Origin of the sequence: uncultured Sunxiuqinia sp. (assembly GCF_947495665.1) — a bacterium.
GTDB classification, from domain to species: domain Bacteria; phylum Bacteroidota; class Bacteroidia; order Bacteroidales; family Prolixibacteraceae; genus Sunxiuqinia; species Sunxiuqinia rutila.
Genome location: NZ_CANLZV010000011.1, coordinates 57672 through 114159, shown reverse-complemented (window position 1 = coordinate 114159; position 56488 = coordinate 57672). Strand labels below are relative to the sequence as shown.

The following is a 56488-nucleotide window of genomic DNA, read 5'->3' as shown; positions in this document are numbered from 1 at the left end:
TTTCCTGCCCTTTGTGTATGGCGTAATCATTTTTTTGATGACTGCGCTGGGCTGTGCCCTGTACAACCTCATTTCGGGCTGGGTAGGCGGCATTGAAGTGGAAGTTGAAGTGGTGGAAGAATAGGCTCCGGCTTTTCCGAAGAAGAGGTGGTTTACTCTTCTTCGGAGCCTTTTTTGCGAAACCAGTTGCCCGGATTGAGCCGGGCTTTGTATTTGGTAAAAAGCTCTTTGCCCACCAGCAGGCCGCCCAGCCAAAACACCACCTCCATGGCAATAAAACTGGCCGACGACCACGCCACTTTCTGCCTGGTTTCGAGCTCCAGAAAGGGAATGAGTAGGGTGAGGGCAAAAAACACCCCACTAAAAATCATCAGAAAGATGCCCCACCGTATGGCCTTGTTTTTCTTTTTCATGCTGAGAGTAAAACGGTTGGCGGTGGCAGATTGTTTGCTTCATCCTCGTGGGTTAGTGGTTGTGCCCCGGAGTTTTTGACTTGCTCAACAAGGCCTCATTTTATTTGATCGTTTGAAAAATTGTTCAGTTATTCGTAGCAGAAAATCTTGCCGGTTGATTGATCGGCTTTAAGTTTAAAACCCCAAAAAGTAACACGAAGTCATGTTGTCATCCATTGTCGAATTCCTGGTCATGTTAAATCCGTTCGCCTTGTTCCTTTACCTCGAACCGATTCGGAAGGACTTGTCGCATCGCGATTTTATGATGGTCATTTTTAAGGCCACCCTCATTTCATTTTCAGTCTGTCTTATTTTCTTTTTGTCGGGCGATCTGTTCTTCCGCAAAATTTTCCAGATTGACTTTGAGTCGTTCCGGATTTTTGGTGGAATCATCATTTTCTCCTACGCCTATTTCTACATCGTAAAAGGACAAAGGGCCCTGATTATTATTAAGGAAAACCTGGATGATCTGGCTTCGGAAATTGCCTTGCCTTTTATGGTGGGGGCCGGATCCATCTCGCTGAGTATTTTATTGGGGCATGACCATTCGTACCTGATTGGGGGCGTGTCGCTGGCCGGTATTTTTCTGGTTAACTTTTTGGCCATTTTTTTACTGAAGACCTTGCGGGATTCCATTGAGAAGAAAAAGTTCAAGAAAGCCTTTGATAAAAACATGGAGGTGCTGCTCCGTCTGAATGGTTTCTTTATTGGTGCCATTGGCATCAACATGGTGCTGGTAGGCATTAAAAACCTGTTTGGCATTGGGTAGTGCGGACAGGAACTGATGCCGTAAAAAAGGGATGAATCGCATCGATTCATCCCTTTTTTACGGCGGTTGGTGGCGAATTTCCTTAGAGCACAACGCCACCGCCGGTTAGTTCATCAAACTCTTTAAAGGTCATGTTGCGCAGATCTTTGTCCGACAGTTGCGGATTGTCAGTTGGCCACTCGATGTTGAGTGTGGGGTCGTTCCAGATGATGGCGCGCTCCGACTCAGGCACATAAGGATTGTCTACCTTGTAAGTTACCTCGCTGATTTCGGAGAGGGTGCAAAAGGCGTGTGCAAAGCCGCGTGGGATAAAGATCATCTTTTTATTTTCGGCGCTGAGCTCAATCGAATCCCACTGCCCATACGTGGGCGATCCTTTGCGCAGGTCGACAAAATAGTCGATAATGGAGCCCTGGATACAGCGCAACATTTTGGTTTCGGAGTAGGGGGGCATCTGGATGTGCAGTCCGCGGATGATGCCGGCTCTTTCCGATCGCGAGTGGTTTTCCTGCACCCAGTGGCGCCCAAGACCGGCTTCTTCCAAAATCTTCTCATCGAAGATGCGCATAAAAAAGCCGCGCGGGTCGAGGTGGGGTTGCAACTGAATTTCATAAACTCCTTTGAGTTTTCGTTCTGTTATTTTCATATGGTGATGGTTTATGTATTTTAAGAATTTCTTATTGGTTGTACCCGGCTGTTGAAGCAGTGCTGTTTCATTGCTGGTAGCCTGCCAGGCTTGTTAATGGCGTTTGGATCATCGTCTGTTTTTATTTTAGTTGATCTGTTTTATCGTGAACAGGAAATCAGGAACGCTTGGAGAAACCGTGCTAAAAAGTTACAACAATCGGTGTAATTGTGAAAGTTCCGCATTTACTTTCCTGTCTGTTTTGTTCCCAATGAGCAACAAGAATGACTAGATTATTGTTTAATGAAGTGTTTGTTTTCGGCTGGTTCTTTTTAGCCAGGGGAGCTGAAAATTGCTGGTGTGTTTGCCCCGGAAAATTCGTTGGCAGACGGTTCGGTCAGCGTCTTGTCTGTTTAGAACGATTAAAATCAAGGATTTTATTCGGGCTTTTCAAGCATAATTGGCTAGTTTTGTTGGCATCGCATCATGAAAGAAGATAAGCATAAATACATTGTTCGTGAAGGGTGGGTTTCCATTGGGACCAACCTTCTTTTGTTTGGTGTTAAGTATTGGGCAGGGGTTGTTTCCGGCTCCATTGCCTTAATTGCCGATGCCTGGCACACCTTGACCGACTCGGTGTCGTCGGTAATTGTATTGATTGGCGGAAAGCTGTCCAACAAACCGGCCGATGAAGAACATCCGTTTGGACACGGGCGGGCCGAACACATTGCAGCTATTATTATTGGCGTGCTTCTGGCGCTGGTGGCTTTTGACTTTGTACTGAGTGCTGTGGAAAAGTTTAACAGTGGCGAAGGAGGCCATTTTGGAACCATTGCCATCGTGGTGACCATCCTGTCAATTTTAGGCAAGGAGGCGCTGGCCCAGTATGCCTTTTGGGGCTATCGCAAAACCGGTTCGTCCATTTTAAAAGCCGATGCCTGGCACCACCGGACCGACTCGTTGTCGTCGATTATTATCCTGGTGGGGATTTTAATTGGAAAGTATTATTGGTGGATTGACTCGGTGTTGGCGCTGATTGTGGCTGTAATGATTGGCTATGCCAGCTATGAAATTCTGTCGCGCGAAATCAAAAGCTTATTGGGTGAACGAATTGATCCGGAGTTGATTCGATCGATTAAGATTGAAGTTGACGGGCTTTTGGAACGGGAAGTGTTTATTCATCATTTTCATTTACACCAGTATGGCAACCACAATGAATTGAGCTGCCACATTAAGCTTCCGGCGAACATGCCCCTGAATGAAGCGCACGCAATTTGCACCCGGATTGAAACCCGGATTCTGGAAAAATTTGGGCTGGTAACGACCATTCACCCGGAGCCCTTGGAAGGCTAGGCAGAGCCAGGCCACACTACCTGCGTTTAATTTTTAAAAAGTTCTTTTGGTTTCACTTCCATTCAAGCGTAATATCCTTAAATTAGCGTTTTTGATTTTCCAAACGATGAGAAAAATTCTATACAGCTTGATTTCGCTTGCCTTGTTGGTGGCCTGCCAGGATGTTTTTGAATCACCGCCTCAGGCTTTGCTTGAAGTGAAGGTTAAAAATGTAGACACCTTGAATACCCGTAAACCTAAAGTTTCGGTGTATGGTGTGGGGAGGGACAGTATCTGGATTTACCAGGTAGAAACCGATGTGTTCCGCTTGCCTTTGAGCAGCGGCGATACCACCAGCTATGTGGTGCTGCTCGACTCCATTGCAGATACGCTAAGCATCATTCATTCCAATGAACTGATTTTTGAATCAGCAGAGACGGGCTTTTATCAGGAATCAAAAATACTAGACATCGAACACAGTTTTAATCGGATTGACGATTATGAAGTTACGGACAGCGCGGTCACAAAAAACTGGCATGAAAATATTCAGCTTTACATTCATTCTTTGCCTGCTGACGCTAATTAGTCAGGGGCAGGAGCGCGAGCTCAAACTAAAACCCAAACGGACAGATAATTTTATCCACATGGATGGATTGCGTGTGGGACTTGATATTTCACGACCGATGCAGCATTTGTGGAACAAGGGCGATCGGTATGGAACGGAGTTGAGTTTCGATATGGAGTTGATTCCGAATTTGTATCCGGTGATTGAAACCGGTTGGGAGAAACTGAAAATTGATCACGATTACCTGGACTACAGCTCGGCCGGTTCGTACACCCGCTTCGGATTTGATTACAACTTACTGGTTGCCGAACACGCCAAAGACATGGACATTGTTTATGTCGGTTTGCGCTATGGGTTCAGCTTTGCCAATCAGCAAGTCAAAGAATACCGGATAACCAACTACTGGGGCGATTTGACCGGTCGGATGGGGAAACAAAACTACACTGCCCAGTGGGCTGAATTTGTATTGGGTATCAAAGGAGAGGTTTTCAAAAACCTGTTTATGGGCTGGAGTATTCGTGGTAAATTGAAAATGAGCCAGAAGGACTTTGAGATGCCTCATGTGTATTTTAATCCTGGCTATGGCCCGGCTGAAAAGAAATTCAACTTCGACTTTTCCTATTCTGTCTTTTACAATCTGCCTTTCAATTTTCGCAAATAAATCCGGGGTTCCGGATGCTTGATTCTGAATTCCTGGCTCTTTGGCTCTTAATGCATCGCATTCTAAAGAATTTATCCGAAATCAGGGAATAAAAAAACAGCGCATCAATTGAATGATACGCTGTTTTTTTTATTTCAGATTTACTAATGTCGAATGGACTGATTACATCATGCCGCCCATACCGCCACCCATGGGAGGCATAGCAGGAGCTGCAGGTGCATCTTCTTTTTCGTCAACCAACACGCACTCTGTAGTCAGGAACATACCAGCAATTGATGCGGCATTTTCAAGGGCTACACGAGTTACTTTAGCTGGGTCGATTACACCAGTTTCGTAAAGGTTTTGGTATTCGTCAATGCGTGCATTGTATCCGAAATCACCTTCTCCTTCGCGTACTTTTTGTACAACTACGGCACCTTCTTTACCAGCGTTGGCTACAATCTGACGCAATGGCTCTTCAATCGCACGTTTTACGATTTCCATACCAGTTGTTTCGTCTTCGTTTTCGCCAGTCAAGCCTTCAAGAGAAGCAATAGCGCGGATCAGCATGACACCACCACCAGGAACGATTCCTTCTTCAACAGCAGCGCGAGTTGCACTCAAGGCATCGTCAACACGGTCTTTCTTTTCTTTCATTTCTACTTCAGAAGCAGCACCTACGTAAAGAACAGCAACACCACCAGCTAATTTAGCCAAACGCTCTTGCAGTTTTTCGCGGTCGTAGTCAGAAGTTGTTGCTTCAATTTGACGTTTGATCATGCTAACTCTGGCTTTGATCGCTTCTTCTTCGCCAGCACCTGAAACCACCGTTGTGTTTTCTTTGTCAACCGTGATTTTCTCAGCTTGGCCAAGCATATCAATTGTTGCGTCTTCCAACTTCATTCCTTTTTCTTCAGTGATAACAGTACCACCAGTCAAAATAGCCAAGTCTTCCAACATTTCTTTACGACGATCACCAAATCCAGGCGCTTTAACAGCACATACTTTCAATGATCCGCGCAGACGGTTAACCACCAATGTAGCCAATGCTTCACCATCAACATCTTCAGCAATGATCATCAATGGACGTCCGCTTTGAGCTGTTTGTTCCAATACAGGAAGCAGGTCCTTCATGGTGCTGATCTTTTTGTCGTGGATCAGGATGAAAGGAGCTTCTAAGCTAGCTTCCATTTTTTCGGTGTCAGTTACAAAGTAAGGAGAAATGTAACCACGGTCGAATTGCATACCTTCAACAACGTCAACGTAAGTTTCAGTTCCTTTGGCTTCTTCAACAGTAATAACACCTTCTTTGTGTACTTTTTCCATGGCTTGAGCGATCAAAGAACCAATTTCTTCATCACCGTTTGCCGATACTTTAGCAACTTGTTTGATTTTGCTGTAGTCGTCGCCAATATTTTGAGCTTGAGATTTGATGGTCTCAACAACTTTCGCAACAGCTTTGTCGATACCACGTTTCAGGTCCATTGGGTTGGCACCTGCAGTTACGTTTTTCAAACCAACATTAACAATTGATTGAGCCAAAACAGTTGCAGTAGTTGTACCATCACCAGCGTCATCGCCAGTTTTGCTTGCTACTTCTTTTACCATTTGAGCACCAATGTTGGCATATGCGTCTGAAAGCTCGATTTCTTTAGCTACAGTTACACCATCTTTAGTGATTTGAGGAGCACCGAATTTTTTCTCAATTACTACGTTGCGTCCTTTTGGTCCTAAAGTTACTTTTACGGCATTCGCCAATTGGTCTACACCTTCTTTCAGCAAGTTTCTTGCTTCGATATCGAATTTAATTTCTTTTGCCATTGTTATTCTTTTTTAAGAAGTTTTGAATTTTGATTAAACAATGTATAAAACATCTGTTTGTGACATCAACAAGTAATCAGTCCCGTCGATGTTCAACTCAGTACCAGAATACTTTCCGTAGAATACAGTGTCACCAGCTTTTAGTTCCATTGGCTCGTCTTTTTTAGCGGCGCCAACCAATACAACCTGGCCAACTTGTGGCTTTTCTTTTGCGGAATCAGGAATAATAATTCCACTTGCTGTTTTTGTTTCTGCTTCCTGTGGTTGAACCAGGATTTTACCTGCAAGGATTTTACCTTTTAACTCTGCCATCTTTCAAATTATTTTAGTTAGACATATTTTTAAATTGACACCCTTATCTATCGAATTTTATGCCAAAGGCTGTAGATGGATTATGGCAGTCTGTTTTGAGACATTTTTTCACGTATACGATTGTGTGATTTTCTATTCATTGCCTTATGGTGTTGTTTTTTAGGTTTTTATCTGTTTTGGCAGAATGATTGCCGACCTGACATATGGACATAAAAAAACCACCCCGGTAAGGAGTGGTTTCGAAATTATAAGGTTGGAATAATTTATTCTGCTGGTGTTTCATCCGTGTTGCCTTCTTCTGCCGGTACTGTTGTTGGGAAGTCAGGAATGGCATTGGGATCAACCGCATTTTCAATTTGCTCCTGAATCGCTGATTGATTAGCTTCTACAGTCCCTCTTGGAATGAATGCGCTGCCCATAATAGACAAAACGAGTAAAGCTCCGGCTAAATACCAAGTTGCTTTTTCCAGAAAATCAGTTGTTTTGCGAACGCCCATAATCTGATTGGAAGACTGGAAGTTGCTTGCTAAGCCACCACCTTTTGAGTTTTGAACCAATACAATTAGAATCAAAAGTGCACAAGTGATGAAAATTAAAACAGTAATTAGCGTATACATGGTTAGCTTTTATTTAATTCGTTAATTTTTTTAAAATCTCAATCTGCCCGGCAAAGTAAGTATTTTTTTCCGGAAATTTCAAACTTAAATTTTCATAGACTTCAATCGCTTTTTTGTAATGCTTTTGCTGGGCATATATTTTGGCAAGCGTTTCTGTCACAAGCGAGTTATCGGCCGGTTCAGCGGCGGGTGCCTCCTGTGGAAGATCCACCTCATCCAGGGCTTTTTTAACTTCTTTCTTCCGAATCGACCGAATCAGGTCAACCAGTGTCTCTTCCTGCTCCTCTTTTCGGCTACTCAGTTGGTAGGCTCCGGGAGCCATGTATTCTCTGGCCAGCGGGTCTTCTGCATCGAGTTGCTGCGCTGTGGCAGGTTCTGGCTGAACAACCTCCTGGTGCAAAAAGTGGTACAGCTTGCTGCGGTCGGTAATCCGAAGAGCGCCCTGTTCCAAATAGTGATCAAAGTCAGGATGATCAAGGCATTTCAGGTTTTTCAGCAGTAAAATCCAGGCTGTTTGAAAGGCCGGATAGCTTCTGACAACTTCCATGAGTTCATCCAGGCTTTCCTGGTTGAGTTGTTCCGGGTGCTTCAGGTAGTTATAAAAAGCTTCTTTTTGCATTACCAGTTTGCAATCGATGCGTTAAAAATATCTTCGGTTAATTTTTCCAGAATGGTAGTGACCAGTTCATCTTCAACACTGCTTAGAATTTGATTGCTGTCAAAATCTTCATAGGCTGAAAAGGTTTTTTCCCAGTCTTCATCGTGGTTGGTGTTGTTGGTGTATTTTACTTTCACCGAAACCGTCAGTCGGGTTTGAGCCGCCAGGTCGCCTTGCGAAATATTCATCGGGCGGGTTTCGTAATTGGTAATCTGTCCTTCAAATTCCAGGTCGCCACTTTCTTCTTGCTGGTCCAGCGAGGTTTGTCGAAGCAGTTTGTCCTGCAAGGCTTCGGTCATCTGCTGGCTTAAGTTGGGATTGATTAAGCGGGCCCGGTTGGGGAAATAATAAACCGAGAATGTTTTTACTTCCGGCGAGATAGAAGCTCCGGTAAAGGAATAAGAAACCTGGCAGCTTGGCAGCAGGGTATTTGTTCCCAGAACCAGAAAAATAATCAACAGGAAGCTTTTAATACTATTAGTTAATGTCATATTCTTTAATTTTTCGGTACAGGGTTCGTTCTGAAATTCCCAACTCCTGTGCAGCATATTTGCGTTTTCCTTTGTGTTTTTCGAGGGCTTTTTTGATCAGTTCGATTTCTTTGTCTTCCAAGGAGAGCGATTCTTCCACAAACTCCTCCGTATCCTGAATGTCATCCCGGTGAATGGTCGTGTTGTAGTGTATTGGGGCCTGACTTTGAGACTCCGGCATCAGGGGCTCATCTTCTTTTTGGTAAATTTTTCGGATAATTTGAGCATTTTCAGAATGAAAGCCTGGGCGATCAGCGCCATCAACCATCAGGTCATGAACCAGCTTTTTTAAGTCGTTCATGTCTTTTTTCATGTCGAACAAAACTTGGTACAGAATTTCGCGTTCATTGGTGAACGTTTTTTCATCGATACCCTTGTAGAGCGCGGGCAAATGGTTTTTTGCACTGGGAATGTAACTGCGCATGGCGTCGCCGTTAATAATTCGGTTTTGTTCGATGATGGATATCTGCTCGGTAATGTTCTTAAGCTGACGAACGTTACCGGGCCAGTCGTAACTGGTTAATACGTGTTGAGCCTCTTCGTCCAGGCGAATGGGAGGCATGCGATATCGTTCGGCAAAGTCAAGGGCAAATTTGCGGAAAAGCAGGTAGATGTCATCCTTGCGATCGCGAAGTGGCAAAACCCGAATAGGTACGGTGTTGAGTCGGTAGTACAGGTCTTCCCTGAATTTTCCTTCTCCAATAGCTACGGGAATATCCACATTGGTGGCTGCTACCACGCGAACGTTGGTTTTTAGCACCTTTGAAGAACCCACTTTCATGAACTCTCCGGCCTCCAAAACACGCAAAAGCCTGACTTGGGTAGACAGGGGCAGTTCGCCGATTTCATCCAAAAATATGGTTCCGCCATCAGCTTCTTCAAAATAACCTTTCCGGTCAGACAAAGCGCCGGTAAAGGCTCCTTTTTCGTGTCCAAATAGTTCCGAGTCAATGGTTCCTTCCGGAATGGCCCCGCAGTTTACGGCAATGTATTTACCATGTTTTCGGGATGAATATTGATGTATGATTTGAGGAAATGCTTCTTTACCGGTTCCACTCTCACCGGTAATTAAAACCGACAAGTCAGTAGGGGCAACCTGTACGGCCACTTCAATGGCCCGGTTGAGTCCTAGTGCATTTCCAATAATTCCAAAGCGTTGTTTAATTTCCTGAACATCCATAATTGTGCAACTGAATTTTCAACTGACAAAGTTACAATTTTAACTTTTAAAGCCTTTGCTTTTATTGGTTAAGAATACTGAAGCGCCCGCAAGGATGGAGAATTTAACAATTTTTAGATTTTTTGTGTCTCCTCCGGCTGTTCGTGCTACCTTTGTGAATCCTAAATTATTATTGTATGAAGTTTTTTGGCGTTATTCCGGCTCGTTATGCTTCCACCCGTTTCCCGGGGAAACCTTTGGCTTTGTTGGATGGCAAGCCGATCATTCAGCATGTTTGCGAGAATGCCGGAAAGGCATTGGATCAAGTCTGGGTAGCCACCGATGATGAGCGAATTGCGCAATGTGTGGCTGGTTTTAACGGACAGGTTGTCATGACCCGGGCAGACCATCAGAGTGGAACCGACCGGTGTGCTGAGGCGGCACAAGCCTTAGCGGCAGCACATGATTTTGATGTGGTTATTAATGTGCAGGGCGATGAGCCTTTTGTGCGGTTGGAGCAAATTGAAGCTTTGAAAGCTTGTTTTGACGATTCGTCAACCGATATTGCAACCTTAGTTAAGGTCATTGAAGATTCGACGGTTTTGTTTAACCCGAACCGTCCGAAAGTGGTTGTGGATTGCAAGCAGAATGCTTTGCTTTTTAGTCGTGAGGCTATTCCTCATATTCGGGGTGTTCAGAAAGAAGATTGGCTGGCTCACCACCAATTTTACAGCCACCTGGGAATGTATGCTTACCGCAAAGAAGTGTTGCAGCAATTAACTCAATTGGAGCCATCGCGGCTGGAATTGGCTGAGTCGCTGGAGCAGTTGCGCTGGCTCGAAAATGGCTTACGGATTAAGGTAGGGCAAACCCAGTTTGAAAGCATTGGAATTGATACGCCCGAAGACTTGGAGGCTGCCCGTCAGTTTTTGGAAGATCAGCGGAAGAGCTAAGGCCGATTGAGTCTGGTGCCCTTGCGTGATATTGAAAATGAAAAGGATTGGATAAATAAGCTCATCCAATCCCTGTTTCTTTTATGATTCGATAATCACAATTTTTTCGATGGTGTCTCCTTGACGGATGGCATCAATAACTTCCAGCCCTTCGTAAACTTTCCCAAAACAGGTGTGGTTACGGTCAAGGTGGGCTGTGTTTTCCCGGCTGTGGCAGATGAAAAACTGAGAGCCACCCGTGTTGCGTCCGGCATGAGCCATAGACAATACACCGCGGTCGTGGTACTGGTTGTCGCCATCCAATTCGCATTTAATAGAATATCCCGGGCCACCGGCACCAGTTCCGTCGGGGCAGCCGCCTTGGATAACAAAGTTAGGAATCACTCGGTGAAAAGTCAGGCCGTCGTAAAAACCTTCTTTCGATAGTTTTACGAAGTTTTCAACTGTTCCCGGAGCATCTTCTTCGTAAAAGTTTACTTTCATGACTCCCTTGTTGGTATGAATTTCTGCTTGTTTCATTTTTCTGATTTTTAATGTTCGGGACAAAAATACAATTTTCAGCTTGGTTTTTGGGTTGGGCTTGTCGTAAAACTGGTTTCCCGGGGCGAAGAGTCTTGTTGCAAGCTTCGCTTATGAATGATGAGCAGGCAGCCCGCCAGGGTTAGAGCTGCAATAAAATAGAGCGATAGGTACAGCTTCGTGTTCGCAATGGTTGACTCGATGTTAAAGCCATTGTTTAACAGGAAATAAGCTGCGTAGGCAATTCCGTTGTAAATCATATGCGACAGGATACAAAGCGAAAGCGATTGCGTTTGCCAGTAAAGGTATCCAAGGAATACCCCTGCCAGTAAGCCGGAAACGAGCTGATTGATGTTGAAATGAATGGCACCAAAAAGAAAGGCCGTAAGCAGGATCGATTGTAAGGGCGAGTACTTATTCAGGAAACTTTTCAGGATGATTCCCCGAAATAGAATTTCTTCGACAAGTGGTGCGAGTATTACAATAATCAGAAAAGAATACCCTTTTAGACTAAGTAAATTGACGAAAAACTCCTGAAAGGAATGGGGGAGTGGCAGGAGTTGTTCCAGCGGGTCAATCAGAAAGAAAAGGGCGAAGGTGCCCAGTATGGCCAGCGGAAGAAAGGAAAAGGGCACGTAGCTTAACTCTTTGCCAAGCTTGAATTCTTCCTGCTTTTTTTTGCGATGGATACCATAAGCGATGATCATGATTTGAGCCAGAACCAGCATGGTAGAGATATAAACCGTTGTGGCTGTTTTGTTTTCAGCGTTTGTGGTACTGAGGTGTGCGAAAATGAAAACGGGAATGCAGAGACCGAAAATTAGTGCAAGAAGCCTAAAAAGGAGTGTGACTGCATTTTTTAATGTCGGATAGTTTGTGGTCATTGTGGTTATGTTCTGAAAACATAAAGTTAAGGGAGAAGGATGATTCATCAAATGCTTTTTTGATTTTTTTGATAAATGGACTGTTTTGGGGCCAAAATGAGCCTGTTGAGTACATGAACGATCATTTTTGTCTCTTTTTGAACGGCTGTTTTGATCGGTTTTTGATCGACTTTTGGCTCCCAAAACAAGCTTTGAAGGCAATTTTTTCATTCCGGTGAAGAGGTGTTAAGTGTCTGAAGCGAAGAATGAACCTACAGTGGGCACTTTCTCTCAAAGTACTGTTTGGTTATTATTAAAGGGAAGTGCTCAATAGGATAAAAACGAGGGATGAAATCGGAATGATTTGAAGAAGTATTCAGTAAGGGTTTGATGGGTGGGCGAATTTCAAACTTAATGCTGTTGATGGTGTGTTTTTATTATCTAAAGGTCAGATGGATAAAAGAGTTTGCGAATAAATGACAGAACGTTTTAAATAAATGGAAACTTGCTTTTATTTCATGAATATTAAATTGACATTTGTTACTGTTTTTAAACATCATTATCTTAATTAATACTTGAATTAAATCAGTGTTTTAGGCATTTTTCGTCCATTCCTTTGTCTAAAGTAATTGGTTATTCATTTTGAAAAAATAAACAAGATGAGAGAAGATATCAATGATTTCATGTTGGGCCTAAAAGCCAAAACACCTGGAGAAAATGAATTTCATCAGGCCGTTCAGGAGGTGGTTGAATCCATCTGGGATGTTTATCAGAAAAATCCACGTTATAAAAAAGCCAAAATTCTGGAGCGCATGGTTGAGCCAGAGCGGGTAATCATGTTCCGGGTTCCCTGGATTGATGATCAAGGAGAAGTTCAAATCAACAGGGGATACCGGGTTGAGTTTAATTCAGCTTTGGGACCTTATAAAGGTGGGTTGCGTTTTCACCCGACAGTAACACTCTCCATTTTAAAGTTTCTAGGGTTTGAGCAGACCTTTAAAAATAGCCTGACTACCTTGCCTATGGGCGGTGGAAAAGGAGGTTCGGATTTTAGCCCTAAAGGCAAATCGGACAATGAAATTATGCGTTTTTGCCAGAGCTTTATGACTGAATTGCAACGACACATTGGCCCGAATACCGATGTCCCTGCTGGCGATATTGGCGTTGGTGGCCGTGAAATTGGTTATTTGTTTGGTCAGTATAAACGTATTCGAAATGAATTTACCGGCGTGTTAACCGGAAAAGGACTGGCCTGGGGAGGCAGTTTAATCCGTCCGGAGGCTACTGGTTTTGGTGCCGTGTACTTTGTGCAGCACATGCTTGAACAGCTTGGCAAAACAGTTGCCGGACATACGTTTGCGGTATCGGGCTTCGGAAATGTGGCCTGGGGAGCCATAACTAAAATCAATGAATTGGGAGGGAAAGTCGTTACCATTTCCGGTCCCGATGGTTACATTTATGATGCGGAAGGCATTAGTGGTGAGAAAATCGAATACTTGTTGGAACTTCGCGCGAGTAACAACGATGTTGTGGAGCCTTATGCCGATGAGTTTGACGCTAAGTTTTTCCCCGGGAAAAAACCTTGGGAACAACCAGTCGATATTGCTATCCCATGTGCTACAGAAAACGAACTGGATGTTAGCGATGCCAGCTTGCTGGTTTTAAACGGATGCTTCCTTTTGGCCGAAGCTTCGAATATGGGCTGCACTGCTGAAGCTGCTGAATTCTTAACTGAGAAAATCAGTTATGCTCCCGGAAAGGCAGTGAATGCCGGTGGAGTAGCGGTGTCGGGTCTGGAAATGACTCAGAACAGCCAGCGCTTGAATTGGACTCGCGAAGAAGTAGATGCACGCTTGCATATTATTATGCGCGAAATTCACGATACTTGTGTTAAGTATGGTCGCGAAGGCGACAAAATCAACTACATAAAAGGAGCCAATGTCGGTGGCTTTGTCAAGGTGGCCGATGTAATGATGGCTCAAGGGGTTGTTTAAAATTAAGGGGTTGAGAGGGAGGCATTTGTTTCCCTCTCAAAATTTTAGGCATCGGTGTGGAATTATCAATTAGATAATATTTCTTTTAAGGTTAGCTAAATGAAATTGATTTTCTTTGAGCCAAATTTTTGAAATGTTAATTGATACACACGCTCATATTTATTCGGAAGAGTTTCTGGAAGATATTGATGAGGTAATTACGCGGGCTTACGACAATGATGTGCGTAAAATCGTTTTACCGAACATTGATAGCTCTTCGGTTAAGAAAATGCTGGATCTGGCTGATCAGTATCCTCAAATTTGCTACCCGTTGATGGGACTGCACCCTACTTCGGTAGGCGAAGATTATGAGGAAGAGTTGGAACTTATTGAGTTTTGGCTAAAAAAACGCAAGTTTTACGGAATTGGCGAGATTGGCATCGATTTATACTGGGAACAAAAATACCTGGAGGAGCAAATCAAGGCTTTTCGCTACCAGTTACGGTTGGCAAAAGAATACAAGCTGCCGGTGGTGCTGCACGTACGGGAGTCTTTTGACGAAGTTGTTGCGGTTTTGGAAGAAGAAAATCAAGCTGATTTAACCGGCGTGTTTCACAGTTTTACCGGAACAGTGGAGCAAGCCAACAAAATTGTCGCTCTCGGATTTAAGATTGGCATAGGCGGAATTGTCACCTTCAAAAACAGTGGTTTGGATCAGGTTATTGCTCAGGTTCACCCACAGCACCTTATTCTGGAAACCGATGCCCCTTATTTAACCCCCACTCCCTTTCGGGGAAAACGTAATGAAAGTGCTTACCTAATTCATGTAGCTCGTAAAATTGCAGAGCTGCATGATATGTCGGTTAATGAAGTGGCAAAGATTACTTCTGCAAATGCAGTTAATTTATTCGGCATTTAGTAAGATGTTTCTTTACCTTTGAGGCAAAATCGCGAAGAAGTGAATGATCAATCAATTCTTATAATTTATACTGGTGGTACCATTGGGATGGTACAAAAGGATGGAAAAGGAGCATTGGCTCCTGTGCGTTTTGATCAAATTGCTGATGAAGTTCCGGAGCTAAGACGTCTGGGCTGTCATCTGGAGTCACAAACCTTCCATCCGCCATTGGACTCTTCAGATATGTCTCCCAAGACCTGGGGGCGGTTAGCTAAAATTATCTTACAGAACTATCGGAAATTCGATGGCTTTGTTATTCTGCACGGCACGGATACGATGGCTTACACGGCATCGGCTCTGAGTTACATGCTCGAAAACCTGGACAAGCCTGTAGTTATGACCGGCTCGCAGCTGCCTATCGGAGTGCTGAGAACGGATGGGAAAGAAAATCTGATTACGGCCATTGAAATTGCTTCAGCTAAGGAAAATGGTTCTGCCGTAGTGCCGGAAGTCTGTATTTATTTCGACAATAAACTATACCGGGGCAATCGGGTCGTGAAACGACATGCCGATCATTTTAGTGCCTTCGACTCGGTTAACTACCCGATTTTGGCCAAAGCAGGAGTGGATATTAAGTTTTTTCATGAGAATATTTTCCATCCGGAGAAGAAAGGCATACTGAAAGTAAGCTCAAATTTTGACGATCGGGTGGTTGTTTTGAAGTTTTTTCCGGGTATGAACCGGGAAATTTTCGAACAGATCATTAATATTCCCACCATAAAAGGAGTGGTTTTGGAAACTTTCGGCTCGGGCAATGTGCCCACCTTGGCTTGGTTGACCCGAGTTATCCGCAAAGCCATCCGGCGAAATGTCATCTGTGTGAATGTCACACAATGTCAGGGAGGAACCGTTAAAATGGGACAGTACCAAACCAGTCGGGAGTTGAAAAAGATTGGCGTGGTAAGCGGAAAAGACATGACAACGGAGGCTGCCGTGACCAAGCTGATGTTTTTGCTGGGACAGGGTTTGAGCCATGAAGATATTAAGTTACATTTGCGGAAAAATTTGAGTGGGGAAATAAGTGAATAGCTTATTTCATTTTCATATTTTTTTTGTATTTTGCAGCCCTGAAAAATGCTGGTGACAGCAGAGGATAATGGAGAGGTGCAGGAGTGGCTGAACTGGCACGCCTGGAAAGCGTGTGTACTCCAAAAGGGTACCGAGGGTTCGAATCCCTCTCTCTCCGCTGACGGGTGAACCCTATTTATTCGGGTAAGCCCATCAGAATAAGGATAAAACAGCCGGAAGTCATCATCGCTTTTGGTTTTGTTTATTAAAAAACAAATAGTATTATAAAAATTAAATTCAGAAGATTTACTAATTAAAATTAAAACCAATGATGAAAAAACTATTTGCGTTTATAGCAGTTCTTGGGATGCTTTACTTTGGAGCATCGAACAATGCCGTTGCTCAGGAAACAACAGAGGAAGCAACTACTGAAGTAGCTGAACAAGCAGCTCCTGCAGTTGATTTAGCCGCTGATGCTGAAGAAGAAGCAGCTGCTGCAGCCGAAGAAGGTAAATCATTGCACAGTCAGTTGAAGCAAAAATTCATCGAAGGTGGACCTACCTTTATGTCTTTCGTTTTGATCTGTTTGATTTTAGGTCTGGCAATGTCTCTTGAAAGAGTAATCTATCTGAACTTATCAACAACCAATACAAAGAAATTGTTGGTTAAAGTTGAAGAAAGTTTGGACAATGGTGGAATTGAAGCTGCCAAAGAAGTTTGCCGTAACACTCGCGGACCTGTTGCAAGTATTTTCTTCCAAGGTTTGGACCGTTCTGAAGAAGGGTTAGAAGTGGTTGAAAAAACGGTTGTTTCTTATGGTGGTGTACAAGCTGGTTTGTTGGAAAAAGGCTTGAGCTGGATTTCATTGTTTATCGCTTTGGCTCCGATGCTTGGTTTCATGGGTACAGTAATCGGTATGATCGCTGCCTTTGATGCGATTGAAGTTGCTGGTGACATTAGCCCCGCGTTGGTTGCTGGTGGTATTAAAGTGGCTTTGATTACAACAGTATCAGGTCTTGTAGTTGCGATGATTCTTCAAGTATTCTACAACTACTGTTTGTCTAAAATTGATAGTATCATTAACGACATGGAAGATGCTTCTATCTCTTTGATCGATATTCTAGTAAAACACAATCTTAAAAAATAATTTAACTTATGAAGTTAGATAAAATATTATCCATCGTTTTGTGGGTACTATTAGCAGTGTCAGCTGTACTGATTGTGTCAATGATGACGAATATCAGTGAGAATGAAGCTGATCCTACAATGGGTACCTGGATTAACACAAACCTAAGCTGGTCTTACATTTTGTTGGGACTTGGTGCAGCGATTGCTGTTGTTTTTGCCCTATTTAATACCTTTACTGATAAAACTGCTGCTAAAAAAGGAGGCATTGCGCTTGTCTTTACAGCTGCCGTTCTTGTTGTTTCTTATGCGCTTGCATCGGATGCAATTCCACAATTTTATGGTGTCGAAAAGTTTGTTGCTGACGGAACATTGACTGCCTCAGTATCAAAAATGGTAGGAACAGGTTTGTATGCAACATACGTACTGTTTATTTTGGTGATGATTGCCGTTGCGGCTTCTTCGCTGAATAAAGTTTTTAAATGATACATAATTGTAGGAATTAACACAGGAAAAATAAAATAATATGGCAAGAAGAGTACCAGAAATACCGGGGTCATCATTAGCAGATATTGCTTTCATGTTGCTTATTTTTTTCCTGGTAACCACCACAATGGATGTTGACAGCGGACTAGAGCGTCGTTTACCTCCAATGCCTCCAGAGGATCAGCAGGATGACGATACTCCGCCAATTAAAGAACGTAACGTGTTCGTGGTTTTGGTCAACGCCAAAAACCAATTATTGGTAGAAGGTGAAATAAGCCGTATTGAAGACCTTCGTGAGAAAGCCAAAGAATTTATGGACAACCCTTATAATGAAGAGCACTTACCTGAAAAAGAACTCAAGAATGTTGATTTCTTTGGGGAAGTGGAAGTCACCAAGGGGGTTATTTCTTTACGAAATGACGTAGGTACTCAATATGGAACGTATATCGCTGTTCAGAATGAGTTGGTCGGTGCCATCAACGATTTAAGAGAAGAACTTTCTAAACGTAAGTTTGGAAAGTCATATGAAAGCTTGGATAGGGAGCAACAAGGAGCGATTAGAGACATCTATCCTTCTAAAATATCCGAAGCAGAACCTAAAAAAGTGGGAGGAAATTAGTATGTCAAAGTTTAGAAAAAATGACTCTAAGGAATTACCACCGATTTCAACGGCATCATTGCCCGATATCGTATTCATGTTGCTTTTCTTCTTCATGGTTAGTACAACCATGCGGGAAGTTACTTTGATGGTAAAAGTAACGGTTCCAGAAGCAACTGAATTATCGAAACTGGAAAAGAAATCTTTGGTAAGCTACATTTATGTAGGTACACCGCACACTCAATACCAACGAGTGTTTGGTTCTGAACCACGCATTCAATTGAATGATCAGTTTGCGAAAGTAGAAGACATTCAAGATTACATTACAAGTGAACGTGAAGCACGTGACGAGGCTGAAGTACCTTTCATGATTACTTCGCTTAAAGTGGACGAGTACACGAAGATGGGTATCGTTACCGATATCAAGCAGGAGTTGCGTAAAGCATCGGCCTTGCACATCAACTATTCGTCTCGTAAAAGAGCAGATTGATAGTTTTTTGATCATCAATATAAAAAAGGAGGACCATTGGTTCTCCTTTTTTGGTTTATGGCCCTTTAGGATTACTACTTCATTGCAAGTAATCATTGAGACCTTGTGAAGAAAAATGGGTATGCTTTTAGCCCCATAATGGCTGAATTTTTAATAGTTTTGGTAGTTAATAACCACTAACGATAGAACCTATTGAATTATGGCAACACTAAAATTTGACGAAATACCTTATGAAGTTGTTCGTTCGGGCTTGCAACGGAAGCTGATTCACACGAATGATTTAATGACTGTGCTGATAGACTTTACCGATGGTCCGTGGGAAGAACCTGAGCCAAAACACAGTCATCCGCACGAGCAAACCTCTTACATTGCTTCCGGACGTATCCTGTTTTTTTGTGATGGGGAAGAGCCCTGTGAACTAGAAGCGGGGGATATGTTTGCCGTGCCTTCCGGCGTGCCACATACCATTCAATTACTCAGTTCAACCGCCCGTTTGGTGGACAGTTTTAATCCGATTCGCGAAGATTTTCTGAAATAAAAAGAGGGAGCAATTGCTCCCTCTTTCTGTATGCTTGGATCTATTCTTATTTGTTTTTCAACTCAACTCTGAGGTTTAACTCGTCCAATTGAGCGTCAGAAATAGTCGATGGGGAGTCGATCATGACATCGCGACCGGCATTGTTTTTCGGGAAGGCAATGACATCGCGGATGGTGTCTAAGCCGGCAAATAACGATACCAACCGGTCAAAGCCAAAGGCGATTCCGGCATGTGGCGGAGCGCCAAATTTGAAGGCATTCATTAAGAATCCGAATTGAGCTTCGGCTTCTTCTTTGGTAAAGCCTAGCAGGCTAAACATTTTGGCCTGAAGTTCTGAATCAAAAATACGCACAGAACCACCACCGATTTCCACACCATTAATGACCAGGTCGTAGGCGTTGGCGCGCACTTTTCCGGGCTCCGTATCCAACAGGGCAATATCTTCCGGTTTTGGCGCTGTAAATGGGTGGTGCATGGCGTAGTGACGCTGTGTTTCTTCGTCCCATTCCAGAAGCGGGAAATCCACAACCCACAAGGGTTTAAAGGTGTTTTTATCCATCAGGCCAAGTTGCTTACCCATTTCAAGGCGAAGGGCGCCTAAGGCATCCAGCGTGTGCGATTTGTCTCCGGAAAGCACTAAAATGAGGTCTCCCGGCTGGGCATTGCAGCCAGCTGCCCATTGCTGTAAATCTTCTTGTGCGTAGAACTTATCTACTGATGATTTGAAAGTACCATCTTCGTTGCATTTGACATACACCAACCCTTTGGCGCCAATTTGCGGGCGTTTCACCCAATTGGTTAAGGCATCCAATTGTTTGCGGGTGTATTCGGCGCATCCGGTAGCGCAAATTCCGCCAATAAACTCGGCTTCATCAAATACTTTAAAATCTTTTCCTTTTACCACTTCTGTCAGGTCGTTGATCAACATTTCAAAGCGGGTGTCCGGCTTGTCCGATCCGTAGTTGGCAATGGCTTCGGAATAAGGCATGCGTGGGAAGTCGGTGACTTCAACATTTTTGATGGTTTTAAACAGGTGTTTGGTTAAACCTTCAAAGGTGTTCAACACATCTTCCTGCTCCACAAATGCCATTTCGCAGTCAATCTGCGTGAATTCCGGCTGACGGTCGGCGCGTAGGTCTTCGTCACGGAAACACTTTACAATTTGGTAGTACCGGTCAAATCCAGCTACCATCAGCAATTGCTTAAAGGTTTGTGGCGATTGAGGCAAGGCGTAAAACTCGCCCTCGTTCATGCGTGAAGGAACCACGAAATCGCGTGCCCCTTCCGGCGTTGATTTAATCAGCACCGGTGTTTCCGTTTCAATAAACTGTTGCTCGTTCAAGTAAGAACGAATGGCATGGGCCATGTTTGAGCGAAGTACCAGGTTTTCGCGTACGGGGTTGCGTCGCAAATCCAGGTAACGGTACTTCATCCGAATATCGTCGCCGCCGTCACTTTCATCTTCAATGGTGAAGGGAGGCGTCGCCGAAGCGCTCAAAACATTCAGCGCTTTCACATCAATTTCGATGTCACCGGTAGCGATGTTTTTGTTTTTACTGCTCCGTTCACGAACAAGTCCTGTAGCTTGAATCACATATTCCCTTCCAATTTTCTTAAGCTTATCGGTCAGCTCGCTTGAGGTGTTTTCATCAAAAACCAATTGGGTAATGCCGTAGCGGTCACGCAGATCGACAAAAGTCATTCCACCCAGTTCGCGTTTGCGTTGCACCCAGCCTGCCAGTGTTGTTTCAGTACCCTGATGTTCCAGGCGTAATTCTCCACATGTATGTGTTCTGTACATAACTTTGTTCGTTTTTGTTTGCCTGCAAAAATAAGCAGTTTTTAGCAATTTAAATTGTAGGTTTGTGATTAATTCTGAACGGATTTTTGAGATGAAGCCTTTTGATGATACTTATTTTATGAAGAAAGCTTTTCAGGAAGCACAACGCGCTTATGAAAAGGGGGAGGTTCCGGTAGGAGCCGTTGTAGTTGCTCAGGAATTAGTGATTGCGCGCGCACATAACCTGACGGAAACCTTAACTGACGTGACGGCTCATGCCGAGATGCAGGCGATTACAGCTGCCGCCAACCTGCTTGGAGGCAAATACCTGGATAAATGTACGCTTTACGTCACTTTAGAGCCTTGTGTGATGTGCGCCGGTGCCTTAGGATGGTCGCAGGTGGGACGCGTTGTTTTTGGCGCTTACGATGCCAAACGTGGTTTTTCCAACTTTGCGCCTAAAGCCTTGCATCCGAAAACCGAAGTGGTGGGGGGCGTGTTGGCCGACGAATGTGGCGACCTGATGACGGCCTTCTTTCAGGAACGGCGTTAGACCGCCGCAGTATTTTCCTTAAACCTTATTGATTGTTAGCCTGAAGGGCTTATTCCCTATCGCTTCTTTACAGCCGGAGTGGTGTGGTCAGGCTTCTTGAGCAAGGCGCCCAAGTTTCTTGGGCAGCGTAGCCCGAGGTCTTGGGTAAGGCGGCCAAGCGTCTTGGGTAGCTTAGTCGCACTCCTTGGGTAGGGCGGCCAGATTCCGTGGCTAGCGTACCCAAGCTTCTGGAGTGGCTTGCCCGCGCATTCCGGACAACTTACTCCCAAAGCGTGAAGCGACTGAACAAGGGCAAAGAAAAAGAGCTTTCAATCGAAATTGAAAGCTCTTTTTATATTCTGGACTGGAATTAACTTCCGAAATCGTCAAACATGATGTTTTCATCAGGTACTCCCAGGTCATAAAGCATTTTCTGAACGGCATCGTTCATCATCGGTGGACCACACAAGTAGTAATCGATTTCTTCGGGTTCTTCATGTTTTCCAAGGTATTGGTCATGAATCACCTGGTGAATAAATCCGGTTGGTCCTTCCCAGTTGTCTTCGGGCTGCGGATCGGATAAGGCCAGGTGGAAGCTGAAGTTCGGGAACTTCTCTTCAATGGCTTTAAACTGATCGTAGTAGAACACCTCTCTCCAGGAACGTGCACCATACCAGAACGTCACTTTTTTGTTCGATTCTTCCAGGGTGTGAAACAAGTGGAACAAGTGCGAACGCATGGGAGCCATACCGGCACCACCACCAATAAACATCATCTCATTGTCGTTGTCTTTCAGGAAGAACTCTCCGTAAGGACCTGAGATGGTTACTTTGTCGCCTGGTTTGCGTGAGAAAATGTAAGAAGAACAAATTCCCGGGTTAACTTTCTGGAAACCACCATTCACGCGGTCAAACGGAGGTGTAGCAATCCGGATGTTCAACATCACGATGTTGCCTTCAGCCGGGTGGTTAGCCATGGAGTAGGCACGGAATGTTGGTTCCGGGTTTTTCATTTTCAGGTCGAACAGGTTGAACTGTTCCCATTCGGGACGGAATTGCTCTTCCACTTCGATGTCTTTGAAATCGACATCAATCTTAGGAACATCAATCTGAATGTAACCTCCTGATTTGAAATCCAGCGTTTCGCCTTCTGGCAAGCGTACGACAAACTCTTTAATGTAAGTCGCTACGTTCTTATTCGAAATAACTTCGCATTCCCATTTCTTGATTCCCATGATTTCCTGAGGAATCTTCAGCTGCATATCTTCTTTTACCTTTACCTGGCAGGCCAAACGCCAGTTGTCGTTTTGCTCTTTGCGGGTAAAGTAACCGGTTTCGGTAGGCAGAATAGAACCGCCACCATCAACAACCTGGCAGCGACACATGGCACAAGTACCACCACCACCGCAAGCCGATGGAAGGAAAATCTTGTTGTTTCCAAGCGTGGTCAGCAAGGTGTCTCCCGGGTTGGTTTCCAATACGGTGTCGCCTTCGTTAATGTTTACCTTGACAACTCCGGAAGGAGTCAGCTTTTTCTTGGCATACAGCAAAATCGATACTAAAAGAATCACCATCAACAGGAAGACAGCGATACTGGTAATAACGATTGTCGTTTGAGTTGCTAAAAATATCATTGTTCTGAATTTTTTATCTGATTATAGTTTTATTCCCATGAATCCCATGAATGCCAATCCCATTAATCCGGTTACAATGAATGTAATTCCAAGACCTTTCAAGGGAGCCGGAACATGAGAGTATTCAATTTTTTCACGAATGGCTGCAATACCAACAATAGCCAGGAACCAGCCCACGCCAGAGCCTAAACCATAAACAGAGGCTTCGCCAATATTGAGGAAAGCTTTTTGCTGCATGAACAGAGAGCCTCCTAAAATTGCACAGTTCACAGCAATCAGGGGTAAGAAAATACCCAGCTGGGTGTACAGTACGGGAGCAAACTTTTCAACCACCATTTCAACCAGCTGAACCATGGATGCAATTACGGCAATAAACATGATAAAGCTAAGGAAGCTTAGGTCGACAGCAGCGAAAGTCGGGCTCAACCAAGTCAGCGCACCTTCTTTCAGCACATAGTTTTCCAATAAATAATCAACAGGAACGGTAATTCCCAAAACAAAGATGACAGCCAGCCCAAGTCCAGTAGCTGTTTTTACTGATTTGGATACCGCCAGGTAAGAACACATGCCCAGGAAATAGGCAAATACCATGTTCTCAATAAAGATGGATTTGATAAATAAATTAATCAGGTTTTCCATAATTTCTTCTCTTTTTGCGGATTAATCTTCAATCAGTTTACGGTTACGACTACGCTGAACCCAGATAATAATACCTACGGTAATCAACGCCATTGGAGGCAGAATCATCATCCCGTTGTTGGCATAAAAACCACCGTTTTCGATGTACCAACTGGCCGGAATAACTTTGTAGCCCCAGATGCTTCCGGAACCAAACAATTCGCGCACAAAACCAACAATAATCAGAATGGCACCATAACCGGCGGCATTTCCAATTCCGTCCAGGAACGAAGGCCAGGGCTTATTCCCCAGTGCGAAAGCTTCCAGACGTCCCATGATGATACAGTTGGTAATGATCAATCCAACAAACACAGACAACTGCTTACTTACATCGTAAACAAATGCTTTCAATACCTGGTCAACCAGGATAACCAATGCGGCAATGACCACCAGCTGAACGATAATCCGGATCCGGTTCGGAATGGTATTTCTCAGTAAGGAGATGATTACGTTGGCAAAAGCCAATACCGCCACTACTGATAAAGACATTACCACCGATGGTTTCAATTGAGCTGTTACAGCCAGGGCCGAACAGATCCCCAGCACCTGAACGGTAATTGGGTTACTGCTGTTTAGCGGATCGCTGAGCAGTTGCAGGTTTTTCTTTGAAAATAAAGGTTCTTTATCACTCATTTTCTCTTATTTTTTCTGGTTGAAAAAAGCATTATAGGAGCTCAAATCATCCAATAACATCTTCTCTAATCCTTTGGATGTGATGGTACCTCCTGAAATTGCATCTACTTTGTGCTGCTCCGGAGCTGACTCGTTGGACTTTGCAACGATAATGGAAACCAGTTTTCCGCCCTCGTAAATTTGTTTGTGTTTGAATTGTGTTTCAAACGGGTCGGTCGAAATCTCAGCACCCAGTCCCGGCGTTTCTCCCTGGTGGTCGAACGATGCTCCGTAAATAGTTGACATGTCATCTTCCAATGACAAGTAACCCCAGATAGGTCCCCAAAGTCCGGCGCCACGCAACGGAACAATGTATTTCACGCCTCCGTCAATCTGGCATTCAAAAACCGGCAGTTGCTGCTCGGCAACGGGTTTTGCACGCTCTTTTTTCAAATCAACGGTAAATGCATCACCCTCTACTTGCTCGCCTTTGGAGTTGACAATGTAGCTGTTGACAATTTTCTCAGCATAAATCTCTTCTGCATTCGTAGCGTCGGCCTGAATGTTAACAGAAGCCAGAATATTTTGCTTTTTCTCTACTTCAATATTCCTGTCCTGAAATGGTTTTAAGTTGATGGCCGCAATTGAAAGAATTGCAGCAACCACGATCACCATTCCTGAGGCATATATAAATGTATAAACATTACTGTTTCTATCCATTTCTTTTTACTTTAAAGGATTAAGCGCTCTGTTGAACACGTTTTAAACGACGTTTGATATTGCCCTGAATGATGTAGTGGTCAATCAGCGGTGCAAAAGTATTCATCAGCAGAATGGCAAGCATCATTCCTTCCGGGTATGCGGGGTTAACCACACGGATCAGAATGGCCAGCACTCCAATTAAGAATCCGTAAATCCATTTTCCTTTTTCAGTTTGTGCCGCCGAAACGGGGTCAGTAGCCATAAACACGGCACCAAAGGCAAAACCTCCGATAATCAGGTGTTCCCAGAAAGGCATGGCCATGTAGGCGTTTACAGCAAAAATATTGAGTAAAACCCCCATGAATACGCCACCCAACACGGTGGAAAGCATAATTTTCCAGTTTCCAATTCCGGTTAGTATCAGGATGGCAGCTCCAATCAGAATGGCCAATGTTGATGTTTCACCAATTGATCCTGGAATTAGTCCGATAAAGGCATTCCAGGCATTCAGATCCGTGTTTCCCAAGGCAGCTTCGGCCATCGGTGTCGCTCCGGTAAACCCGTCAGCCATTTGGCCGATACCGCTGGCTGAAATCCACACGGAATCACCCGACATTTGGGCCGGATAGGCAAAAAACAGGAATGCCCGTGCAACCAGTGCCGGATTCCAGATGTTCATTCCAGTTCCTCCAAAAACCTCTTTCCCAATAATTACGGCAAAGGCAGTGGCTACTCCAATCATCCACAATGGGGTGTTGATTGGCATTACCAGCGGAATTAACATCCCGGAAACCAGGAAGCCTTCGTTCACTTCGTGTCCGCGGATTTGGGCAAAAATAAACTCGATTCCCAGTCCAACTACATAGGAAACGATGATAACAGGCAATACTTTTAACAGTCCGAAAAGGAAGATGTCAAAAAAGCCAGTTGTTTCCAGTTGACCCAAGGCACCGAAGTGCTGGTAACCAACATTGAACATTCCCATCAACAAAGCTGGGACAAGAGCCAGAACCACGATCCCCATGGTTCTTTTCAAATCAATGTAATCATGAATATGAGTTCCTGATTTGGAGGTATTTTTCTGAACGAAGGCCAATGTGAAGAAAGAGTCATGCGTTGAATGCAACCAATGGTATTTGGCGCCTTTCTGTACATGTGGTTTCGTCTTTTCAAAAAAGTTTCTTAACGCTTTCATTGAATTATCTGTTTTGTTTCAAGCAACCAGAATGGTTATCCTAATTCTTTAATCATCGAATTAATTCCTTCGCGCAAAATGTCCTGTACTTTAATTTTGGAGGTACATGCATATTCACACAAGGCCAGGTCTTCTTCTACCACCTCGTAGATTCCGAGTTGTTCCATCTTGTCAATGTCATTAACCAGAATGGCTTTTAACAGGTGTACCGGCAGAATATCCATCGGAAGGAACTTCTCATATTGTCCGGAAACAACAAAAGCGCGCTCTCCTCCGTGAAGATTGGCATTCAGTACATATTCCTTTTTCGGAAGAAGTTTTGAAAAGAAGGTTTTGCTGGCCGAGAATTTATCAACACCCGGTGCGGCCCAACCCATAAACTCGTAGTCATCGCCTTCGGGGATAACCGTAAGTTGCTGGTCGAAATAACCCAGGTAACCATCTTGCTCTACTTTAGTTCCGGTAAGTACGTTCCCGCTGATGATGCGTTCTTTGACATCGCCTTGGGTTTGTTCTTTAACCAAGTCTCCAATCCGCGCTCCGTGGATTGTTTTGAGGTATTTAGGGGCTTTGACTTCAGAACCTGTTAAGGCAATGGTTTTGCTGAAATCAACTTTGCCGGTTTCGAATAATCGCCCAATAAAAACAAGTGCCTGTGGGGTAAGTGTCCACACAAGATCTGTTTTTCCGATCGGACAAACTTTGCTGATTTGAACACCAACATTACCTGCCGGGTGCGGACCACTGAATGTGTTTGTCTCCACATTTTTCAATGACGCAAAAACACCCGAGGCTTGCGCCGGAGCAAGTCCTAAGTAAACTTTGCCTTCTGTTAGCTTGCTGATCGCATCAATTCCTGTTTGGAGTGCCGATTTTTCTTTCGAAAACAAGAACTCATAATCAGGAGCGAGTGGTGCTGAGTCGAAAGCCGAAATAACAATGTTACCCGGAACATCTGCTGGTTTGGCCAGCACGCCGTAGGGCCGTTGCTTGATGAATGGCCACAAACCACTTTTTAGAAGTTGGTCACGAACCTCTTCACGAGATAGCTTGGATGGATCAGCCTTGGTGAATTCACAGTGCTCATTTTTTCCATCAGGTTCAACAACAATCTCTAAAACTTTACGGCGTTCTCCGCGCACCACCGCCTGAACGGTTCCACTGACAGGAGAAGTAAATAAAATCTCAGGATTGTATTTGTCGAAGAAGAGGGCATCACCAGCTTTAACCTGGGCATCAGCTTTCACACTTAATTTCGGAGTTAAGCCTGGAAAATCAGTCGGCTTTACGGCAACTGATTTTGGTGCGGGAGCATCCTCCAGAACCGCTTGGGCAGCTCCTTTCAACCGGATGTTGAATCCGCGTTTCATTTTAAAATGCTTTGACATTGTAATCCCTTGTTGTAGTTATTATTTAGGCAGGCAAAAGTACGTATTTAAAAAACTTTTCACAATCTTTGCTATATAAACTTATACGAATTGAAATATTTAAATACGTCCGTTCGTTGCTGTTTTATGCGATTGGAATGATCGTAAGTTGTTTTTCGCCTGTAATGTTCAATCTAGCCTGATAAAGATAAAACAAATGAGCCCTTTTCTTCGGTTTTTACTCCTAAAAGCATGCGTTATTTTTACATTAAATTCTTCCGCACAAAATGGAAGTGAATACCATTATCAGGATGCCGTGTTCAGTGATAAAATCAAGACGGTGCAAGCTTTTCGTGCGGGTTTCGAGTTGAGTCATCCGATCTACGAGCTTGGTACTGAAGGTAGTCTTGTCTTCAAATTTGACGATCTTCAGGGGGAGGTGCAAAGCTATTATTACACCATCGTTCACTGTGATGCCAATTGGCAGGAATCGTTCCTTTTACAGAGCGATTATTTGGAAGGGTTTTATGAAAATCCGGTGGAAGACTATGCTTTTAGTTTTAATACAACGATGACATATATCAATTACCTGATTCAGGTTCCTAATGAGGAGGTTCGGATTACCAAGTCGGGAAATTACGCCTTGGTGATTTATGAAGATCAGGATCGGGAAAAGCTGGTTTTAACCCATCGCTTTCAGGTGATACAACCCAGGGTCCGGGTAAGTGGTGTGGTGAAACGAGCGACTTTTGACCCGTTTAAAGGCGACAATCAGGAAGTTGACTTTACCATTTATCATGAAAATCTGAACCTGATTGATCCTCGGGAGGAAATTAAGGTGGTGGTCATGCAAAACCGGCGTTGGGATTCCGCCGTCCGCGACTTAAAACCTTTGTTTATTCGGGAAAAAGAATTGGTTTATGATTACGATCGGGAAAATGTTTTTCCGGGTGGAAACGAATTTCGCTATTTCGATATTCGCTCCCGAAGGTACAATGGCGAAAACGTGGCAGCAATTGATTTCTTCCGACCGTATTATCACGTAACCCTGATGACCGATGAAGTACGATCGAATCAAAAGTATTTTGGCTACAAGGAGATGAATGGAAACTTTGTGGTTGAAAGCCAGGACCGGGTGGATGATTATGATACCGAGTGTGATTATTATTTTGTGCATTTCACCTTGCCACTGGAGGCGCAGCTGGTTGGCGGAACCGTTAATGTGATGGGGGCTTTAACTGGCTGGACAGCTAATAAAAGCAATGAAATGAGTTGGAATTACGAACAATCGGCCTACGAATTAAGCTTGTTGCTAAAGCAAGGCTATTACAATTACCAATATGTGTATGTACCCCAGGGAGCGCAAAAGGCCGATGCTTCGGTGATTGAAGGTTCGCATTACGAAACGGAAAACGAATACCAGATTTTTGTTTATTACAGGGGCATGTCCGGTCGGTACGACGAATTGGTTGGTTACCAGATTTTGAATGTTGATTTTTAGCGAACCACTTGCAAGGTGCCATCTCCGTTTTTGAAGGGAATGCTGAAATAAAATGTTGAGCCCTTATTGATCTCTGATTGTACTTCAACTTTACCTCCCAGCAAAACGGTGTAGTGTTGGGCAATGGCCAGTCCAAGTCCGGAGCCTTCGTATTTGCGGGTTGTCTTATTATCAATTTGGTGGAAACGCTCAAAAATGCGTTGAACTTGCTCCTCATCGATTCCAATGCCGGTGTCTTTTACAAAAAACTGAAGCTGGTCTTTCCCGATTAGTTTGTAGCCAAATTCAATTTCCCCCTCGTTGGTGAACTTGACCGCATTGTCCAGTAGCTTTTGAATGATTTCGTTAAGAAGGTACCGGTCGGTAGTTACCCCGAACCTCGGGTTGGCATTTTGGTTGCTCAGTTTTAGGCGAATGGGTTTCGAGGCCAGATCAAAGCTGTATTCGCGGTAGAGCTCAACCATCAGATCGTTGATTTTGCAAAAGCTTTCCTTGACGGTTACCTGGTGGCTTTCTATTTTCGACAAACTGATCATGTCGTTTATCATTTCCATCAACAGTTTGCCATTGCTGGTAATGATGTCGATGAAGCGATTTTTTTCTTCCTGATCAAAGTCCGGAGATCCAATCATTTTTGAAAAACCGATGATGGCATTCATCGGGGTGCGAATTTCGTGGGAGATGTTGGCCAGGAAAGCTGATTTTAGCTGATCGGCTTCTTCTGCTTTTAGCTTGGCTTCTTCGAGCCTGATTTCGGCAATTTTACGTTTGGTAATATCGCGGGCAATGGAGATAACTGAATTGTCGTCCAGACGGGCAATGCGCATTTCAAACATGGCAGTTCCTTTTTCAACCTCCAGCGCATATTCGATGGTTTCAATGCTGTCGCGGTTGATGGCATCCTGAATGCATTGAAAGATTTTGCGCGACATTTTTTCTGAAAAACCTACTTCAAAAATGGAATTGCCTACAATATCATCGGGATTGATTTGAATGAGCTCCGACTCCTTGATGACAAAGTCGACATATAGCCCGTCTTTGTCTATGATGAAAAAGATGTCGGGAATGGCTTCCAGTAACACTTTGTAGCGTTTTCGGCTTTCCTGTAGCGAACCAATTAGCTGACGCTGGTTTGTGATGTCGTAAAAAATGGTGGCAATTTGGTTTGCTGCGGGTTGCAGCGAGTAAATTTCAAACCATTTGTCAAGGTGTTCAATGTAAATTTCGGTGCGCTGCCTGCTTTTGGTGTGCAGGTAGTAGTTGTTCCAGTCGAAGGAGTCGCGAAAGACTTTGGGAAAAACCACTTCTGCGTCAATCCGGTGAAGCTCGCGCGAGCTGACGTTGAACATCTTTTGAAAAGCCGGGTTTGTCTTCAGGATTTTCAACCCGGTGGGATTCTTCATTTCGTCTTCCCGCAACTGCATGAGCAACACGCCTTGTTGAAATGATTTGACCGTTTTATTAATCTGTTGATCGGTCTCCAAAACCTTCGTGCGCAATTCTTTCAGGTTTAGTTCGTAGCTGATGGCAACCAGAAAGGTAGCGGTAAAAGCCAATAGGATAATGATTAGCGGATTCAAAATTAACTCCTGGGTAGGCCAGTACACCCCGGTGGCATCTAACAGCCTGTCGGCCTGGTATAAATGAAAAACAACGGTGACCAGGCTGATGCCCAGGTACGTGAGAAGCTTTTGCTCGCTTTTTTGGCTAAAAAGGAGCAGAAAAAGAAAGCCTGGGATTAAGGCCCATACCGTGTAAGGGATGGTGTTTTTTATGGGGAGAATGGCATACTGTACCGAGATGAAAAAAAAGTAAATGACAACAGGAAACAGAAAAATAGTGTTCACGGCACATCGCGGACGGGCATTGCGTAAACAATAAAGTCCAATGATATTGAGGATGATCAGCGCGGCATCTCCCGGAATACATTCGTTAATCTGGTAGCCGGTTAAGGAAAAAGTCAAATCAATTAATCCGTAAATTAGCCCAAGTGTTAGCAGAATGTGAAGGCCAATTACTTTGCGCTTATCTTCTCCTGAATCAAGGAGGTAGGGTTTTGTGATGAAGTGATAAATTGCTTTAAGCATGAAAAATAGCTACCGTTTTTAAATCGGACTAAATATAGTAATTTTTAAGTGTTAACAAGGTTTACAGCGGATATACTTGGCTCTTTTTTTAAAACTGATTTTTATTAGTAAAAAGCTCTTTCTGATTCTATAGATTTGTTTGAGAAGCAAATACAAACGGAAATTAAAGCGAAAAAGTTATGCCAAAAGGTTTTTTTAATGTGCCGGTAGCCAAAAACGAACCGGTTAAAAGTTACGCTCCGGGTTCTCCGGAAAGGGCTTCGCTAAAAGCAAAAATTGCGGAGCTGCGAAATGTAGAAGTCGAACTTCCAATGGTAATTGGAGGGAAAGAAGTTACCACTGACCGCCGGATTCGGATTGCACCGCCACATGACATAAAACATACCTTGGGATATTATTATCAGGGCGATGAGTCGCATGTGCAAATGGCTATTGATACTGCCTTGGACGCCAAAGCTAATTGGGCTTCGTTGGGATGGCAGCACCGGGCTTCCATTTTTCTGAAAGCGGCTGATTTGATTGCTGGTCCTTACCGTGACAAATTGAATGCAGCGACCATGTTGGGACAGTCAAAAAATGCCTTTCAGGCTGAAATTGATGCCGCTTGTGAGTTGTCTGATTTTTTACGTTTTGGTGTAAAATGCATGACTGATATTTATAAGATGCAACCCGAGTCTGCGCCGGGAATCTGGAACTACAATGAATTTCGCCCCTTGGAAGGCTTTGTCTTCGCCTTGACCCCGTTTAACTTTACGGCTATCGCAGGTAATTTGCCTGCGGCTCCGGCCATGATGGGAAACGTTGCCGTATGGAAACCTTCCAAAACTGCCGTGTATTCGGCTGCAGTGATCATGGAAGTTTTTAAAGAGGCAGGTCTGCCGGACGGAGTTATCAACCTGGTGTATGTATCCGGGCCGGTTGCTGCCAAGGTCGTGTTTGAGCATCCTGAATTTGCCGGGATTCACTTCACAGGCTCTACGGGTGTTTTTCAAAGTATTTGGAAGACCATTGGCGAAAACATTTATAAATACAAGTCCTATCCGCGCATTGTAGGAGAAACAGGAGGTAAGGATTTCATTTTCGCAGACAATACCGCGGATCGTCAGGCCTTGGCTATTGCCATGGTTCGGGGAGCTTTTGAATATCAGGGGCAGAAATGCTCGGCGGCTTCACGCTGTTATATTCCAAAGAGTATTTGGGCTGATGTTAAAAAGCGCGTTGGAAAGGTGTTGGCTACCATTAAAATGGGACCACCCGAGGATTTTACCAACTTCGTTAATGCCGTTATTGACGAAGCTTCATTTGATAAGCTGGCCGGTTTTATTGACCGTGCAAAGGAAGATGCGGATGCGGAAGTCATCTTTGGTGGAAACTACGATAAGTCGAAGGGCTACTTTATTGAGCCGACCATTATTCAGGCCAAAACTCCGGATTATACGACCATGGTTGAAGAGTTATTTGGGCCGGTGTTAACGGTTTATGTTTACGAAGATGCCAAGATGGATGAAACCTTAACCATCTTGGATAACACCTCTATTTATGCATTGACCGGAGCGGTGATTTCGCAGGATCGATACAATATTGAGAAGATCACCAGGCGGTTGGAGAATGCAGCCGGTAATTTCTACATCAATGATAAACCAACGGGAGCCGTTGTTGGGCAGCAACCCTTCGGCGGGGCCAGGGGGTCGGGTACGGACGATAAAGCCGGGTCGGTTTTCAATTTCCTACGCTGGACATCTATTCGTACCATTAAGGAAAATTTTGTGCCGCCACATGATTACATGTATCCGAACTTTTTGCCAGACGAAAAATAAAGGCAAGGATTTTAACCGTACAAAGGAGATGATTTTTTTTCATCTCCTTTTTTTTAGGGTGAATATGCCTTACTTTTGTTAGTAGAAAAAAGCGATGAATGAAAAACATGTTGTCAGTTATCTGGTCTAAGTTACCAACACAGTATTGGATTGCCCTGGTAGTGTTTGTTTTATGGGTTGGTTTTTTTACCGAGAATAGCTTGTTGCAACACTTGCAGAATAAGCGCAAGCTGGTTCAGCTTATTGAACAAGAGGCTTATTTGAAGCGGAAGATCATCTCGGATCGGCGAAAAATTAAAGAGCTGCAGACCAATTTGACTAACCTTGAAAAGTTTGCCCGCGAAGAGTTTTTAATGAAAAAGGAAAATGAAGATGTTTTCCTGATTGTAGAAGAAGATTAAGCCCTTCCCATTTAAGTATGCACAGCATGTGTTGCTTAGTTGGCAGGCTGTTGAGCATAACTCACTAAAATTACCCTAATTTAGAATCAATCCCCTGAACGTGTTTGATAAGTGCTTGTTTTTTTTTAAATTGATTAAGAAATAAGGCAATTATGAATCTGGATACCAATATATTCCGAATTGAAACCAATCATGTGGCTCCTGAAAAAGGACGCATTCTGATTGCAGAACCCTTTTTGCCTGGCAGTTATTTTAATCGCGCCATCGTTTTATTGGTGGCACATAGTGACAAAGGAGCTATTGGTTTTATCCTGAATAAAAAGATCGACTTTCCTATTAGCGAAATCTTTGGAGACCTGCCTGATTTCGATGCGGAAGTCTATATTGGTGGCCCGGTTAGTACGGATACCGTGTATTTTGTTCACTGTTTGGGTGAGCTTATTCCGGGCAGTATTCATGTGAAAGATAACATGTATTGGGGCGGAGATTTTGAAGAACTTAAGCGGTTAATTCGCGATGGCTTGGTTCTGCCCGAACAGATCCGTTTCTTTTTAGGATATTCGGGTTGGGATAGTGGCCAGTTGGAGGAAGAGCTTGCCGAGAATTCCTGGTTGGTGACTGAAGTTGAAGAAGAACTGGTCATGGCCGATCGGAAAACCAACGATATGTGGGTGCGGGCGGTGCGCGAAATAGGTGGAAAGTACATGCTGTGGGAGCATTTTCCTGAAAATCCTTCCTTAAACTAGTTGTAGTTTATTAAACTCCTGATGAATTTGTTTGGTCGTTTTATTGAAGTAGCGTTTGTGCCGGAACGCTTTCACCCATTCAATGCCATGAAGAACGCTGACCAGAAAAAGCTCCTCGGCCTGGAAGAGAATTTCTTTTTTCAAGCGTTCAACAGCCAGCATTTCTAATCCCATTTTTTCGCAAATAATTGGCAGAAGGTGCTGACTGGGGTCAATGTAAGCTCCGGACTTAGGGGCTGGTGTTAATAAGGTATTTCCAATTAAAGCATAAATGTTCTTTCCGGGAGCTTCCAGAATGCAGTCTTCCGCATTCAATAGGAGCAGCTCATCAGTTGCAGGAGGTGTTTGAGCTGACTTTACAATTTCCCAGAATGGCGCCGAGCCGAAGTCCAGGGCCGAGAGCGTTGAACAGGATTTTCTGATTTTGTCGAAGATGTCAATGGTTAATCCATTCGAGTTCAGGCTTTCATCAGGTTTGTTGGTCGTCTCTGTTTTTATAAGGAGGGAAATGTGTTGGTTCTTGCGAAAAAAATAAACCTGAATGTGGGCGCCTCGAAATAGTTTGTTTTTGATCAAGGTGCGTTCGATTTGTCTTTTGAGCTCCTTGCCATCCTCCTTTAACATATCGGGAAGAGGTTCGTTTAGCAGTTTGAATTTCAGATGAATCAACTCCAACTGTTTGTTCCAAAAGGGCAGGTGACTGCGAATAGCGCGAAAATGTTCTTTAAAAAGCAAATTCTCAAGCAGGCTGAGCGTGAGCTGCTGGTCTGAAGCCAGGGAAAACTGGTTGTCAATTAATACAAATTGGCTGGACATGGCTTGAGTTTTAAAAAGGTAAACATTTGCTCCGGGCTATTTCCGGCGAGTCTTTAGCTCTGTTGTTTCTGCCCCGGAATCAGATCACCATAAAGAGCTTATCCATGAAGCGTTGAAAAAGGCTGCTGTTGAGCAGGATCGGGAAAATGAATCCAAAGACCGCCCCCAGGAAATGCGCATCGTGTGCTACGTTGTCATTTTGTTTTCGGCCCATATAATAGGAATAAGCCAGGTATAGCAGAGCAAATACAATGCCCGGTATGGGTAAAACGCCAAAGAAATAAATCTTGTTCCAGGGTTCGAAAAAGATTGCGGCAAACAACACCGCCGATACCGCTCCGGAAGCGCCAACTGCATTGTAATAGAAATTGTTCCGGTGTTTGTAAATGGCGTAAAGGTTAGAAACAATCATTCCGCCAAAATAGAGGATCAGGTAATAGGCAGTGGCCATTCGTCCAAATCCATATTCAAAATAAGCTTCAATCACGCGTCCAAAAGAGAACAAGACGATCATGTTTACGATCAGGTGTTCCCAGTTGGCATGCACAAAGCCATGCGAAACCAGCCGGTAATACTCACGCTTATGAACGACCTTGCTGGCATTGAATTGAAGTTTATCCATCAGGTCCTCTCGGCTGAAAGCAAGAATGGATGCGAATGCGGTAATGGCGATAATAATTAGGGTCATAGTAACTATTGCTAGTGTAAAATTTTATAAATCATTTCTTTTTGGAGGTCGCCTGCCGAAGAAGACACATTGCCCATGCCTTTGGACTTCATGTCATATTCGCGCAAAATTCCCATGATGGCAACCAATTTTTTGGGGTTGTAAACCTTGGCTGCATCGATGTATGAACGCACAAAATATGGAGCAACCTGAAGTGCCGATGCGACGGAATTAGGCGACTTATCGGGCAGGAAATGGTAAGTCAGTATTTTCATGAAATAATAATACAGACTGGAAATAGTGCGTGTAATCGGGTTGCTCGACGGATTGGCGGCAAAGTAGTTGATGATTTGGTTGCTCTTTAAAACATTCCGTTGCGACAAGGCATTCTGAAGCTCAAAAATATTGTAATCCTTGCTGATGCCGATATTTTTTTCGATGTGCTCGGGAGTGATCTTTGTTCCTTCAGGCAGGGTGATGATCAATTTGTTAAGCTCATTGGACACCTTGCTCAGGTCGGTTCCCAGGTATTCGGCCATCATGGCCGAAGCCTGGGGGGTGATGCTGTATTTGTGGGCAGCCAAATACCCGTTGATCCATGCGGGTAATTTGTTGTCATAGATCTTTTTGGATTCAAATAGCACACAGTTTTTAGCCAGCAGTTTGGCAAAGCTCTTCCGCTTGTCAATACTTTTATACTTGTAGTTGATCACCAGGATCGTTGATTTCAGCGGCGCTTTGACATAAGCCTCCAGATCTTCAATCTTCTTGATGTTTTGGGCTTCCTTGACGACGATTACCTGGTGGTTGGCCATCATCGGAAACCGACGCGCATGGGTGATGATGGTTTCAATATCGGTGTCTTTCCCATACAGCACATGCTGGTTGAAGCTTTTTTCAGCATCGGTTAGCACATTTTTACTGATGTAATCGGTAATCTGATCAATAAAATAACTCTCTTCACCCATCAAAAAATAAATGGGGTGGTAGATTTTCTTTTTCAGATTGGCTAAAATATCTTCGTAATCCATAATTATAAGCAACGTTTAGAAGCGCAAGTGTTTCACCGATCGCCCATTATTTTTTATTTCCAGAAGGGCATCAATGCCTATTTTAACATGTTTTTCGACAAAATTAGTGGTTACTCTTTTATCGCTGGCGTCTGTTTTTATTCCGGTTGAAATCATTGGTTGATCAGACACTAAAAGTAGTGCCCCCGTTGGAATCTGGTTGGCAAATCCAACGGTGAAAATAGTGGCTGTTTCCATATCGATAGCCATTGCCCGTGTTTTGTACAAGTACTTTTTAAAACGGGCATCGTATTCCCAAACACGTTTGTTGGTGGTGTAAATCACACCAGTCCAGTAGTCCATGCGGTTTTCACGAACGGCAGTTGACACAGCACGCTGCAGGCTAAAGGCCGGAAGGGCCGGAATTTCCGGTGGTAAGTAATCATTCGAAGTTCCATCGCTTCGGATGGCTGCAATGGGAAGGATTAAATCGCCCAGTTTATTTTTGCGTTTTAAGCCCCCGCATTTGCCCAAAAACAATACGCCTTCAGGTTTGATGGCACTCAGCAAATCCATGATTGTTGCAGCATTGGGGCTGCCCATGCCAAAGTTGATGATCGTGATGTCGCCATTCGAAGCGTTAGGCATGTTTTGATTGATGCCCAGTATGGGAACATCAAATTGTTTGGCAAACATCTCAACATAAAGTTGAAAGTTGGTAAGTAAAATATAATCTGCGAAGTCTTCTAAACTGCGGCCGGTGTAGCGCGGAAGCCAATTGTCAACAATTTCTTTTTTCGTTTTCATTAGTTGAAGAATTTTTTCGCACTTTTGGACGAAAATCAGTCGGGCTGAATTTCATTCTGGTGCGACATTATACAAAAATACAACTTTGTAGCGGCTAACTATGTTTACCGAACTAAATTTACCAACATATTCGTTTCGTATTGAACAGCAGCATGGCAAAAGATTCATTTTTGATGAAATTCGTAAGAAAACCGTGGTGCTAACGCCCGAGGAATGGGTGCGTCAGAACTTTATCAAATATTTGATTGAATGCAAAAAGTTTCCAGCTTCGCTGATGGCGATTGAAACGGGTTTGAAAATCAATCAAAATCAATTCCGGGCTGACTTGTTGGTATACAACCGCTCTGGCAGTCCTTTGGTTTTAGTAGAGTTCAAGGCTCCGTCGGTAAAAGTTACCCAGCAAACTTTCGATCAGATTGCCCGTTATAACATGACTTTTCAAGTGCCTTACCTGATTGTTTCCAATGGGCTAAATCATTATTGCTGCATGGTTAATCCTGAAAAGCAGACTTATGCCTTTTTAAAGGAGATTCCGCTTTTTTCCCAGCTTTAATTGTTGGCTTACTTCAGAATAAGCTGGTAAAGCTCTTCATCCAGCCAGCCGGTAGCTGTTTTGATCCAGTCTTTTTTGTTGCCGGCAAGCTGAAAACCTACTTTCTTGAAAAGATGAATGCTGGCTTCATTGTCCACAGTTATGTTAGCATACAACTGGTGCAGCCCCAAAATATCGGTAGCATACAAAGCCATTAAGCGCAGGGCATCAGTAGCCAGGCCCTTGCCTTGCTCATCTTTGTTGTAAATTAAAATACCGATTCCGGCACGCTGATGGTAGGGTTCAAAATCAAACAAGTCAATGGCTCCAACGGCCTTCCCGTCAATGTTCTCAATGATGAGCCGTAGTTGCTTGGCTTCAAAAATATCGCGGTGCGACTCGGCAATGTATTGTTTTAAGATGTAGCGCGAAAAAGGCACCAGCGTATTGCTTACCTGCCATATTTCCGGATCATTTTCCCATTGGTAAATGAGTTCCAGATCCTCCGGTTCTACTGGCCGAAACCGGACTTGTCCATGTGCTAATTTGTTTAAAGTCATCGTCCTAAGTTTTTCCAAGCGTGTACTATAATTTCAACATCCTGCAAGATGCTGTAATTTTTGGCATAAACCATATTTATCTCTTGTTTTTTTTCTTCGGAAAGGTTCTCGTCAAGCATGTCTACGGGCGAAAGAATGCCAGGTTTTATTTTGGGTAATTTCTGCTGTATGTCCGAATAGCAGGAATAACCAACCCAGCTTTTGGATGAGCCTATAACTTGCCAGATATTGTTGAAAAAGCCTTTTTTCTGTTTTATGGTCCAGCATAGAATGGGGTAACTGCACAAAAAGAAGAGGCTGAGCAGAAAGTCAAGCAGGCGTTTGTTTTGTTGGTTGTGCTCTTTGGTAATGGCATTCAGGTGAACGACATATAAGTCACCAGCTGTGTCGATGGAGCTACTTCCAATGATGGAGTGGCTTTGTGGAGGAGCTATTTTAAAGTCCACTTTTGTTGCACTCAACTCAAGCATGAGGTTGATGATTTGTTGTGAGGGCAGGTCAATGGCGCTGAATATAAGCTCTTCAATGTTGTGAATGCGGATGGCTTCACGAATCTGATCCAGATTCCCCAATGCCATGGCTGTGGCGGGCTGTCTGTTGGGTTGAATCCTTCCGGCAACCTTGATTTTGCTGAGTGATTGTTTTAGCAGCTGGCTGATGCGCTGGGCCTCTTCTTCGCTGGCTACAAGCATGACTCGCTTTTTGTGTTTGCGCTCAAATAAATCCTTGAAGGACTGACTTTGACGAAGCAGGTAGCGATAACTGAGCAAGCTGATAAAAGCCCAGACGGTTCCAAGCAGAATAAGCGCGCGCGAAAAGCGTAGACTTTCATCTGCCAGAGAATGAAAAATTAAAATGCCTATGCTTCCCCAGAGAATGCCTTTAGCCAGTTTCTTCATTTGAATGGGCTTTGCATAAGCCTTGCTAAGTCCGATGGCCGAAAGCCAGATCAAAATATAGATGGGAACCACTATTCCGAGGAAAGCGGGTGGATAATAATCGGGTGTGTATTTGTGTTGTTCCCAATAGGGGAGCAGCCACAAAAAACCACTGTAAAGCATCAGTGCATCGATTGCAGGAAAGGCTAAGACTTTCGCAAGCCGGCTGGTAAGTGCCAGCAATGCCCGGAAATAAATGGCCAGGTTGATGAGGAATGAGAACATGCCCGCACGCCCTTTGGAAAAATGCTTGCCAGCAAAGATGCTCATGGCCTGGTAAAAGATCTTCACATAGTTTATGCTGCCTTTTTTGGTGCTTTCGCCTTTGTAATGAATGATGGTTGTGCCGGCAAAATAGTAGTTTTTAAAACCTGCTTGGGTGATCCGGTAGGAAAGGTCAATATCTTCGCCATACATGAAATAGTCTTCGTCCAGCAAGCCGGTTTTTTCCAGGACAGCGTGGCGAAGCAGCATAAAAGCGCCGGCTAAAACATCAACTTCATGGGTTTGATTCTTGTCAAGGTGCCCCATGTGGTAGCGGGCAAAACGAGGCGAATGGCTGAATAGTCGGGCAAGGCCAAGAATTTTGTAAAAGGCTACTTCCGGAGTAGGCAATCCTCGCTTAGATTCGGGCAGGAAGCGTCCTTTGCCATCAATCATAGGTACACCTAATCCCCCTGCTTCCGGGTGATTGTCCATGAAATCCAGGCATTTGACAAAGCAGTCTTCCTCGACCAAGGTGTCGGGGTTAAGCAATAAAATATAGTCGCCTTTCGCCTGCCTGATGGCTTGATTGTTCGCTTTTGAAAAACCCTTGTTGCCGTGATTTTCAATTAAATGAACAGTCGGGAATTTCTCACGAACCATGTGTACTGAACCATCAACCGAGTTGTTGTCAACCACAAAAATCTCCGTCTCGATTGAGGTGCTGGCCTTCTGAACAGCATGCAAGCATTGTTCTAGAAAATACCTGACATTGTAGTTGACAATAACAATGGAGAGTTTCATGGAGGTAAGCGATTAGTTCGTTTTTTTTACTTGTTTTTAGGAGTTATTACAAGTGAATGAATGTTTTATTGGGACAAGGTGCTTTCAAAATCAAGCCTGTTTTTGATGGATCTTCCCAAGGTTATTTCATCGGCGTACTGCAATTCATCGCCAATGGACACACCGCGGGCCAGGGTTGAAATTTTAACATTCAGGTCTTTCAGTTTTTTATAAATAAAGAAATTGGTGGTGTCGCCTTCCATTGTAGGACTCAGGGCCAGCACCACTTCTTTTACATCGCCGCTTTGAACCCGTTCTATGAGGGAGTTGATTTCCAGGTCGGAGGGGCCAATGCCATCCATGGGTGAAATGATGCCTCCCAAAACATGGTAAAGCCCTGAGAATTGCTGGGTGTTTTCGATGGCCATCACATCTTTAATATTTTCAACCACACAAACCTCCTCTGGCCTGCGGTTAGGGTTGCTGCAAATGTTGCACGTATCCACATCCGATATGTTGTGACAAACCTTGCAGTGTTTGATTTCATTGCGCAATTGAATGAGGCTGTTGCCAAACAGGTCAACTTCTGATTTTTCCTGTTTTAAAAGGTGAAGTACCAGCCTAAGTGCAGTTTTTCGGCCGATGCCGGGCAGTTTGGCGAATTCGTTAACTGCATTCTCCAGCAAGCGGGAAGGGAACTTTTCGGTGATCATGCTTAATTTATTAAGTAAGCCTCAAATTTAATAAGAGCAAATCAAATCACGCAAAAAGCGTAGGGTTATTTCAGATAGGAGGCCAGCGTATCCAGTAATTCTTTCATTTTTATGGGTTTGCTCAATACTTCGTTGCAGCCGGCATCCAGACATTTTTGTTGCTCGTCGCTCATGGCGTAGGCGGTTTGCGCAATGATTGGAATCTCCGTATCGGACTGGCGAATTGTTCGCGTGGCTTCGTAGCCATCGATTTCCGGCATTTGTATGTCCATCAGGATGAGGTCAATTTTGTTTTTCGAAAACAGGTTGAGGGCATCAATGCCGTCTTTGGCCCACAACACAGTGGCCTTGGTTTCCCGGAGTATCTCGTACAGGTATTCGTAGTTGTAGTCGACATCTTCGGCAATTAAAACCGTACAATTTTCGAAGTTGTAATCGCTGGTGGTCTTCTTGGGTTTTGCTTTGGTTGGCGCTGTAATCTTGTCGTAGGGAATCGTGAAATAGAAGATTGATCCTTTGTTGACTGTGGATTTGACATTCATGTTTCCACCCAGCAGTTTCACCAGCCCATTGGAAATGGCTAAGCCCAGTCCGGCTCCTCCTTCACGCTCTTTCAGGCTGTGGGCATGCTGCAGGGTGCGGTTGAAAATTGTTTTTAGCTGATCCTGGGGAATGCCATGACCGGTATCTTCTACATAGAACTGTAATTTGTTTTTGCTTAAAAGTTGGTAGCCGATTTCAATGTGCCCAGTGTCGGTAAATTTCAGGGCATTGTCGAACAGGTTAAACAGAATTTGCTTCAAGCGCCGGGTGTCGGTAAAGATATAATCGTGATGCTTGAGCTTGGGTTTGCGAAAAAGAATTTCAATGTGCTCTTTTTGCTTCCGGCCCCTCATTTGTAAAAACTGCTGCGAAAGTTCGCTGAATGTGTTTTTTAGTGAGCAGGCATCTTTCTTGACCTTTAACTCGTTGGCTTCAATTTTTGAAATATCAATGATGTCGTCAATCAGCAAGAGTAAGTAGCGACTACTTTCTTCAATAATGTCTGCGTAGCGTACTTGCTGGTCAGGGGTTAAGTCGCCGGTTTTTAACAATTCAGAAAAACCAATAATGCCGTTGATTGGAGTTCGGATTTCATGGCTCATGTTGGCCATAAAATTGGTTCGGGACTGGTTTTCGATTCGGGTGCGCTTTTGTGAGCGCTTCAGGTCTTCTTCTAGGCGTTTGAACGAAGTGATTTCTTCGGATATTTTGAGGTAGTTGGTAATGGTGCCTTGCTCGTCTTTCAGGCTTGAGATAGAGGCGAGTTCCCAGTAGGTTTTACCGTTCTTGTTTCTGTTTTTAAATTCGCCAACCCATTCCTTACCAGTCGATATGGTTTTCCAAAGTTTTTCATAGAAGGTGGTAGGGTGATAACCCGACTTTTGGATGTTGGTTTTTTTACCAACCAGTTCATCTTTACGGTATCCGGTAATTTTTGAATAGGCCGGATTGAAAAACTCAATGTACCCATCCAGGTCCGTAATTACGATGGGCACAGGGCTTTGCATGATGGCCTGGTGTAGCATGCGCAAGTCTTTCTGGTGCTTCTTCTCAATGGTAATATCCCGATTGGTTCCCAGCACACGAAGTGGCTTTCCATTCGAATCGCGGAGCATGGCGGCCCGGGTTTTAAACCAGCGGTAGATGCCGTCTTTGTGTTTCAACCGGTATTCGGATTCATAGATTAGTGCACTGCTTTTCAGAAAGTTTTCAAAGGTGCGTTTTACCCGGTTATAATCATCGGGGTGAAGGAGATCTGTCCAGGTAGAAAATTTATTTTCCAACTCATCCGGGTAATAGCCGAGCTGGGATTTCCATTTTCGTGACAGGTGCATGGTTTCATCTCCCACAGCCCAGTCCCACAGCCCATAATCAGAGGCTTCTGCAGCCAGGTTGTCGCGTAGCTTACGGTGATGATGTCTTTGTTCAATGTTCTTTTGGCTGTTGATGTCACGAAATACCCCGGTAATCCCGGTAATCTCCCCATGTTCATCCTTTTCAGGAGTAAAGCCTATGCTGATCCAGAATGGGCGGTTTTGCAGCGTGAGGGAGAATTCTTTGTAGAACGCTTTTTTGCTTTTCAGTACCAATTCAACAACATGATCAATTTCAGCAGAGAGCTCCCCCAGGTAGTTGGCTTCTCCAATGGTTCTTCCAATGATTTTGGTTGGTTTAATCTGAAGGAGGGCGGGTAGATTATCGGAATAAAAACGGTGGAGCCGATCTTTGTCCAAGCGGATAATTGCTTCGGGCGTGTCTCCCCGGTCAAAACCAGCGGGCAGGTCTTGTCCTTGAGCTGCTTGTTTTTCGGGTTGGCCTGTTGGGGAGGATGGCGTTTGTTTTTTGTCCGTATATTTCATGAGTTTGAGTTTAAGCTGGTTTAAATTAGCATGTTACTAGCGATAGCTGGTGTGGCTAGTAATTGTTGCCGAATAAATTGAGAGCGTACCGATATCATGATGAACGTAATTAATGTTTATAGTTTTCAACCTGTTAACAAAAGGAATTGTTCACCTCATTTTAACGAAAGTAAGCCCATACAGTTTGCCCATAGAGCAAAAAAAGTGAAAAGAGCCTGGTTGAAACGGACGGTTTGTCCGCATTGGCGGGCATTAGACCTAGAGGGTGGTAGCTGATTTGAAAAATGTTAAGCTTTATAAAACTAATTTTTTTAAAAGATGGACATTTCCAGTATGGGGTCTTTCGTTCGGCTGATTGTTTTACCTCATTTTGTCTGTATTGAACGGAAAGTACAGCTTGAAAGTAAATGGAGTTTTTGCATCTGAATGACTTCTTTATAATGACTCTCTGCTAGTGTCATTATAAAACAAATGATTTTGCGAAGGGGATGATGCAGCTGGCTTCTAATCAGAACCGCTGCCTAAATGTTTTGTCAAGTGAAAATAGTTCCAAGGATCACAGAACGATTGCAGTGCCTATACCTCAGCTTCTATTTCCTGCTTGGCGGTGTGGAATACGGAGTCGCTTTGCATCGGTTGAATCAGTCTTTCGTTGTGGTTTTCTTGGGTACCCATCGAGCTGATTTCACTGTCACTAACAACTGTTTTTCGGTTCAAAGCCGAGTAAATAACCAGACAGGTCAACAATCCTAAAATGTAGTAATCTCTCTTCTTCATGCCTATTTACTTGTGTTTTGCGTAATGCCGCTTTCTTCAAGCGCGTGCAAAAGTAGAAAATACCTTGACCGGGCATGTTGTAAAAAATTAAATCGGATGGAAAGCCGGATTTATTAACACTTGGGTAATATATGTCGGAGACTATTAATTCTTCTATTTTTGTGGTGAACGATTGAGGCGGATTTAGCTATGGGGCGCAATAATTTTTTTCAGTTTAAGGAGTTTCGGGTAGAACAAGCCCGAACGGCCATGAAAGTGGGGATTGATGGCGTATTGCTCGGAGCCTGGGCCGATCTTCAGGCTGCTTGTCGGGTGCTGGATGTCGGCACCGGAACGGGCTTGTTGGCGCTAATGGCTGCTCAGCGTTCAGCAGCTTTGATTGATGCCGTTGAGCTGGACTTGGATGCAGCCGAAGAAGCACGTTCTAATTTTCAGAATTCAAATTGGGCTTCTCGTTTTCGGGTTGTGGCTGGCGCTTTTCAGGATTTTCAGCCGGGAGTATGTTATGACCATATCATTTCAAACCCTCCTTTTTTTGAAAATGGGCAGCCGTCATCAAATCCCTTGCGGGCACAGGCACGTCACGCAGGGAGGCTGAACTTGAGGGAGTTGTTGGAAAGGGCTTCAGTATTACTTGCCAATAAGGGGAAAATCAGCCTGATTATTCCGGCCGAACAAGAGCTTCGCTTGCTGGAGCTGGCAAAAGCACTCAGCCTGCATGTTACAAGACTGGTTCGTGTGGCGCCGGATGAGTCGAAAAAGGCACACCGCTTGCTGGCAGAACTGGCTAAAGAGGCTTGCCCTTTGCAGGAAGCCGTTTTTTTTATTCGGGACAAGGGAACAGGACTTTTTTCCGAGTCGTACCGCGAATTAACGCGCGACTTCTACCTGAATTTATAACTTGGTTTAAATCAGCATCAGGAAAGGCGAAAAGGTTTTGTCCATTTTGTTGGCAAAATTCTGAATTGCTTCATGGTTGATTTTGCGGACTGTCTGATCCACTTTGGCAATCTTCCGCACTACAAGTTTTTCAAGGAAGTGCATTTTTTCAAAATTGAATTCGCCCCCAAGGATGGCCTCTGTTTTGGCATACTGGTGTAGTTTTTCGGGAAACGCATTCTCCAGTTGCTGAAATGCCTGTTCGCCTTCGTGCATACAGCAAATAAACAGGCCCAGCTGTTTGTCTTCCAGTTGTTCCTGGTTTTGCTCACAATACTCGCGAATTTTCCGCTGAATCTGTCCGGCATGGATGGAGCCGCCAATAATCACCCGCTCATAGCTTTGCAAGTCGGGTTGCTTTTTTGCTTTGAGGTTATGGATAGTAGCATCGCCATGGAGTGCTTGCGCCAGTTCTTCTACAACATGTTTGGTGCATCCATGAGTTGACATGTAAATGATTAGTGTTTTCATGGTTGGTTGATTTTTCCCTAAAATATGACAATTGGTCAAAACAAACTATGATTTTATCGGTTAAGTTAAAATTATAATCGGCGGGAAAGATAATCGCAGACTAAAAGGTCTTTTTGTGCAAAATGATTATCTTTGCAGCCCAAAATAAGATGCTATGTCAATAGAAGTTATGCAAGCTATTAAAGTAGATGAAAGTTTTTACAAGGTGAAAGAAGTCAGAAGACTAACGGATGAAACTTTCTCCCTGCGTCTGCCTAAAAGCCGCTTTCGGTTTCATGCAGGCCAGCATATTTCGCTCGGGATTCAAGGGGATTACCAGAGTCGCGAGTACTCCATTTACAGTGGAGAAAATGATGAACATTTAGAGGTTTTGGTGAAAGAAGTGAAAGAAGGTTATTTTTCACCCAAGCTGAGTCACCTTAAGCCCGGAGATTGGGTTGAGGTAAATGGTCCGTTCGGAAAATTCCGGATTGACGAGAAGAAAATCAAAGATCATAAATTTGTGTTTATTGCCAGCGGAACCGGAATTGCTCCTTTCCGCAGCATGGTGCGCACGTACCCCGAACTGGATTACCAGCTTATACATGGTGTGCGTTACGGACATGAAGCCTACGATAAGGAAGAGTATGCGCCGGAGCGTCACGTTTTATGTACCACCGGCGATAAAACCGGTCAGGTAAATGGTCGGTTGACCAAATACCTGAAAAAAGCCACCTTCGACAAGAACACCCAGTTCTACTTGTGTGGAAACAGTAACATGATTTTTGATGCGCTGGAGTTGTTGAAGAACAAAGGGTTTGATCGCGATCAGATTCACTGCGAAGTTTATTTTTAGTCAGAAAAAAGCGAAACCGAAAAGCCAGAAGTGTCAAGTAGCGCACGGCTTTTACAGATTCGGAACTTGAAATTGAATTGATGAAATACCACTTAATTACATTGGGCTGCCAAATGAACCTGTCGGACAGTGAGCGTGTAAGCGCTGTGTTGGAACAGATGGGGTACGAGCGGACGGAGAAGGAGGAAGAGGCAACTTTGCTTGGAATGCTGGCTTGTTCAGTGCGGCAAAAGCCAATTGATAAGGTGTACAATAAAATAGCCCAGTGGAACCGGGCGAAAAACAAACGCAACCTGATAACCTTCATTTCGGGGTGTATTTTGCCGGCTGATAAGGAAAAGTTTCTGAAACTTTTCGATCTCATTTTTCCAATGAGTGAGCTGGGCCAGTTGCCGGATATGATTCGGAACTATGGGGTGGTGAATGCCGCCTCTTTACAGGTGCCCAAGCCGGTGATGCCTAAAAACGAGCATATCGTGGATTTATGGCACATTAAGCCCAAGTACGAATCGACTTACGAAGCTTTCGTGCCAATTCAGAATGGTTGCGATAAATTTTGCACCTTTTGTGCGGTACCTTACACGCGTGGTCGCGAAGTGTCCCGTCCTTCCGAAGATATTTTGCACGAAGTTCAGCACTTGGTGAGCCAAGGGTATAAATCCATCACCTTGCTGGGGCAAAATGTGAACTCTTATGGGCTGGACAAAAATGGCGAAGAAATCACATTTGCGGAGTTGCTCAAGCAGATTGGCGAATATGGAAACGCCTCGGGCGAAGAGTTCTGGGTTTATTTTACGTCACCTCATCCGCAGGATATGGGGCGCGATGTAATTGAAGTGATTGCTCAATATTCTTGTTTAGCCAAGCAAATTCACCTGCCCATGCAAAGTGGCGATGAGAAAGTGCTGATTAAAATGAATCGGCGTCATTCGATGGATAAGTACCGTAGGATTGTAACCGATATTCGGGAACTTATTCCGCAGGCTACCTTATTTACTGATATCATTGTGGGTTTTACGGGTGAAGGTGAAGCCGAATTTCAAAATACCGTTTCGGCCATGAATGAATTTCAGTTCAACATGGCTTATATTGCGATGTACTCGCCACGCCCGGGGGCAGCCAGCTATCGTTGGGAAGATGAGGTGTCGCAGGACGTGAAAAAAGATCGCTTTCATCGTTTGTCCGAAGTCATGAAAATTCATACCCGTCACTACAATGAGCAGCTGGTTGGAAAAACAATACGCTTGCTGGTGAATGGAACTGACCGGAAGACAGGATTCAGTACAGGGCTGACTGAAGGAAAGTTAAATGTACGACTCGATCGGAAAGTGCCCGAACTGAAGGGGCAAATTGTGGACGTTCGTATTACGTCTGCAGCAGATTTTTCGCTGAGTGGGGAGTTGGTGTTACAGGAAGAAAAGCTGGAGTCATGAGTACAATTAAAAAAAAGGTGGCCTTTAAAACATTGGGCTGTCGCTTAAATCAATACGAAACCGATGCCTTGGTTTCCGATTTTGATCAGGCAGGTTACGAAGTTGTTGATTTTAAAGATGCGGCCGATGTGGTGGTGGTCAACACCTGCACGGTTACCAATCAAAGTGATCAAAAGTCACGAAATATTATTAGCCAGGCTGCCCGTAACAATCAAGGCTCTTTGGTGGTGGTTACGGGGTGTATGGCCAATAACTACAAAGAGAAGCTGGAAGGGCAGGATAAAATCACCTATGTGGTCGACAACGAGCGCAAAGCCAGCATCCGGCAGTTAGTGGATGCGCATTTTCAGGGCGAAATTTTGCACCCTTCCAATCTTGAAGGTGATGTCTTTCAATTCAGCACGGTTGATAAAAGTTTGCATACCCGCAGTTCCATCAAAATTCAGGACGGATGCGATAATTTTTGTACTTTTTGCATCATTCCCAAAGTGCGTGGACGCGCGGTGAGCCGTCCGTTGCCGGAGATTGTTGAGAATGTAAAAAATACCCTCGCCAATGGGTTTAAGGAGCTGGTGATAACCGGCGTAAATATTGGTAGGTATGAGTGGGAAGACAAGCGCTTTGAAGATGTGCTGGAAGCGATTCTGGATGTACCCGGCGATTTTCGGGTTCGTATTTCATCCTTGGAACCCGATGGTTTTGGCAACCGATTTTATGATTTGTTTAAACATCCGAAGTTGGCTCCGCATCTGCATTTGTGTTTGCAAAGTGGCTCGGATAAAGTGCTGCTTCGTATGCGCCGGATGTATGCTTACAGCCGTTTTGCTGAAATTGTCGACCGTTTCCGCTCACAATGGCCCGACTTTAATTTCACCACCGATCTGATTGTTGGATTTCCGGGGGAAACGGAAGTGGATTTTCAGGAAAGTATCGAAGCCATCCGGCGATTTCAATTTAGCCATGTGCACGCGTTTAAGTATTCAGTTCGGAAAGGAACACGGGCCGAGCGGATGGAAGATCAGGTGTCGGAACCCGTCAAAACGGCTCGCTCTGCTGAACTTCGTGAAGCTTCGGAACAGATGCGTGAAGCTTACTTAAAGCGGTTTATTGGTCGTGTGCAAACTGTTTTGGTTGAGAAAATTGACTCAAAGGGCTTTGCTTCCGGCTATGGCGAACATTATGTCCCTGTTCGGTTTAAAGCCAAAAACTGTCAGAAAAATACCTTTCAAAAAGTACGGATAGAACGCTTGGAAGGTGAAGGCGATAATCTTGAGCTTTTGGGCCAGTTGGTTGAGGATTAGGAGAAAATACTTCGTTTTATTAATCTTTTTCAGAGAATTGGAATTCCCTTATTCTTATTGATTCAAAGTGGCATGTTTCATCTAATTCCGGGTTCAGGTGCAGCAAAATCAATGGTGCATTTGATCCTCTGCTTGAAATGAAATAATAGCCGATAAGAAAAATCAGGCCTGTTCTGTGAACTTATAGCCGCGTTTTTTGTCATAGTAAGAGATTTTCCATTTGTAATTTGTTTAACGACCACATGGATAAAGCTCAACAAAATAGCATTCAGTACAGATCAGCGCAAGGTGATGGCGATGTTGTTGATTTTCAGAAGGTGATGGCTGATTTTCGAGAGCGATTGAAGTTCGTTTCTTCGCACGGAAGCCCGAAAGCCGTTGAAAAACATCGCGGAAGAGGAAAGTTGCTGGCCCGTGAACGAATTGATCTTTTGATCGATCCGCAAACCCCGTTCCTGGAACTTTCAAGTTTTGCAGCTTTTGATCAATACGATAACGCTTTCCCCTCCGCAGGAATTGTGACCGGCATAGGACTGGTGCAAGGGCGTGAGTGCCTTTTGGTGGCTAACGATGCTACCGTGAAGGGTGGAACTTACATTCGGGAGACTATTAAGAAACATATTCGGGCTCAGGAGATCGCTTTGAAAAATCACCTGCCTTGTATTTATTTAGTTGATTCGGGCGGAATTTACCTGCCGGAACAAGCCCAGGTGTTTCCGGATCGCTTCGATTTTGGACGGGTTTTTTTCAACCAGTCGAAACTGTCAGCAGCCGGAATTCCTCAGGTTGCCGTAGTGATGGGATCTTGTACCGCGGGTGGCGCGTACGTGCCGGCCATGTGCGATGAAACCATTATTGTAGAAGGGCAGGGAACCATTTTTATTGGTGGGCCACCTTTGGTAAAAGCGGCTACCGGAGAGGAGGTCACTGCCGAAGAATTGGGAGGTGGCGAAGTGCATACGTCAGTATCCGGAGTGGCCGACCACTTGGCTAAAGATGATGTGGAAGCCATTGAAATTTGCCGAAAAATTGTGGAGACTTTTCCAAACGTTCAGAAACGCGCAGTTCAGCTTTGTCCGGCTGAAAAGCCCAATCACGAAGCTGAAGAGCTTTATTCATACCTCTCAACCGACTTGAAAAAGCCCATCGATGTGCGGGCAATTATTGACCGTTTGGTTGATTCCAGCGATTTTCAGGAGTTTAAGGAGAATTACGGAAAGACTTTGGTTACCGGTTTTGCCCGGTTGAAGGGAATTCCGATTGGAATTATCGGAAATCGGAGTTTTCTGACGGCAGAGAGTGCCCGAAAAGGAGCTCACTTCATCCAGTTATGCAATCAACGTCAGATTCCCATGTTGTTTCTGCAAAATATCACCGGTTTTGTGGTTGGTAAAAAGTACGAGCATGAGGGAATTGCGCGTGATGGCGCCAAGTTGATCCATGCCGTGGCCAATTCGGTTGTACCGAAAATTACCCTGGTAATTGGCGGATCCTTTGGGGCGGGGAATTATGCGATGGCCGGTCGGGCTTACGAACCTGACTTTTTGTTTATGTGGCCTCATGCACGTATTGCCGTGATGGGCGGGGAGCAGGCTTCTGGGGTTTTGCAAACCATTGGACAGAATGGACGCAATGCGAATTTGGTTACTCAGTTTGAAGAAGAAAGTACAGCTTATTATAGTTCTTCCCGTTTGTGGGATGATGGCATTATTGATCCGGTGGAAACCCGAGATATTTTGGCTTTGGCTTTTACGGTAACGCTTAATCAACCAGTTCAGGAAGCCCGTTATGGTGTTTTCAGAATGTAAAAAGAGAAGGTTATGAAGAATTGGAAAAATATACAACTAGAAATAACAGGCCGCCGCGCAAACTTGCTATTAAACAGGAAGAAGGTTCACAATGCATTGAATCCGAGAATGATTGAGGAAATGCATGAAGCGCTGGCCAAAGTAGCTGCAGATGACAAGGTGCAATTTTTGGTGATTTCCGGAGCCGGAAAATCTTTTTGCGCCGGAGCTGATATCAATTGGTTTGCCGAGGCGGTCAACAAGGCCAAGTCCGACAACTGGCAGGAGTACCTGCGGATGGCTGAACTGATGAAGGTGATTTATCAGTTCCCGAAGATTACCATTACGGCAGTTCACCGGCATGTGCTGGGCGGTGCCAATGGTATTGTTGCTGCCTGCGACTTTGCAGTGGCTGAGCATTCTACAGCTTTTGCCTTTGGAGAGATTAAACTGGGGATTGTTCCGGCTATCATTACACCGTTCTTATCGAAGCGGATGTCAACCCAGAATTTGAAAAAGCTCATGTATTCCGGCGATCGGTTTGGAGCACCTCATGCGCATGGGGTTGGACTGGTTGACTTCCTGGCCGAAGATGGTCAGCTGGAGCAGGTTGTGAGAGAATTGATTGACGGATTGAAGACTTCATCGCCAAATGCTTTGCGCGCCTGCAAGCAGTTGTTGCTGAAAGAAGGTTCTGGCGAGTTAACTATTGAAAACAGTGAATATACAGCGGCGGTACTCGCAGAGCTGATTCACTCGGACGAGGGGCAGGAAGGACTAAGGGCTTTTCTGGAGAAACGAAAACCGGACTGGAAGAAACTAAACGTGGTTGAAAATTAATGAAGCTCTTTCAAAAAATATTAGTTGCGAACCGAGGCGAAATAGCTGTGCGGATTATTCAAACGGCAAAGAACTTGGGAATCCGGACTGTTGCAGTTTATGCCGCGGATGATGCGGCTTCATTACATGTTAGTTTGGCAGACGAAGCTGTTTTGCTGGAAGGAGTGCAGCTGGGGGAGACTTACCTGAATCAGGAAAAAATAATTGAAGCGGCCCAAAATGCCGGAGCTCAGGCCATCCATCCGGGCTATGGTTTCCTGTCAGAAAACGCTGAATTTGCAGCGAAGGTTGAGCAGGCAGGGCTGGTTTTTATTGGAGCCACGGCTGAGCAAATTGGATTGATGGGCGAGAAAACGCAGGCCATTGCTTTTGTGAAAGAACTGGAGATTCCGGTTATTCCGGGAATGGCTGGTGCTGTAGACGATATTCTAACTCACAGCAAGGAGTTGGAATTTCCGTTGCTGGTAAAAGCCTCGGGTGGCGGCGGCGGAAAAGGCATGGAGATTGTTTACCAGCCGGAGCAGTTGCCTTTGGCATTAGAGCAAGCTCAACGCCAGGCCTTGCAGTATTTTGGGAATGATGAATTGTTTGTGGAGAAGTTTCTTCCCAAGGCCCGTCATATTGAAGTGCAGATCCTTGGCGACGGTCAGGGACATGCCGTGCATCTTTTTGAACGTGAATGCAGCGTTCAGCGTCGGTATCAAAAACTGATCGAAGAGGCACCAGCACAAGCACTTTCGCAAACAACCAAAGAGAAATTGTACCAGTCGGCGCTTCGTATTGCGCGGGCTACAAAATACAGAGGAGCGGGAACCATTGAGTTTTTGGTGGATGAGCAGGAGAATTTTTATTTTCTGGAAATGAATACCCGCCTGCAAGTGGAGCATCCGGTAACCGAGTACATCACTGGAGTTGACCTGGTGGATTGGCAATTAAAAATTGCTTCAGGGCAAGAGCTCAGCTTATCTCAGCAAAGCCTGACAGCCCAAGGGCATGCGATTGAGTTACGAATTTGTGCGGAAGATCCGCTTTGTGACTTCAGGCCTGCTTCCGGGACTGTTGGTGAACTGGTTGTGCCTGAGTTATGCCGTTGGGATAGTTTTCTTCATTCCGGAATGCCTTTGTCGTCCAGCTACGACTCCCTTATTGGCAAATTGATCGTAGGAGCCGAAACGCGTGAGCAGGCCTTATCGGATATGCAGCAAGCTGTGAAGAATCTATTCATCGAACGGATAAAAACCAACCAGGAATTTTTGTTGGAGCTCTTGAGTCAGGATGACTTCAGGCAGAATAAAATTTGTACCCGCTGGGCTGAGGAGCGCTTGCCGGAAAGCATTCAGCGCATTCAGAACAAGCAGTTGGGAGAATCGGCTCTTGAGGTATTGGCAGGCTACCTGTTGCATCACTTTTATCGCTCATCGCATGCATCCAATCCTTGGAATGCGCAGGGATACTGGCGAATGCATTCTGTTTTTAACATCGCATTGGAAGGAGAGTGGCATGAAGTTCAGGTTCACCCAAAGGGTGATATGATTTTGGTGGACTGGAAAGGGGCAAGCTATGCATTAAAAATTGGCCAATTTACCGGAGCAAAGCTTGAATTTCAGTTAAATGAAAAAGATATTGTTATCTTTATTTCCGAAGAAAAAGAGCAAACTTGCCTTCAGTGGGAGGGCAGACAGCTTAGATTGTGGAGTAATCAGGTTTTGAACCACGTTCGCTTAAATAAGGATGCTGGAAAAACCACACAGGTAAAGACAAATCAAGTCGTAGCTGGTTTATTTGGAAAGGTGATCGATGTTTTGGTGAAGCCGGGAGATGTGCTTCGGAAAGGACAGAATTTGTTGATCATCGAATCCATGAAGTCGGAATTTACAATACAAAGCCCGGCCGATGCCGTGGTGAAACATATCCATGTAACCAAGGGACATTTGGTTCAGGACAAAGAATTATTGGTAGATCTGGAGTCGTAAAGAAATTAAAACATAGATATGAGCGCATTTTTAAATGAAACTCATCATGCAATCAGGGCCAAAGTCAGAGACTTTGCAGAAAAATACGTGAAGCCTGTGATTGGTGAGTTTGAAGCCAACGAACAGTTTCCAATGGAGCTGATTCGTTCTCTGAAGAGTCTGAAGATTTTTGGAATGCATGCCCCGAAAGAATATGGGGGACAAAACAGTGATTATTTGTCTTACATAATTGCTGTTGAGGAATTAGCCCGCGTGGATAGTTCGGTGGCAGCTACTTTAGCTGCACACAATTCATTAGGCGTGGGGCCGATTATGGAATTTGGTACCGAAGAACAGAAAGCCAAATACCTGCCTGCTTTGTGTACGGCTGAAAATCTGTGGGCCTTTGGGTTGACCGAAGAAAATGCTGGATCAGATGCCCAAGGGGTTGAAACCATTGCCGAAAAACAAGATGGCGGATGGTTGGTAAACGGACACAAAAAGTACATTACCAATGGTGCTTCCGACATGTCGGCAGGGATCAGCTTTGTGGCCCAAACCGGCTTGCGCCCCGATGGGCGGAAAGAATTTACAGCTTTTATGGTCTCGCAAGGAACGGCCGGCTATACCCGCGAATTCATGAAAAATAAGCTATTGTGGCGCGCTGCAGATAATGGCATGGTTTACCTGAAGGATTGTTTTATCCCTGCTGAAGATCAGTTGGGTGAGCGCGGAGAGGGGATTAAAATTATGCTGAAAACAATTGACTCGGGCCGGCTTTCGATAGCGGCGATGGGACTTGGACTGGCCCAGGGAGCTTTTGAAATGGCGGTGAGTTTTGCAAAAAAACGGAAACAATTTGGTCAGGCCTTGGCAAATTTTCAGGTAATTTCTTTTAAATTGGCCGACATGGCCATGAAAATTGAAAATGCCCGGAACACTTTATACAATGCCTGCTGGTTAAAAGATAATGGACAGCCTTTTGGTACGCAGGCGGCCATGGCTAAATTGTACTGTTCAGAGGTTGCCAGCGATGTCGCCAGTGATGCCTTGCAAATTTTTGGAGGTGCCGGCTTGTTTCGAAATGATGAATACCCAATCGAGCGTTTTTTCCGCGATCAGCGATTGCTTTCCATTGGAGAAGGTACATCTGAAGTTTTACGGATGGTTATCTCGCGTTCGGTTTTAAAGGAATAACATGACTAAAGATCGTAAACTAGACCACATTCAACTCGCGTTTGATTCGCAAACCGGTTTTGCCGAGCAGGATCAACGCTTTATTTATGAACCCATGCTGGCTGCTCATCCTAACGATGAGGAGAACTCGTTCCTGTTTCTGGGGAAAATGATTCGGGCGCCATTCTGGGTTTCAAGCATGACCGGAGGGACCGGTGTGGCTGAAAAAATCAATAAAAATATTGCGCAGGCTTGCCGTGAGTTTGGATTTGGAATGGGGTTGGGATCGTGTCGGAAAATATTGTTTGACAAAACCCATTGGGCCGATTTTGACATGCGTGATACCATTGGCCCGGATCAGCCTTTGTGGGCTAACTTGGGAATTGCTCAAATTGAAAAATTACTACAAGAGAAAAACGAAAAAGCCATTATTGACTTGGTTGGCGGGCTTCGTGCCGATGGATTGATTGTTCATGTCAATCCGTTGCAGGAATGGTTTCAGCCTGAAGGTGACCATATTGAGCGTCCGCCATTGGAAACCATTACCCATTTGATGGAGCGGATTCATATCCCCTTAATTGTGAAAGAAGTGGGGCAGGGGATGGGCGAAGATAGTTTGAAGCGTTTGTTGGAACTGCCCTTGGCGGCCATTGAGTTTGCAGCCTATGGCGGTACTAATTTTTCGAACCTCGAGTTGATGCGGGAAGATCCTGCGACTCAGGAAATGTACCAGCCTTTTGCCTTTGTGGGGCAAACTGCTTATCAGATGGTGAAAACGGTTAATCGTTTGTTGCAGCAAATGGGTGAGCCCCGTTGCCGGCAGCTAATCATTTCGGGTGGGGTGAAGAGCTACCTGGATGGCTATCATCTGACTTCATTGAGTCAGTTGCCTGCCGTATACGGGATGGCTTCTGCTGTGCTGAAACATGCTACCGGTGATTATAGGGAGCTTCAAACGTACCTGAAAAACCAGCTCAAGGCCTTTCGTTTGGCTCAGCAATACTTGAAGTTAAATCCGGAATATGACGGAACCTAAAATCATAAGTGGATTTTCGAAACTGGATCGTTTACAGAAAATTGAATGGCTGATTGAACAATTGAAACTGGACAAGGAAACGCTTGAGCAGCTTAATCGTTTCCAGCTTTCTGAGCAAGCCATTCAACAGCTGATTGCCGATTTGAGTGAAAATCAGTTATCCAACTTTCATTTGCCTTTTTCAGTAGCTCCCAATTTCAGGGTTGACGGCAAGGTATTGACTTTTCCGTTGGTTACCGAGGAAAGCTCGGTTGTGGCTGCCTTGGCAAAAGCGGCCGGCTACTGGGCCAAGCGGGATGGTTTCCATACCGAAATTATTGGAACGGAAAAAAAGGGGCAGGTGCATTTTAGTTGGAACGGGAAGCCTGAAAAGCTAAGCGAATCCTTTTCGGAATTGAAAGAGGAGCTGGAACGGGATGTGGCTCCACTGACGCAAAACATGGAAAAGCGGGGTGGCGGAATAACAA

Annotated in this window: 58 protein-coding genes and 1 tRNA gene (2 of these 59 only partly in view); 31 read left to right on the top strand and 28 right to left on the bottom strand. The window is 44.4% G+C overall.

Features of this window, described 5'->3' with window-relative positions; all coding sequences use genetic code 11:
- Window positions 1-124 carry the final stretch of a hypothetical protein gene (locus tag Q1A18_RS13875; protein ID WP_299581483.1) on the top strand. It extends 164 nt beyond the left edge of the window, so the window shows 124 of its 288 coding nt (coding positions 165-288); its start codon lies off the left edge, out of view; it ends in the stop codon at window positions 122-124.
- Window positions 125-152: 28 nt separating this feature from the next.
- Here Q1A18_RS13875 and Q1A18_RS13870 read toward each other — a convergent pair whose 3' ends face one another.
- Window positions 153-413, bottom strand: a complete 261-nt coding sequence (locus Q1A18_RS13870) for a transporter suffix domain-containing protein (RefSeq protein ID WP_299581480.1) — start codon at window positions 411-413, stop codon at window positions 153-155.
- 202 nt (window positions 414-615) lie between these two features.
- On the opposite strand from Q1A18_RS13870, the gene Q1A18_RS13865 reads away from it, so the two are divergent.
- On the top strand, window positions 616-1221 hold the full coding sequence (locus Q1A18_RS13865) for a MarC family protein (RefSeq protein ID WP_299581477.1): 606 nt from the start codon (window positions 616-618) through the stop codon (window positions 1219-1221).
- A gap of 82 nt (window positions 1222-1303) precedes the next feature.
- On the opposite strand, the gene rfbC is transcribed toward Q1A18_RS13865, so the two are convergent.
- Window positions 1304-1867 (bottom strand): dTDP-4-dehydrorhamnose 3,5-epimerase, encoded by a 564-nt coding sequence (rfbC, locus tag Q1A18_RS13860; protein ID WP_299581472.1) that lies wholly within the window; start codon window positions 1865-1867, stop codon window positions 1304-1306.
- A 465-nt stretch (window positions 1868-2332) separates the two neighbouring features.
- Between rfbC and Q1A18_RS13855 the strand changes: the two genes are divergently transcribed.
- The 3 genes from Q1A18_RS13855 (at window position 2333) to Q1A18_RS13845 (ending at window position 4404) form a co-directional block, all read left to right on the top strand.
- On the top strand, window positions 2333-3199 hold the full coding sequence (locus tag Q1A18_RS13855) for a cation diffusion facilitator family transporter (RefSeq protein WP_299581456.1): 867 nt from the start codon (window positions 2333-2335) through the stop codon (window positions 3197-3199).
- A 106-nt stretch (window positions 3200-3305) separates the two neighbouring features.
- A complete protein-coding gene (locus Q1A18_RS13850; protein WP_299581453.1) occupies window positions 3306-3764 on the top strand; it encodes a DUF6452 family protein in 459 nt (152 codons plus the stop codon).
- Entirely contained in the window at window positions 3715-4404 is a 690-nt protein-coding gene (locus tag Q1A18_RS13845) for a DUF6048 family protein (protein WP_299581450.1), read from the top strand. Before Q1A18_RS13850 ends, Q1A18_RS13845 begins: the two co-directional genes overlap by 50 nt.
- A 162-nt stretch (window positions 4405-4566) precedes the next feature.
- Here the strand turns inward: Q1A18_RS13845 and groL are convergent, their stop codons facing one another.
- From groL to Q1A18_RS13815, 6 genes are all read right to left on the bottom strand, one after another.
- Window positions 4567-6204, bottom strand: coding sequence for a chaperonin GroEL (gene groL / locus Q1A18_RS13840; RefSeq protein ID WP_299581447.1), 1638 nt, complete (start codon window positions 6202-6204; stop codon window positions 4567-4569).
- A 33-nt stretch (window positions 6205-6237) separates the two neighbouring features.
- The gene (locus Q1A18_RS13835; RefSeq protein ID WP_299581444.1) at window positions 6238-6516 is read right to left on the bottom strand and encodes a co-chaperone GroES; all 279 of its coding nucleotides are present in this window, start codon (window positions 6514-6516) and stop codon (window positions 6238-6240) included.
- 263 nt (window positions 6517-6779) lie between these two features.
- Entirely contained in the window at window positions 6780-7133 is a 354-nt protein-coding gene (gene secG / locus Q1A18_RS13830) for a preprotein translocase subunit SecG (protein WP_299581441.1), read from the bottom strand.
- A gap of 13 nt (window positions 7134-7146) precedes the next feature.
- Complete coding sequence (locus Q1A18_RS13825; RefSeq protein WP_299581438.1) at window positions 7147-7752, bottom strand: hypothetical protein; 606 nt, start codon at window positions 7750-7752, stop codon at window positions 7147-7149.
- Window positions 7752-8282: an LptE family protein gene (locus Q1A18_RS13820; RefSeq protein ID WP_299581435.1), complete on the bottom strand. Its 531-nt coding sequence runs from the start codon at window positions 8280-8282 to the stop codon at window positions 7752-7754. Before Q1A18_RS13820 ends, Q1A18_RS13825 begins: the two co-directional genes overlap by 1 nt.
- Window positions 8269-9501: a sigma-54 dependent transcriptional regulator gene (locus Q1A18_RS13815; RefSeq protein ID WP_299581432.1), complete on the bottom strand. Its 1233-nt coding sequence runs from the start codon at window positions 9499-9501 to the stop codon at window positions 8269-8271. Before Q1A18_RS13815 ends, Q1A18_RS13820 begins: the two co-directional genes overlap by 14 nt.
- Before the next feature lie 176 nt (window positions 9502-9677).
- Between Q1A18_RS13815 and kdsB the strand changes: the two genes are divergently transcribed.
- Window positions 9678-10433: a 3-deoxy-manno-octulosonate cytidylyltransferase gene (gene kdsB / locus Q1A18_RS13810; protein ID WP_299581429.1), complete on the top strand. Its 756-nt coding sequence runs from the start codon at window positions 9678-9680 to the stop codon at window positions 10431-10433.
- Window positions 10434-10514: 81 nt separating this feature from the next.
- Here the strand turns inward: kdsB and Q1A18_RS13805 are convergent, their stop codons facing one another.
- Both Q1A18_RS13805 and Q1A18_RS13800 read right to left on the bottom strand, forming a co-directional pair.
- Window positions 10515-10952: a peptidylprolyl isomerase gene (locus Q1A18_RS13805; protein WP_299581426.1), complete on the bottom strand. Its 438-nt coding sequence runs from the start codon at window positions 10950-10952 to the stop codon at window positions 10515-10517.
- A gap of 38 nt (window positions 10953-10990) precedes the next feature.
- A complete protein-coding gene (locus tag Q1A18_RS13800) occupies window positions 10991-11836 on the bottom strand; it encodes a type II CAAX endopeptidase family protein (RefSeq protein ID WP_299581419.1) in 846 nt (281 codons plus the stop codon).
- Window positions 11837-12474: 638 nt separating this feature from the next.
- Here Q1A18_RS13800 and gdhA point away from each other — a divergent pair.
- From gdhA to Q1A18_RS13755, 9 genes are all read left to right on the top strand, one after another.
- Window positions 12475-13809, top strand: a complete 1335-nt coding sequence (gene gdhA / locus Q1A18_RS13795; protein ID WP_299581407.1) for an NADP-specific glutamate dehydrogenase — start codon at window positions 12475-12477, stop codon at window positions 13807-13809.
- Window positions 13810-13942: 133 nt separating this feature from the next.
- Complete coding sequence (locus Q1A18_RS13790; protein WP_299581404.1) at window positions 13943-14707, top strand: TatD family hydrolase; 765 nt, start codon at window positions 13943-13945, stop codon at window positions 14705-14707.
- A 39-nt stretch (window positions 14708-14746) separates the two neighbouring features.
- Window positions 14747-15775: an asparaginase gene (locus Q1A18_RS13785; protein WP_299581401.1), complete on the top strand. Its 1029-nt coding sequence runs from the start codon at window positions 14747-14749 to the stop codon at window positions 15773-15775.
- A 69-nt stretch (window positions 15776-15844) separates the two neighbouring features.
- A tRNA-Ser gene (locus tag Q1A18_RS13780) sits at window positions 15845-15932 on the top strand.
- A 150-nt stretch (window positions 15933-16082) separates the two neighbouring features.
- Entirely contained in the window at window positions 16083-16901 is an 819-nt protein-coding gene (locus Q1A18_RS13775; protein ID WP_299581399.1) for a MotA/TolQ/ExbB proton channel family protein, read from the top strand.
- A gap of 8 nt (window positions 16902-16909) precedes the next feature.
- The gene (locus Q1A18_RS13770) at window positions 16910-17365 is read left to right on the top strand and encodes a hypothetical protein (RefSeq protein WP_299581396.1); all 456 of its coding nucleotides are present in this window, start codon (window positions 16910-16912) and stop codon (window positions 17363-17365) included.
- Between the two features lie 40 nt (window positions 17366-17405).
- On the top strand, window positions 17406-17984 hold the full coding sequence (locus tag Q1A18_RS13765; RefSeq protein ID WP_299581393.1) for a biopolymer transporter ExbD: 579 nt from the start codon (window positions 17406-17408) through the stop codon (window positions 17982-17984).
- A 1-nt stretch (window position 17985) separates the two neighbouring features.
- On the top strand, window positions 17986-18453 hold the full coding sequence (locus tag Q1A18_RS13760) for a biopolymer transporter ExbD (RefSeq protein WP_299581390.1): 468 nt from the start codon (window positions 17986-17988) through the stop codon (window positions 18451-18453).
- Window positions 18454-18652: 199 nt separating this feature from the next.
- Window positions 18653-18991 (top strand): cupin domain-containing protein, encoded by a 339-nt coding sequence (locus Q1A18_RS13755; protein ID WP_299581387.1) that lies wholly within the window; start codon window positions 18653-18655, stop codon window positions 18989-18991.
- A gap of 46 nt (window positions 18992-19037) precedes the next feature.
- Here the strand turns inward: Q1A18_RS13755 and aspS are convergent, their stop codons facing one another.
- A complete protein-coding gene (aspS, locus tag Q1A18_RS13750; RefSeq protein ID WP_299581384.1) occupies window positions 19038-20792 on the bottom strand; it encodes an aspartate--tRNA ligase in 1755 nt (584 codons plus the stop codon).
- A gap of 64 nt (window positions 20793-20856) precedes the next feature.
- Here aspS and Q1A18_RS13745 point away from each other — a divergent pair, with 64 nt between their 5' ends.
- Window positions 20857-21324 (top strand): nucleoside deaminase, encoded by a 468-nt coding sequence (locus Q1A18_RS13745; RefSeq protein WP_299581381.1) that lies wholly within the window; start codon window positions 20857-20859, stop codon window positions 21322-21324.
- A 349-nt stretch (window positions 21325-21673) separates the two neighbouring features.
- Here the strand turns inward: Q1A18_RS13745 and nqrF are convergent, their stop codons facing one another.
- From nqrF to Q1A18_RS13715, 6 genes are read right to left on the bottom strand one after another with little or no spacing between them, the layout of a single operon-like run.
- Window positions 21674-22936, bottom strand: a complete 1263-nt coding sequence (nqrF, locus tag Q1A18_RS13740) for an NADH:ubiquinone reductase (Na(+)-transporting) subunit F (protein WP_299581378.1) — start codon at window positions 22934-22936, stop codon at window positions 21674-21676.
- 21 nt (window positions 22937-22957) lie between these two features.
- Window positions 22958-23575 (bottom strand): NADH:ubiquinone reductase (Na(+)-transporting) subunit E, encoded by a 618-nt coding sequence (gene nqrE, locus Q1A18_RS13735; protein ID WP_299581371.1) that lies wholly within the window; start codon window positions 23573-23575, stop codon window positions 22958-22960.
- A gap of 21 nt (window positions 23576-23596) precedes the next feature.
- Window positions 23597-24247, bottom strand: a complete 651-nt coding sequence (locus tag Q1A18_RS13730) for an NADH:ubiquinone reductase (Na(+)-transporting) subunit D (RefSeq protein ID WP_299581356.1) — start codon at window positions 24245-24247, stop codon at window positions 23597-23599.
- 6 nt (window positions 24248-24253) lie between these two features.
- Entirely contained in the window at window positions 24254-24946 is a 693-nt protein-coding gene (nqrC, locus tag Q1A18_RS13725; RefSeq protein ID WP_299581353.1) for an NADH:ubiquinone reductase (Na(+)-transporting) subunit C, read from the bottom strand.
- 19 nt (window positions 24947-24965) lie between these two features.
- Complete coding sequence (locus Q1A18_RS13720; protein WP_299581350.1) at window positions 24966-26123, bottom strand: NADH:ubiquinone reductase (Na(+)-transporting) subunit B; 1158 nt, start codon at window positions 26121-26123, stop codon at window positions 24966-24968.
- Window positions 26124-26158: 35 nt separating this feature from the next.
- Window positions 26159-27511, bottom strand: a complete 1353-nt coding sequence (locus Q1A18_RS13715; protein WP_299581347.1) for a Na(+)-translocating NADH-quinone reductase subunit A — start codon at window positions 27509-27511, stop codon at window positions 26159-26161.
- Window positions 27512-27707: 196 nt separating this feature from the next.
- On the opposite strand from Q1A18_RS13715, the gene Q1A18_RS13710 reads away from it, so the two are divergent.
- A complete protein-coding gene (locus Q1A18_RS13710) occupies window positions 27708-28991 on the top strand; it encodes a DUF5103 domain-containing protein (RefSeq protein WP_299581344.1) in 1284 nt (427 codons plus the stop codon).
- On the opposite strand, the gene Q1A18_RS13705 is transcribed toward Q1A18_RS13710, so the two are convergent.
- Complete coding sequence (locus Q1A18_RS13705) at window positions 28988-31078, bottom strand: PAS domain-containing sensor histidine kinase (RefSeq protein ID WP_299581341.1); 2091 nt, start codon at window positions 31076-31078, stop codon at window positions 28988-28990. The two genes, Q1A18_RS13710 and Q1A18_RS13705, sit on opposite strands and share 4 nt — an antisense overlap.
- A 179-nt stretch (window positions 31079-31257) precedes the next feature.
- Between Q1A18_RS13705 and pruA the strand changes: the two genes are divergently transcribed.
- The 3 genes from pruA to Q1A18_RS13690 all read left to right on the top strand — a co-directional run bounded on the left by pruA (window position 31258) and on the right by Q1A18_RS13690 (window position 34042).
- Window positions 31258-32895: an L-glutamate gamma-semialdehyde dehydrogenase gene (gene pruA / locus Q1A18_RS13700; protein ID WP_299581338.1), complete on the top strand. Its 1638-nt coding sequence runs from the start codon at window positions 31258-31260 to the stop codon at window positions 32893-32895.
- A 98-nt stretch (window positions 32896-32993) separates the two neighbouring features.
- The gene (locus tag Q1A18_RS13695; protein ID WP_299581335.1) at window positions 32994-33296 is read left to right on the top strand and encodes a septum formation initiator family protein; all 303 of its coding nucleotides are present in this window, start codon (window positions 32994-32996) and stop codon (window positions 33294-33296) included.
- Window positions 33297-33448: 152 nt separating this feature from the next.
- A complete protein-coding gene (locus Q1A18_RS13690) occupies window positions 33449-34042 on the top strand; it encodes a YqgE/AlgH family protein (protein WP_299581332.1) in 594 nt (197 codons plus the stop codon).
- Here Q1A18_RS13690 and Q1A18_RS13685 read toward each other — a convergent pair.
- The 4 genes from Q1A18_RS13685 to Q1A18_RS13670 all read right to left on the bottom strand — a co-directional run bounded on the left by Q1A18_RS13685 (window position 34034) and on the right by Q1A18_RS13670 (window position 37342).
- Complete coding sequence (locus Q1A18_RS13685) at window positions 34034-34858, bottom strand: hypothetical protein (protein WP_299581328.1); 825 nt, start codon at window positions 34856-34858, stop codon at window positions 34034-34036. The genes Q1A18_RS13690 and Q1A18_RS13685 overlap by 9 nt on opposite strands.
- Before the next feature lie 79 nt (window positions 34859-34937).
- Window positions 34938-35546 carry a rhomboid family intramembrane serine protease gene (locus Q1A18_RS13680; protein ID WP_299581324.1) on the bottom strand — a complete coding sequence of 203 codons (609 nt, stop codon included), beginning with the start codon at window positions 35544-35546 and terminating at the stop codon, window positions 34938-34940.
- 11 nt (window positions 35547-35557) lie between these two features.
- On the bottom strand, window positions 35558-36556 hold the full coding sequence (gene holA, locus Q1A18_RS13675) for a DNA polymerase III subunit delta (RefSeq protein ID WP_299581302.1): 999 nt from the start codon (window positions 36554-36556) through the stop codon (window positions 35558-35560).
- 15 nt (window positions 36557-36571) lie between these two features.
- Entirely contained in the window at window positions 36572-37342 is a 771-nt protein-coding gene (locus Q1A18_RS13670) for an AMP nucleosidase (protein ID WP_299581266.1), read from the bottom strand.
- Between the two features lie 100 nt (window positions 37343-37442).
- Between Q1A18_RS13670 and Q1A18_RS13665 the strand changes: the two genes are divergently transcribed.
- Window positions 37443-37895: a type I restriction enzyme HsdR N-terminal domain-containing protein gene (locus Q1A18_RS13665; protein ID WP_299581263.1), complete on the top strand. Its 453-nt coding sequence runs from the start codon at window positions 37443-37445 to the stop codon at window positions 37893-37895.
- Window positions 37896-37903: 8 nt separating this feature from the next.
- Here the strand turns inward: Q1A18_RS13665 and Q1A18_RS13660 are convergent, their stop codons facing one another.
- The 5 genes from Q1A18_RS13660 to Q1A18_RS13640 form a co-directional block, all read right to left on the bottom strand.
- Window positions 37904-38434 (bottom strand): GNAT family N-acetyltransferase, encoded by a 531-nt coding sequence (locus tag Q1A18_RS13660; protein ID WP_299581260.1) that lies wholly within the window; start codon window positions 38432-38434, stop codon window positions 37904-37906.
- Entirely contained in the window at window positions 38431-40380 is a 1950-nt protein-coding gene (locus Q1A18_RS13655; RefSeq protein WP_299581257.1) for a glycosyltransferase family 2 protein, read from the bottom strand. Before Q1A18_RS13655 ends, Q1A18_RS13660 begins: the two co-directional genes overlap by 4 nt.
- A 65-nt stretch (window positions 40381-40445) precedes the next feature.
- The gene (gene recR, locus Q1A18_RS13650; protein WP_299581254.1) at window positions 40446-41072 is read right to left on the bottom strand and encodes a recombination mediator RecR; all 627 of its coding nucleotides are present in this window, start codon (window positions 41070-41072) and stop codon (window positions 40446-40448) included.
- 65 nt (window positions 41073-41137) lie between these two features.
- A complete protein-coding gene (locus tag Q1A18_RS13645) occupies window positions 41138-43474 on the bottom strand; it encodes a PAS domain S-box protein (protein WP_299581251.1) in 2337 nt (778 codons plus the stop codon).
- A gap of 576 nt (window positions 43475-44050) precedes the next feature.
- Window positions 44051-44251 carry a hypothetical protein gene (locus tag Q1A18_RS13640; protein ID WP_299581248.1) on the bottom strand — a complete coding sequence of 67 codons (201 nt, stop codon included), beginning with the start codon at window positions 44249-44251 and terminating at the stop codon, window positions 44051-44053.
- A 189-nt stretch (window positions 44252-44440) separates the two neighbouring features.
- Here Q1A18_RS13640 and Q1A18_RS13635 point away from each other — a divergent pair, with 189 nt between their 5' ends.
- Window positions 44441-45151 carry a methyltransferase gene (locus tag Q1A18_RS13635; RefSeq protein ID WP_299581245.1) on the top strand — a complete coding sequence of 237 codons (711 nt, stop codon included), beginning with the start codon at window positions 44441-44443 and terminating at the stop codon, window positions 45149-45151.
- A gap of 6 nt (window positions 45152-45157) precedes the next feature.
- Here Q1A18_RS13635 and Q1A18_RS13630 read toward each other — a convergent pair whose 3' ends face one another.
- Window positions 45158-45661 carry a flavodoxin domain-containing protein gene (locus tag Q1A18_RS13630; protein ID WP_299581243.1) on the bottom strand — a complete coding sequence of 168 codons (504 nt, stop codon included), beginning with the start codon at window positions 45659-45661 and terminating at the stop codon, window positions 45158-45160.
- A 154-nt stretch (window positions 45662-45815) separates the two neighbouring features.
- Here Q1A18_RS13630 and Q1A18_RS13625 point away from each other — a divergent pair, with 154 nt between their 5' ends.
- From Q1A18_RS13625 to Q1A18_RS13585, 9 genes are all read left to right on the top strand, one after another.
- Window positions 45816-46496 carry an FAD-binding oxidoreductase gene (locus Q1A18_RS13625; protein ID WP_299581241.1) on the top strand — a complete coding sequence of 227 codons (681 nt, stop codon included), beginning with the start codon at window positions 45816-45818 and terminating at the stop codon, window positions 46494-46496.
- A gap of 80 nt (window positions 46497-46576) precedes the next feature.
- The gene (gene miaB, locus Q1A18_RS13620) at window positions 46577-47929 is read left to right on the top strand and encodes a tRNA (N6-isopentenyl adenosine(37)-C2)-methylthiotransferase MiaB (RefSeq protein ID WP_299581228.1); all 1353 of its coding nucleotides are present in this window, start codon (window positions 46577-46579) and stop codon (window positions 47927-47929) included.
- Window positions 47926-49230, top strand: a complete 1305-nt coding sequence (gene mtaB, locus Q1A18_RS13615; protein ID WP_299581220.1) for a tRNA (N(6)-L-threonylcarbamoyladenosine(37)-C(2))-methylthiotransferase MtaB — start codon at window positions 47926-47928, stop codon at window positions 49228-49230. Before miaB ends, mtaB begins: the two co-directional genes overlap by 4 nt.
- A gap of 242 nt (window positions 49231-49472) precedes the next feature.
- On the top strand, window positions 49473-51038 hold the full coding sequence (locus Q1A18_RS13610; RefSeq protein WP_299581217.1) for a carboxyl transferase domain-containing protein: 1566 nt from the start codon (window positions 49473-49475) through the stop codon (window positions 51036-51038).
- Between the two features lie 12 nt (window positions 51039-51050).
- Window positions 51051-51857 carry an enoyl-CoA hydratase-related protein gene (locus Q1A18_RS13605; protein ID WP_299581214.1) on the top strand — a complete coding sequence of 269 codons (807 nt, stop codon included), beginning with the start codon at window positions 51051-51053 and terminating at the stop codon, window positions 51855-51857.
- On the top strand, window positions 51857-53830 hold the full coding sequence (locus tag Q1A18_RS13600) for a biotin carboxylase N-terminal domain-containing protein (protein WP_299581211.1): 1974 nt from the start codon (window positions 51857-51859) through the stop codon (window positions 53828-53830). The genes Q1A18_RS13605 and Q1A18_RS13600 overlap by 1 nt, the downstream gene beginning before the upstream one ends.
- 18 nt (window positions 53831-53848) lie before the next feature.
- Window positions 53849-55006, top strand: a complete 1158-nt coding sequence (locus Q1A18_RS13595; RefSeq protein WP_299581208.1) for an acyl-CoA dehydrogenase family protein — start codon at window positions 53849-53851, stop codon at window positions 55004-55006.
- A 1-nt stretch (window position 55007) separates the two neighbouring features.
- On the top strand, window positions 55008-56021 hold the full coding sequence (locus Q1A18_RS13590) for an isopentenyl-diphosphate delta-isomerase (RefSeq protein WP_299581205.1): 1014 nt from the start codon (window positions 55008-55010) through the stop codon (window positions 56019-56021).
- Window positions 56008-56488, top strand: the 5' portion of a protein-coding gene (locus Q1A18_RS13585; protein ID WP_299581202.1) for a hydroxymethylglutaryl-CoA reductase. 836 nt of this gene lie beyond the right edge of the window; 481 of the gene's 1317 nt are visible here — the first part of the coding sequence; it begins with the start codon at window positions 56008-56010; its stop codon lies off the right edge, out of view. Before Q1A18_RS13590 ends, Q1A18_RS13585 begins: the two co-directional genes overlap by 14 nt.

Bases quoted from the DNA above. Each gene is read 5' to 3' on its own strand.
- Q1A18_RS13870 (WP_299581480.1), bottom strand. From the start codon at position 413: ATGAAAAAGAAAAACAAGGCCATACGGTGGGGCATCTTTCTGATGATT.
- Q1A18_RS13865 (WP_299581477.1), top strand. From the start codon at position 616: ATGTTGTCATCCATTGTCGAATTCCTGGTCATGTTAAATCCGTTCGCC.
- rfbC (WP_299581472.1), bottom strand. From the start codon at position 1,867: ATGAAAATAACAGAACGAAAACTCAAAGGAGTTTATGAAATTCAGTTG.
- Q1A18_RS13855 (WP_299581456.1), top strand. From the start codon at position 2,333: ATGAAAGAAGATAAGCATAAATACATTGTTCGTGAAGGGTGGGTTTCC.
- Q1A18_RS13850 (WP_299581453.1), top strand. From the start codon at position 3,306: ATGAGAAAAATTCTATACAGCTTGATTTCGCTTGCCTTGTTGGTGGCC.
- Q1A18_RS13845 (WP_299581450.1), top strand. From the start codon at position 3,715: ATGAAAATATTCAGCTTTACATTCATTCTTTGCCTGCTGACGCTAATT.
- groL (WP_299581447.1), bottom strand. From the start codon at position 6,204: ATGGCAAAAGAAATTAAATTCGATATCGAAGCAAGAAACTTGCTGAAA.
- Q1A18_RS13835 (WP_299581444.1), bottom strand. From the start codon at position 6,516: ATGGCAGAGTTAAAAGGTAAAATCCTTGCAGGTAAAATCCTGGTTCAA.
- secG (WP_299581441.1), bottom strand. From the start codon at position 7,133: ATGTATACGCTAATTACTGTTTTAATTTTCATCACTTGTGCACTTTTG.
- Q1A18_RS13825 (WP_299581438.1), bottom strand. From the start codon at position 7,752: ATGCAAAAAGAAGCTTTTTATAACTACCTGAAGCACCCGGAACAACTC.
- Q1A18_RS13820 (WP_299581435.1), bottom strand. From the start codon at position 8,282: ATGACATTAACTAATAGTATTAAAAGCTTCCTGTTGATTATTTTTCTG.
- Q1A18_RS13815 (WP_299581432.1), bottom strand. From the start codon at position 9,501: ATGGATGTTCAGGAAATTAAACAACGCTTTGGAATTATTGGAAATGCA.
- kdsB (WP_299581429.1), top strand. From the start codon at position 9,678: ATGAAGTTTTTTGGCGTTATTCCGGCTCGTTATGCTTCCACCCGTTTC.
- Q1A18_RS13805 (WP_299581426.1), bottom strand. From the start codon at position 10,952: ATGAAACAAGCAGAAATTCATACCAACAAGGGAGTCATGAAAGTAAAC.
- Q1A18_RS13800 (WP_299581419.1), bottom strand. From the start codon at position 11,836: ATGACCACAAACTATCCGACATTAAAAAATGCAGTCACACTCCTTTTT.
- gdhA (WP_299581407.1), top strand. From the start codon at position 12,475: ATGAGAGAAGATATCAATGATTTCATGTTGGGCCTAAAAGCCAAAACA.
- Q1A18_RS13790 (WP_299581404.1), top strand. From the start codon at position 13,943: ATGTTAATTGATACACACGCTCATATTTATTCGGAAGAGTTTCTGGAA.
- Q1A18_RS13775 (WP_299581399.1), top strand. From the start codon at position 16,083: ATGATGAAAAAACTATTTGCGTTTATAGCAGTTCTTGGGATGCTTTAC.
- Q1A18_RS13770 (WP_299581396.1), top strand. From the start codon at position 16,910: ATGAAGTTAGATAAAATATTATCCATCGTTTTGTGGGTACTATTAGCA.
- Q1A18_RS13765 (WP_299581393.1), top strand. From the start codon at position 17,406: ATGGCAAGAAGAGTACCAGAAATACCGGGGTCATCATTAGCAGATATT.
- Q1A18_RS13760 (WP_299581390.1), top strand. From the start codon at position 17,986: ATGTCAAAGTTTAGAAAAAATGACTCTAAGGAATTACCACCGATTTCA.
- Q1A18_RS13755 (WP_299581387.1), top strand. From the start codon at position 18,653: ATGGCAACACTAAAATTTGACGAAATACCTTATGAAGTTGTTCGTTCG.
- aspS (WP_299581384.1), bottom strand. From the start codon at position 20,792: ATGTACAGAACACATACATGTGGAGAATTACGCCTGGAACATCAGGGT.
- nqrF (WP_299581378.1), bottom strand. From the start codon at position 22,936: ATGATATTTTTAGCAACTCAAACGACAATCGTTATTACCAGTATCGCT.
- nqrE (WP_299581371.1), bottom strand. From the start codon at position 23,575: ATGGAAAACCTGATTAATTTATTTATCAAATCCATCTTTATTGAGAAC.
- Q1A18_RS13730 (WP_299581356.1), bottom strand. From the start codon at position 24,247: ATGAGTGATAAAGAACCTTTATTTTCAAAGAAAAACCTGCAACTGCTC.
- nqrC (WP_299581353.1), bottom strand. From the start codon at position 24,946: ATGGATAGAAACAGTAATGTTTATACATTTATATATGCCTCAGGAATG.
- Q1A18_RS13720 (WP_299581350.1), bottom strand. From the start codon at position 26,123: ATGAAAGCGTTAAGAAACTTTTTTGAAAAGACGAAACCACATGTACAG.
- Q1A18_RS13715 (WP_299581347.1), bottom strand. From the start codon at position 27,511: ATGTCAAAGCATTTTAAAATGAAACGCGGATTCAACATCCGGTTGAAA.
- Q1A18_RS13710 (WP_299581344.1), top strand. From the start codon at position 27,708: ATGAGCCCTTTTCTTCGGTTTTTACTCCTAAAAGCATGCGTTATTTTT.
- Q1A18_RS13705 (WP_299581341.1), bottom strand. From the start codon at position 31,078: ATGCTTAAAGCAATTTATCACTTCATCACAAAACCCTACCTCCTTGAT.
- pruA (WP_299581338.1), top strand. From the start codon at position 31,258: ATGCCAAAAGGTTTTTTTAATGTGCCGGTAGCCAAAAACGAACCGGTT.
- Q1A18_RS13695 (WP_299581335.1), top strand. From the start codon at position 32,994: ATGAAAAACATGTTGTCAGTTATCTGGTCTAAGTTACCAACACAGTAT.
- Q1A18_RS13690 (WP_299581332.1), top strand. From the start codon at position 33,449: ATGAATCTGGATACCAATATATTCCGAATTGAAACCAATCATGTGGCT.
- Q1A18_RS13685 (WP_299581328.1), bottom strand. From the start codon at position 34,858: ATGTCCAGCCAATTTGTATTAATTGACAACCAGTTTTCCCTGGCTTCA.
- Q1A18_RS13680 (WP_299581324.1), bottom strand. From the start codon at position 35,546: ATGACCCTAATTATTATCGCCATTACCGCATTCGCATCCATTCTTGCT.
- holA (WP_299581302.1), bottom strand. From the start codon at position 36,556: ATGGATTACGAAGATATTTTAGCCAATCTGAAAAAGAAAATCTACCAC.
- Q1A18_RS13670 (WP_299581266.1), bottom strand. From the start codon at position 37,342: ATGAAAACGAAAAAAGAAATTGTTGACAATTGGCTTCCGCGCTACACC.
- Q1A18_RS13665 (WP_299581263.1), top strand. From the start codon at position 37,443: ATGTTTACCGAACTAAATTTACCAACATATTCGTTTCGTATTGAACAG.
- Q1A18_RS13660 (WP_299581260.1), bottom strand. From the start codon at position 38,434: ATGACTTTAAACAAATTAGCACATGGACAAGTCCGGTTTCGGCCAGTA.
- Q1A18_RS13655 (WP_299581257.1), bottom strand. From the start codon at position 40,380: ATGAAACTCTCCATTGTTATTGTCAACTACAATGTCAGGTATTTTCTA.
- recR (WP_299581254.1), bottom strand. From the start codon at position 41,072: ATGATCACCGAAAAGTTCCCTTCCCGCTTGCTGGAGAATGCAGTTAAC.
- Q1A18_RS13645 (WP_299581251.1), bottom strand. From the start codon at position 43,474: ATGAAATATACGGACAAAAAACAAACGCCATCCTCCCCAACAGGCCAA.
- Q1A18_RS13640 (WP_299581248.1), bottom strand. From the start codon at position 44,251: ATGAAGAAGAGAGATTACTACATTTTAGGATTGTTGACCTGTCTGGTT.
- Q1A18_RS13635 (WP_299581245.1), top strand. From the start codon at position 44,441: ATGGGGCGCAATAATTTTTTTCAGTTTAAGGAGTTTCGGGTAGAACAA.
- Q1A18_RS13630 (WP_299581243.1), bottom strand. From the start codon at position 45,661: ATGAAAACACTAATCATTTACATGTCAACTCATGGATGCACCAAACAT.
- Q1A18_RS13625 (WP_299581241.1), top strand. From the start codon at position 45,816: ATGTCAATAGAAGTTATGCAAGCTATTAAAGTAGATGAAAGTTTTTAC.
- miaB (WP_299581228.1), top strand. From the start codon at position 46,577: ATGAAATACCACTTAATTACATTGGGCTGCCAAATGAACCTGTCGGAC.
- mtaB (WP_299581220.1), top strand. From the start codon at position 47,926: ATGAGTACAATTAAAAAAAAGGTGGCCTTTAAAACATTGGGCTGTCGC.
- Q1A18_RS13610 (WP_299581217.1), top strand. From the start codon at position 49,473: ATGGATAAAGCTCAACAAAATAGCATTCAGTACAGATCAGCGCAAGGT.
- Q1A18_RS13605 (WP_299581214.1), top strand. From the start codon at position 51,051: ATGAAGAATTGGAAAAATATACAACTAGAAATAACAGGCCGCCGCGCA.
- Q1A18_RS13600 (WP_299581211.1), top strand. From the start codon at position 51,857: ATGAAGCTCTTTCAAAAAATATTAGTTGCGAACCGAGGCGAAATAGCT.
- Q1A18_RS13595 (WP_299581208.1), top strand. From the start codon at position 53,849: ATGAGCGCATTTTTAAATGAAACTCATCATGCAATCAGGGCCAAAGTC.
- Q1A18_RS13590 (WP_299581205.1), top strand. From the start codon at position 55,008: ATGACTAAAGATCGTAAACTAGACCACATTCAACTCGCGTTTGATTCG.